Below are 57671 nucleotides of genomic sequence, written 5' to 3' on the forward strand. Positions count from 1 at the left end.
ATAGAGACTTTTCCAAAGAGACCACCCTGCTTTTTTCAATTTCAGAAAACAGAATCAAATCCAGCAGAAGTTTCTTTTGATAGTCTACATGAGAGTTCCAATTACACAACATTAATATAGCCTCCAAAACCAGTGTTATGGCAATTAATACCATACGCTGTGGTTTTCAAATTTTTGGAAGCTAATGTCAAGGTGTACAGTAACCATATATGGTTACTACTGGTAAATGTTGTTGGAAAATTTAAAGTAAAAAACTGGAGAATGTTAGAGGTGCGAGAAGAAAATTGCATCTTAAAACATAGAGCTCGAAAGCTATTGGAGTTTTCGAGAGTATTATTAAATAAATGAGGGGTTGAGGATTATATGAAGAAAATAAAAAACAGTAATAAAAAGCCTGTTACCATAGGCGGCATAGTCCTGCAAATAGTATTGCTCATAATTGCTTTTATACAGATATACCCGTTTATATGGCTGCTCCTGTTTTCCTTTAAAAGCAACGGGGAGATATTCGGCTCCAATGTGGTGGGATTTCCGAATAAGCTGCTATGGGAGAACTATCAGCAGGCTCTGACAAATGGAAAGGTTGGAATATACTTTATAAACAGTGCCCTGGTGACGGTTGTTACTATTATGATATCATCGGTAGTGGCGGCAATGGCTTCCTATGGGATTGTAAGAATGAAGTGGAAGCTCAGCGGAGTTACACTTATATTCTTCCTTATGGGTCTGATGATACCTATTCATGCAGCACTGCTGCCGCTTTTCATGTTTTTTTCAAAACTGAAGCAGCTTAACTCATATTGGAGTTTGATTTTCCCATATGTGGGATTTGCAATTCCAATGGCTATTTATATATTCTCAGGCTTTCTCAGGGACATTCCGAAAGAAATGGAAGAGTCGGCGCTTCTGGATGGCTGCAGTATTTACAACAGCTTTTTCAGAATAATTCTTCCTTTGATAAAGCCTGCAATAGCAACCGTTTCAATATTCACCTTCCTGTCTTCCTGGAATGAGCTGATGTTTGCGGTAACCTTTATAAGCAAGTGGCAATACAGAACACTTACCGTCGGAATTCAGCAGATGGTTGGACAGTATACCACCAGCTGGGGCCCTATAGGAGCAGGTCTGGTAATAGCAACTATTCCGACCCTGCTGATATATTGCCTGCTCAGCAACCAGGTCCAGAAGAGTCTTATATCCGGAGCGGTAAAGGGATAGTCCGGCTGCCGTCAGGCATTTGATTTAACGCGTTGGGCTATTTATTTTATATTTTGCTTTACCTGCGTAATTTTTATATCAACTGGTAACTTCCGTACTAACTTCATAAAATAAAGATGCACCCAAAACAATTGTGAAAATTGTATCGCCTCATTTTAAGCGGTTTTATCGTCGCTCAAACTCGACCTCCTGTCTCGATTTGAAGCTCAAAGCAACGTCCTGTTGCTTTGCCGGCAAAACCGCTTTACCTTCGTCGACAATTTACCGCAATTGTTTTTAACTGTGCATCTTATTTCATGAAGTTGTACTCGCGTACCAGTTGACTCTGATTAAATATATCTGTAAAGCAAAAAGAAAATAAAGATACCGGTAAAATTTCAGGCATTTTTTTTGTGTGCCACAGTCAGGCATTTAATTTGCGGACGGGTATTATAAGGCATACCGCATAAAAAACAGAATGCAATTTTATCCAAGTATAACTAGATAGTGCGCGAGGACAAACTTCAAAAAATGGAAGCTCTATTAAAAGCACATGCTTGAAATTGTAGGCGAAACCATAAACAAAGGCTTTGGACAAAACTACGGAATCTTAAGAAAATTTTGGGTGTTGAGATTGGCGAAAAGTTATGATATTTAAAAATTTTTAAATTACTCTGAAATGCTAAAAATAGCTACGGCATTCCATAATTTATTTATTACTTAACTTCATGACACCGATGCTCCCATTACCAATAAAGCAAGAAAATCATGGTTTTATTATACAAGATCATAGCTTTTTTAATATAGATTTGGATTATGTTTGTCTTTTCTGTGCAAATGCTGGTAAAATATTGATATATATTGATAATACTAAAATATTTAAAATATCAAAAAAATCCTTTGTTATTTAGGAACAATTATGAAATTAATTTACTAATTTACAATATATGGATGTAGTTTATAATTAAAAATGAAAAGGAGGTACTTTACATGCAATTTTTTTATTTGTTCTCACCTATAGTAATTGTAACTATACTTTTTTTGTTACTTGTAACTGTGATAGTTCTAATTACAAAATTTATATTTAAGAAAAAAGATTTTTAAGGAGACGTTGTCTATGAATTTAAAAAAATTATTAGCAATACTAATGATGTGCATTTTTATGACAAGTTTATTAGGTACTGCTAATGCACAAGAAGAGAAAAAGGACCCTCAATGCTTAACAATGGAAAATGAAAAAATAAATTCTCTTTACCCAGACGGAAAAATACCTTTGGTTAAAGATAAACCTTTAACAATTAAATTTGATGATGGTACTTATATTACATATAAGCTAGCAATAGAAAAAGTCAATTCTGAAGAAGCTGATTCTTCATCAGTAGCAGCCGCCAGCATTGTTAGTGTCGAAAAGGATTATTATTATGGATTTGGGAGTGCTATGATAATATTGTATACACAGGCTACTTGGACTGGTAATTCAGTCACTATACAGGGCCAACCATATACCAACAGGACCGGAGCTTTTGTTACTTATAATGGTTGTTCAGAACAGATAATTAGAGCGACTGGAATTAAAAATTCGTATGCAATTGCCGAAGCATCTGGTAATTTTAGCATTTTGAACACACCTGCCGGAAGCCCTATAACTCGAAGCTATAAATTTCAAATACAACTAGATCCGATTCTACCTGATCATGGAATCCTAGTTGATATGATGCCATAAATTTAATCCATGTAACTACCTCTTTTTTACAGCATAGAAAGTGTGTATACACTTTAACAAAAAAATGGTCTGCTTGTTGATTCGTGACGGAACACAACAGACTATTTTTTATATCGCTGCACGGTCTCCACGAACCCCTTCCGTGGGAGAAAAAGAACCTTGCAGGGTACAACATCCGGACAAGAACCTTTATCTTTTTAAACCATACCACCGACAACTTCCAATGCTCGTTCACCAGCGTGGCAGCTCCTATGTAACTTCGCTTGAACCACAAAAAGATACCCTTGATATTACTAAAATGGTCTGGACATATTGCCATATGAATTCGCAAAGAAATAGTGTATTTTTTATTTATGGTTTTCTAAATTGAAAGCATATAACGGTTGTAAGAGGATGGTATAGAGTTACTTTCTTCTGTGCTGCTTCTACTTGAAAGTAGCAAATATACAACATATTCTTCATAAGCAGTTTGTATGTAGCTTTTACTTTTCCTAATAGGGTTAGGGGAAATACTTCTTAAATGATATAATTTAAATAAAAATAAACCAAAAGTATTAATAATACAGAGTCTTAAAAAGAATCATTTCCACTTGAAAACGTGTCGAAAAAACTATATAATCTTAAAATGACTAAACAATATATTCCATTTTTTTATTGGATTATTGTGAAATCCCAGTTATTGCTTTGTACAAATGTTACATTTCGTTCATAGTTTATTAAAAATAATTATGGATAATTAATAAAGGATGGCCAGCCATTCTTTGGAATGGCATGTTCAAGTCTCTGGAAACAGCACGACTATTCTCTTCCCGGGATGGACGAGCCATTCTTTTGGGTGTATCAACAAAGCTAATTCCGGTAATACTCCTGAACATACAGTTATATTTATACAATTGACCGGTATGTTCCTGAATGCACGAAATAAATAGGGGGGAAAAGAATGATTGAGATTCAAAATTTGACCAAAAGCTATGGTCAGATAAAGGCTGTAGACAATATCAGCTTTACAGTTGAAAAAGGTGAAGTGCTTGGTTTCCTTGGGCCTAATGGTGCCGGAAAATCAACAACCATGAATATTATAACCGGTTTCATTCCTTCTACCGAGGGTTCGGTTAAGGTTTGCGGATATGACATCATGGAAAATCCCGCAGAGGTTAAAAAAAGAATAGGCTATCTGCCTGAACTGCCGCCGTTATATATGGACATGACAGTATCAGAGTATCTCAGTTTCGTTGCTGACCTGAAAGATGTGAGCAAGAAGCAGAAAAAGAGTCAGATGGCAGACATCATGGAGCTTGTAAAATTAACCGATGTCAGAGGCAGATTGGTGAAGAATCTTTCGAAAGGCTACAAGCAAAGAGTTGGCTTGGCTCAATCACTTTTGGGCAACCCCGAGGTTCTTATACTTGATGAACCTACAGTTGGCCTTGACCCCAAGCAAATAATTGAAATCCGCAAACTTATCAAGGCACTTGGAAAACAGCATACTATCATATTAAGTTCCCATATCCTGCCTGAGGTAAGTGCTGTCTGTGAGAGAGTAGTCATTATTAACAAAGGTAAAATTGCAGCAATCGACACGCCCGACAATCTGTCAAAGGGCATGAATACTGTCAGCAAGCTGTCGGCTACCATCGCCGGACCCAAGGGCTCGATCAGTAATGCAATTGAGGAGATATACGGAATAAAATATGTAGAACCCCACATTGAAAAAGAAAAGGATGTAACGGAATTTATTATTGAATCAGATAAGGAAATTGATATCAGACGACCTCTATTCTTTGCAATGGCCAAGGCTGGATATCCAATCATAGAATTGAAGTCCCTTGACCTTACACTCGAAGATATATTCTTACAGTTGACCACGCAGGAAAAGGAGGTTATATAAGTCATGTATTCAATTTTAAAAAAAGAGTTCAAATCCTATTTTAATTCACCTACAGCTTATGTAATGATCGGATTGTTCATATTTATTTCATCAATGCTTTTTTATATGAACCTTGCATCGGCAACAGCCGAATACAACTTCAATCTGAATTATATGGCGCTTATACTGGTGCTGATCGTTCCCATATTGACAATGAAGGTACTTGCCGATGAAAGAAAGAGCGGAACAGAGGTATTGCTTATAACCTCGCCTGCATCACTTACAAGTATTGTCGTGGGCAAATACCTGGCCGCTTTTTCAGTATTTCTTGTTATGACAGGCATAACCCTGATTTATCCTATAATACTTGCGGTGCTTGGTGAGCCTGCTGTTTCGGAAATAATTGGCGGATATATAGGCTTTATTCTTTTGGGAGCTTCATTTATAGCCTTCGGAGTTTTTGCTTCCTCGCTGACTGAAAGCCAGATAATTGCCGCGATAGTCAGTGTAGTAGGACTTTTATTGATGTGGCTGCTGCAGGGTATTGCTCCAGGTCTGGGAGGCATATGGGCAAAAATTCTGAACTGGTTTTCATTATACTCCAGAACAGAGGATTTCTTCTCAGGTATCCTTTCCCTTGGCCCGATAGTTTATTATTTAAGCTTTTCGGCAGTATTTGTATTCCTGACAATTAGAGTAATAGAAAAAAGACGCTGGAGTAAGGGGTGATAAATAGTGGGAAAATTTAAATTGGACAAAAGATCTTTAAAATATGGTTCGAATTCAATAATTTTGATAGCTGTTGTAATTGCAATAGCAGTAATTATCAACCTGCTTGTGGGAATGGGTGATGTAAAGTGGGATTTGACCAAGGACAAACTTTATTCCCTCAGTGATGAAAGTAAGACAATTATTAAGGATATAAAGAAGGATGTTACAATATATGGCTTGTTTGACGACGGTGAGATTGGCAGCGGCGATGCCTATAAGGATCTGATCAATCTTCTGGGACAATACGAGAAATTGGGAATAAAGGTTTCTTATATTGACCCTGATAAGGATCCGGGAACAATAGCTTCCTTTGATAAGGACAAGACCAAGGATATAGCAAAAGGCGATTTCATAGTTAAAAGCGGAAACAAGGTTAAAAAGCTCAGTGCCCAGGATCTTTACGGACAGTCCTCCGAATATGGAAGAATGTTCAGTGCGGAGCCCTTAATAACAGGTGCCATCAAATTTGTTACTTCAGATGTAACACCCATTGCCTATTTTGTTCAAGGTCATGACGAAAATTCGGTGGACAGCGATCTCACACAGGTAAGGACGGCGCTTGAAAATAATAACATGGAAGTTAAGCAGCTCTCACTTGTTACAGAGGAGAACATCCCTGAGGATTGCAAGCTGCTTGTGTTTGCTTCCCCCAAGAAAGATCTTACCGATGCCGAAATGATCAAGGTAAATGCTTACCTGAAAAAGAACGGCAGAGTAGTATTTTTATTTGATCCAGTTGAATCGGGAAACAAATTCCCGAACTTTGAAGAAGTACTTCAGGCTTATAATGTAGGCATCAATTACGACAAGGTCAAAGAACTTGATCAGAATATGCATTTGCCCGGAGATGAGTACTCACTGGTAGCGAAGCTTGAAAGCAATGATATAAATTCTTCTTACAGCAGCAAGGATCAGTATTTGTTCCTGCCGGATTCAAGAAGCCTTTCCATACTGAAGAATGACAAGGAATGGCTTAAGACTTATTCACTTGCAAAAACAACCGACAAGGCTCAGGCAGCAAGTATTTTGAACCAGGGTGAAACACAGTCGGGTCCTTTTGATCTTGCAATTGCTTCCGAAATTCAGGGAGGCAGCAAGGTACTGGTATTCGGTAATGGAGTATTCCTCACCGACAGGGCATTATCAAGCCAGTATTCGACTTATTTTGCAACCGGAGCAAACTACTTCGTATATACGATAGTGAACTGGATGCAGGATAAGGCCGACCAGACCACGATTTCTTCCAAACTGGTATCAACCAAAACTCTGACTACAAACGAGAGTCAGGTTAAGGTAATATCTGTCGTTCTGATGGGAGTTCTACCGGTTCTGATAATGGGATGCGGCTTTGTTGTGTGGTCCAGAAGGAGGCATTTGTAAAATATGAAGTTATTCAGAAATGCTATTATTCTCGTTATTGTTCTTGGACTTCTGGGAGGAGCATACTTTTATCTGAGTCATAGAAACTCGGATAAAAACGACGGTTCAGCCTCAGAGTCCACGCAGGCCGAAGAAATTTCCGTTACATCCGGCAAGCAGGAAGATGTAACTTCGATTGAGTTTAATAATGAGAAAGGTTCCTATAAACTGGTCAAAAAGGATAATGCCTGGTCAATGGAACCCGGAATGGAATTTGAAATAAACAGCAGTTATGTTGATTCGGCAGCCTCAGATTTAGCGGATGTAAATGCAAACAGGATTATTGAGGAAAAAGCGGCTGATCTCGGCAAATACGGCCTGGATAAGCCCACTGCCTCAGTCAAGGTGGGAATGAAGGACGGTTCGGTCCAGGAAATTGAAGTCGGAGCTGCCACACCCACAAATGACGGACTTTATATTAAGAAAAAAGGTGAGGACAAGGTATATGTGGTTGGACTTTATTATAAGGACAAATTCACATACAGCAGGGGATATTTCGCTGTAAAGGATATTTTGCCCGTTGATCCTAAAACCTTGAAAAAGCTCTCCTACGAGAAAAACGGAGAGATGCAGTTTGATCTGGATATAAAATCCGAGAGCGATGTGGATATAGTAGCACCTGTCAGGGAAAAGGCCGAAGCTTCCGATGTATCGGCTATGACCAACGCGGTAGTCCAATTGGCAATTGCCGATATTGTGGATGAAAATCCCGATCTGGCCCAATACGGTCTGGATAAGCCTGCTTTTGCCCTGGAATATGGTGACGGCAAGACCACAAAGAAGATATTGTTCGGCAAACAGCTTGAAAAAGGTAAAACAACCTATGCCAAATATCCTGACGGGAAGAGCGTATTTACATTGGATATTTCACCATTGACCTTCCTGGATGTGAAATTCAGCAATATTGTAAATACCTTCGTATTCCTGCCCAATATCAATGATGTGAACAAGGTTGAACTTACAATTGACGGAAAGACTATCGTATCAGATATAACGACAGTTAAGGATGATTCCGACAAGGATACCTTCAAGGTTGACGGAAAAGATGCAAACATGGAGGACAGCAATTCCAAGTCACTGTTCAGAAACTTCTATTCGGCAATGATTGGTATTACCATGAGCAGGTATGAGACAGGGGCCACACCCACAGGCACTCCGGAAGTGACTATCAAGTACTTTATGAAGCCTGATTCAAAGCCTGTGACCATTGAGTATATACCAAAGGACCAAAACTACTTCTACGCTGTAAAGGACGGAGTCTACACAAACAGGGTAGTGTTGAAGTCGGTACTTGATGAACCCGATGGCATAAGAGCCACCTATAAAGCTCTAAAAGAAGCCATTGATAAAGCTGAAAAGAAGTAGCAGAACCACCAACAAGGCAAATTAATAAAATGTAATGTGAAGGGCAGCTCCCTCATAGAATTATACAGAGGTTATAACCTCGGGAACGGAAGGTTCCAAATTTTCTATGTTGGGAGTTGCTTTTTTTGATTAAAGGAGAAATCGGTAATATTTTCAAGGTGGCATTTTTATATATGGCAACAATAATCGGAGCAGGATTTGCATCGGGGCAGGAAATCATACAATTTTTTTCAATGTATTATGCAGGAGGCTTTTTTGGGATCATACTGGCAGGTCTGCTGTTCTCAATTGTAGGGTATGTAGTCCTCAATAAGGTCTACACCGAAAGAATAAGCAGCTATGACGAATTTTTGTTCCCCATGACGGGTTATTTCCTTGGCAGGCTGATGGAATTCATAGTGATGCTGTTTATGGCCTGTATAATGTGCGTGATGGTTGCCGGACTGGGAAATGTGCTTGCCGAGCTCACGGGAATGGAGTACAGATATTGTGTTGCAATAGGTGCGGCAGCCACCCTTCTTGCAATAATGACAAATATAAAGGGAATTGTGACCATAAGCTCTTTCTTATCACCGGTACTTATTGTGGGGATAATATTTGTTGGTCTTTACATCCTGGCATCGAAGGACACCTCTGTCTTCAATATATCCGAAAAGGCCAGGGTGGTCACCAACAACTGGGTATTTTCCGCAATACTCTATGTGAGCTATAACACAATACTCTCAACGGTATTGATGACCAGGATGCTCCCGTACCTTAAGACCGGCAGGGTTGGAAAATGGGGAGGGATAATAGGCGGCGGAATGCTTTGCATAACGGCACTTGTTTTAAATTCGGCACTATACTCCTTTTATCCTCATTCAATAATTTCCGAAATACCGGTGCTTGGTATAATCCAGAACAACAGCAGGCTTCTGTCCAATATCTACAGTATAATTCTGATACTTGCCATGTACACCTCGGCGGTAACCGCCGGTTATTGCCTGACTGAAAGAGTCAGTACCAAAATGAAAATCAGCTACAAACTTGTTGCAGCTGTGATCTGTGCGGTAGCAATACCAATGTCGTCGCTGGGCTTTTCCAAGCTGATAGCCACCCTGTATCCGGTATTTGGTTACCTTGGGCTGTTTCTGCTGTTCATAATACTTTTCCAATTCGTAAGGGGTCAGGTTTCACCGGGAACGGGTCAAAGAAGGGGAAGCAGCCCCGGAAAGTCATGACGACGTCCGGGAACAAGCTGCAAAGCACTTGAGTGAACGCAGGGCCGATCTGCGAAGCAAATTTCTTGTGGGAATAGTGGACTATATTATGCCCCGTATGCTAAACTTTTACTATACGGAGGACGATAAATAAAAAGGGTGTGGAAAATCAATATTGATTGTTACTAAAGAAAAAGCTTTGAGGTGAAAGAATATTGTCTATTCAGCAAAATCAGGGGGATACCCCGGTTAAAATAAAAAAGCCCAACTCAGTCTCAAGTGTTATAATTTTTTTTCTGCTGATTATAGCTATTATAATTATGGCATTTGCGGTCTACCTTAAGTCAATAGGCTATGATTTCGAAAAATTTAATATAAACAGTGCCATTGCCTTTGCAAAAAATCACACTCAGGATTCAATGGGCGGAACTGCTGCCGACATTTCCTTTTCCCAGGACGGGAGTGTTGATTGCAAGGTTTACAGAGATTATATCATTGTGCTTTCCCAGGATGGGGTAAAGTGGTATGATAAATCAGGTAAACTTTTACAGGAAAAGGCACTTACCATGACCAGACCGGTATTGAGAAGTTCGCGCAAATATATGGCCGTAGTTGATATTTCCGGGCGGGATATATATTTCTTTAAGGACAAGACCCAGCTCTGGACAAGGAAACTCGACAGTCAGATAATAAATGCCGAAGTCAGTGAAGAAGGGGATTGTACGGTTGTAACCCAATCAAAGGAATACAAGTCTGCCGTCCTTGTCATTGATGTAAACGGAGTTGACAAATATACAAAGTTTTGCGCGGAGGAAATTGTTCTGGGTGCAAAAACTTTAACCGGCGGCGAGGATGTACTGATCAACCAGGTGGTTACCAAAAGCATTAAAGCAGGGACAAAGTTTGAATTCAACAGTATTTATGAGGAAAAGCCGATTGCGGTTTTTGATATAGCGGATAATGTGTTTCCTGTCGTTCAGACCATAGGAAATAATATTGCAGCTGTAGGCCAGAATACGGTGGTTTTGATGGACAGGCAGGGGAAACAGCTGTGGAGGAAAAGTGCCGAATCCATATATTGTGTGGCTCCCGGTACCGACAAATATGTTATCCTGGCAGGAAAGTTCACCGATCCTTCCGGTTCGGCAAGTCAGAAGGTTTTAGTGCTGAACTCAAAGGGGGAAGAGGTGTACAGCTTTGATCAGCCCGAAAATATAAGCGGCATCAGTGTATATGGGGATCAGCTGGCCTTGAGGACTCAGAGAAGTATATACCTGTATACTGTCAAAGGAAAAAAAATCGGGCATTACATTGCTCGCAATGAGATCAAGGATGCCTATTTGACCGGCCCAAACGAAGCCATCGTAATAACGGGCGGAAACATTTCACTGGCTGAAATAAAATAATACTGAAAGGGTTGCACATGAACTGGACGGACATTGGTGTATTGGTCATTATTGTTATATTTACGGCAATTGGTATGAGGAACGGTTTCTTATACTCTGTCTTCAGGCTGCTCTCATATATATTATCGGTAATTTTCGCCATAAAATTTTATCCTGTCTTATCGGCAATGCTTCAAAAGACAGTCATCTATGCCAATATAAAAGCCTCGGTAATCAGCGGCATAGTCAGGCAGCAGTCAGCTGACGGCCTTTCGCTCCAGGAGAGGACGGCACAGTCGATTGTTGACAGCTTAAAGCTTCCGGGGTTTATAAAAGAGGCCATAATTGAAAATGTCGGTAAAAAGGATGTTCTGGGCTTTCAAAAAATTACCGAAGCTGTAGGCTCCGAGATAGCCATGCTTGTGATAAATATTATGAGTATGATCCTAATATATCTGATAATACGCTTCGGACTCATTTTTGCGCGGGTTATAATCAAAACAATAGCAAAACTCCCGGTTTTCAAGCAGTTGGATAGGGCCGGAGGATTTGTTCTGGGAGCAATAGAGGGCATATTCATGGTATACATACTTTGTGCTCTGCTTGTACTGTTCAGTGCGTTTCCGAAGTTTTCACCGGTAATAGATTCTGTCAGGACTTCACAGTTTGCCAGTTACTTCTATCAGAATAATTTCATTGTCGGCTTTTTATCTCCCGGGCACCAGCAGGAGCAGGTAAAATCATAATTGACTTTAAGGCAATTAATGTTTTCTCCCCTGGTTTACGGTTTGTTTTAATGTTTTTTATCCACTTGCCCCGTCGGTCTGGACACTTCCCCAACATAAGAGTAAAATAAGTTTAAATCAAGCTGGGACAGAGTTATCCCGGCTATTATTTTAGCGTATAGGAATTTATTATCGTTGCAATTGATGATATATCTGAAACAGGAGTAGTACACTAAAAAATACAAAACAAATAGATAAACATGTAATTAGATAAATATATAATTAAATAAACATATTTAGATAAACATATAGGATTAAATAAATTAACTTGCTATTGAGACTAAGTGCCGCCAAAATTTCGGGCGCGCACCGAATGGAGGTTCATATGAGAAGTGATATTGTAAAAAAAGGTATTGAAAGAGCACCTCACAGAGCACTTTTTAAGGCAATGGGGTATACCGATGAGGAACTTGAGAGGCCTTTGATCGGGGTTGTAAACTCACAAAATGAAATAATTCCGGGACATATACATCTGGATAAAATAACCGAGGCCGTCAAGGCAGGAATAAGAATGGCCGGAGGAACGCCGATCGAATTCGGTGCCATAGGTGTCTGTGACGGTATTGCCATGGGCCATACCGGTATGAAATATTCACTTGCGACCAGAGAACTTATTGCTGATTCCTGTGAAGCCATGGGGAAAGCACACAGCTTTGACGGAATGGTCTTTATACCCAACTGTGACAAAATCGTACCGGGCATGCTGATGGCCGCAGCCAGGATCGATGTACCCTCCATTGTCATAAGCGGGGGGCCCATGCTCTCTCTGAACAAGGACGGAAAGCAGCTGGACCTGAATACCATGTTTGAAGCGGTAGGTGCTTTCAAGGCCGGAAAAATAACCAGGGAAGAGGTCGATGACTTTGAAAACAGTGCATGTCCGGGCTGCGGTTCCTGCTCCGGCATGTTTACGGCAAACTCCATGAACTGTCTCACAGAGGTGCTGGGCCTCGGACTTACCGGAAACGGAACGATACCTGCCGTATACGCCGAAAGGATCAGGCTTGCAAAACATGCCGGTATGAAGGTTATGGAACTGGTGGAAAAGGATATCAAACCCTCCGACATACTGACCCAAAAGGCCTTTGAAAATGCCCTGACGGTGGATATGGCACTGGGCTGTTCGACAAATTCCGTCCTCCATCTCCCAGCCATAGCAAATGAGGCAGGCATGCAGATCGATCTGGATATAATCAACGAGATCAGTTCAAGGACGCCCAACCTCTGCAAGCTGGCGCCGGCAGGCAGTTATCATATTCAGGACCTCTATGCGGCAGGCGGAGTACAGGCGGTCATGAAGGAATTATCCAAAAAAGGACTGCTCCATCTTGACCTGATAACAGCTACAGGCAAAACAGTAGGAGAAAATATAGAGAATGCGGTCGTAAAGGATTACAACGTCATTAAGAATATAGATGCACCGCACAGTGCCACCGGGGGAATAGCAGTGCTCAGGGGAAATATCGCGCCTGACGGGGCGGTGGTAAAGAAGTCGGCCGTAGCCGATTCAATGCTTGTTCATAAAGGGCCTGCAAGAGTGTTTGACAGTGAAGACGACGCAATCAAATCAATATATGAAGGCAAAATTGTAAAGGGAGATGTGGTGATCATCCGGTATGAGGGCCCCAAAGGAGGGCCGGGCATGCGGGAGATGCTGGGACCGACCTCTGCCATAGCAGGCATGGGATTGGACAGCTGTGTGGCACTTATCACCGACGGAAGATTTTCCGGCGCTTCGAGAGGAGCCTCCATAGGCCACGTATCTCCCGAAGCAATGGAGGGCGGCCCTATAGCTCTCATTCAGGAGGGAGATATTGTTGACATCAACATACCCGAAGGGCGCCTCAACATAGAATGCAGCCGGGAGGAACTGGACAGAAGGAAAGCTCTTTGGAGCGCTCCTGTACCCAAGATAACCTCGGGATATCTGGGCAGGTATGCCAGACTTGTCACTTCTGCCAGTACGGGAGCAGTTTTGAAGTAGTAAGGTGATAAGCAGGAAGATATGCAGGGAATGAAGGAGTGAGTGAATGAAAATATTAGGTGCCGATGTTATTATAGAATGTTTAAAAGAGCAGGGTGTTGATACGGTTTTCGGCTATCCCGGAGGCCAGGCCATAGTTATCTATGATGCACTGTACAGGGCGAGAAACGAGATAAGGCATATACTTACCTCGCATGAACAGGGGGCTTCCCATGCCGCCGACGGCTATGCCCGTGCCACCGGCAAGGTGGGCGTGTGCATAGCGACCTCGGGTCCGGGTGCCACAAATCTGGTTACCGGTATTGCCACAGCCTATATGGATTCTGTGCCCATGGTCGCCATAACAGGTCAGGTGCCCACCGGCCTGCTGGGCAAGGACTCCTTTCAGGAGGTGGATATTACAGGCATCACCATGCCTATAACAAAGCATAATTTTATAGTCAAGGATGTAACAAAGCTGGCAGATACTATCAGAAAGGCATTTGCAATAGCAAGGGAGGGCAGGCCGGGCCCTGTTCTGGTGGACATCTGCAAGGATGTCACCGCCACCGAAATGGAATATACTCCGAGAACTCCCGGCAAAGATGATTACATCTCAAATAAATACCATGAAATAAGCGGTGAAGAATTTGAAACGGCAATCAGGGCCATAAACAACGCTTCCAGACCGGTTATACTGTCGGGTGCAGGTGTGGGTATTGCCGGTGCCGAAGAAGAGGTCAGAAGCCTTGCTGAGAGTGCCTGCATCCCTGTCAGCACTTCCCTGATGGGAATGGGTACTTTTCCGGGGACTCATGAGCTCTTTATGGGAATGGTCGGGATGCACGGAACCAAGACCTCCAACTATGCGGTACATAACTGCGATCTGTTCATTGCCATAGGGAACCGCTTCAGCGACAGGATTGTCAGCAAGGTCAGCAGCTTTGCACCGGGCGCTGAAGTAATGCATATCGATGTGGATTCGGCCGAGGTCGGTAAAAATATATCGGTGGACTATCCTCTTGTGGGCAATATCAAGCAGATACTCCAAACCTTGATAAAAGGTGTGGAACCCAAAAAGGATACCGAGTGGATAGCAAAGGTAAACGCATGGAAAGAGAAATACCCGCTGAAATATAATAAATCCTCCGAGGTTCTCCGGCCCCAGTACATTGTGGAGCGGCTGCATGAACTTACAAGCGGTGATGCTGTCATAACCACCGAAGTGGGACAGCATCAGATGTGGGCCGCCCAGTACTATAAGTACACCAGGTTCAGGCAATTTGTTTCCTCCGGCGGTCTGGGCACCATGGGCTATGGCCTTGGAGCCTGTATCGGGGCACAGCTTGGCAGGCCCGATAAAAAGGTCATCAACATCGCCGGTGACGGCAGTTTCAGGATGAACCTGAACGAGCTGGCCACTGCCGTGGAGTATAAGCTGCCCATAATCATCGCTCTTTTCAATAACAGGGCACTTGGGATGGTCAGGCAGTGGCAGGAGCTGTTTTATGACAGCAGATTCAGCCAGACCACAATAGACAGGGGAACAAATTTCAAGGCACTGGCTGAAGCCTTTGGGGCAAAGGGCATAAATGTGACGCACCCGGATCAGGTAGACGGGGCGATCAGAGCGGCGCTGTCCGAAACGGATACTCCGGTATTGATAAACTTTGAGATTGACAAGGATGACAAGGTATTCCCCATTGTGCCTCCGGGTGCAGGAATAAATGAAGTTGTAGATTGTTAGGATTTGATGATACAAATTAAAAATAAATGGCCGGCTTGATATCAGCCGGCCATTTATTTTATACAAATCATATACATTTAGAGGATTTTATCCGATTACGCTTTTATGTTGACTACCACTTTACAATATCACTGAGCTTGTATTTTGAATCCTCATCAGGTTCGACGGTGTAGCACCAGTTATATTTGTTATTTACAAAGTCCCCGCCTGAATACTTGACCGCAACCTCCTCTATGACATAAACCCTGTATGTATTGGAAGCATCACCTTTTTCAACAGCATATATTTCATATTTGTTGAGCTTTTCTTTTGTATTTTTACTGGATAGATCGGATACCAGTTTTTTCTGTGAGTTATATAGATTACTCCCTTTCAAAAGGCAGGGCTCCACAGCCCAAAAGGTATTGCTGTTAATAGCATTTATTATGTTTTGCTCGTAGGAGCCCATAAGACTTTCAATTTGACTGACGATTGAACTATCGATATTCCGGAATAACTTGGGCTTATTGTCTATTATGGTCTTGTCAAAAGAATTCCAGAAAGCTCCGCCGGTGTCAATAATGCTGCCTATTTGGCCGTAAGGGATTTCAAACTCTGGAAAACCGGCTACATATGAGGAAATTGCATAAGGGAAATAATATATTTTCAAGGAGTCACTTCCCAGTACGAAATCATGATTTTCCGTGACTTCCGGTTTTTCTTCAAAATAAGTCATACCATTGTCGGGAAACATTGAACTTATTTTGGTATTTAAGGCCATCTGATTGTCCACGAGCGAGGTAAGCTCGTCGGCATACCTGCTGCCGGTTTTAAACAAGTCCTTAAGCTGATAGAAAGTCCCGGTTTTGATATCAATATGGAAGTACTCCATGGAAGGCAGACCATGCGCAGCACCGATAGGATACCAATAGCCGGTTTTTTCTATTATAAGTAAATTTTTGTTAAGAGAGACCGAAAAATCATAGGAGATGTCCTCAGGATACTCAGAACTACTGGATGCAGGAGTGTTTTCGTATTCGCCGATAAACTCCGCCTTCAGCTTTTTATTAATGCTTTCCTGTACTGCAGGATCTTCCAGACCGGTAATTTCGGGATATTCGATATACGTAAGGTAATCTCTTCTGAAAGATGCTACATTGGCTTTAATCCGGCCATTCAGAGGGATAATCCTGTCCTTTTGCCAGAGGATTGCACCGTTTTCTTTCAGATATGTCAGACCGCCGTCCAGCTTTGCCTGGAGAATGCCGCCCATATATTTGATATCACCGATTCCCGGGAGGTTGGGAAGAGTGTCAACCATATTTCCTTTTTTATCTATAAAGAACGTACTGGTATTGTCACAGGCAACAGCGTGATCCCCCTCAAATTGATTTATTCTATAAAATTTGAAATCACTGAGCCGTTCACCTTTGATGTTGAACAGTGCTTTGGGATAATAATAGTCGGAATATGGGGCGGAGAGGTTCCTGCTTGCGGCAAACATGTCCGACCCCAGGTAAGTGATTCCCGAGTATTCGGGTTTGAGTATGTATTTTCCTTTTGTGTCTATCAAACCATATGTGTCGCATATCTCCTGGGATTCCACCGAAACAACGGCATATCCCCTGGTAAATCTGCCTGCTGAGTAAAATGCCGGTTCTATTACCACATCGCCGCTGTAGTTCTTATATCCGTACAACTTGCTTTTTTCATCGCAGAAAGGGGTAAATCCTTCCGAGCTTTCATAATCATTATAACATTTCAGTACTTCCAATACCTTGCCCGACTTATCAATAACCGAAAATTTGCCATCACCTGTTTCAACCACTGCCCTGCCGTCATTGAAATCTTCGGCATTTAAAAACTTGGCGGGAATGGCAACTTTACCCGTCAGATCCATGAAACCGTATTTCATATTTTCGTCCGAGAAGCTTAGCAGTCCATCCTGATAATCATGAATTTTATATTCTGAGGTGAAAAGAACCCTGCCGGAGGAGTCCACTACTGTGGAACCGGAATCCATGGTGTTCAAGACGGCAATGCCGTTTTCGAAATCGGGAAGAAAGGAGGAAAACGGACCGGATACGATCTTGCCTGACTTATTGATAAAACAAACCTTGCAAATGTCGAATTCATTATCCCCGTTGCCAACGATGGCGATGCCCCTGTCATTGAACTCCCTGGCAAAGTTATAGCCGGGCTGTATGGCAAAGGCTCCGGTTTGATCGATGTAACCCCACTTTTCTCCTGAAACGGTTTCAGTTGAGGCGGGATACAGATCAACTCCCCTGTCATCGGCAAAAACTCCGAGATATGTAAAGCACAGGATTGCTATCAGTGCAAAAGTGATAATCCTACTTTTCATTTAATAACTCCTTTCAAAAATTGCGTCAGATTGATATATTATTACTCATAAGAAGGTATAATAAGATTATACAGCAGCATGTTTAAAAAATAGTGACAGTTTTGTAATATCTTGATATGTCCCGGTATTGAGGTTGCCAATATTTGTTTGACAGATTCCGGAGCGCATGTTCTGAAAAACATATGCTTGACTTTTTTTCGCTTATATGTTAAATTAGTTATTGCTCGTTGTGTAAGTCTTTTTTTTTATGTCTAAAATAAATCTGATAAATTGACTTATATGGTGAAACACACAAATACACATTAAGCGGCTGGAGGTGTTACTGATGAGAGTTAAGATTACACTCGCATGTACTGATTGCAAACAAAGAAATTATTCCAACATGAAGAATAAGAAGAATGACCCGGATAGACTTGAATTGAAAAAATTCTGTAAATTCTGTCACAAGCACACAGTTCACAAGGAAACTAAATAAGTTTAGAGGAATATAGATTGCTGGACTTATCGTTTCCTTTGGAGACAAAATAAATAATATTAGATACTGTTCAATATTGTTATTTGTCTCTTCGGAAACTAAATGAGTATGGCGTAATATCGGTGGCTGGACTTATTGTTTCCTTTGGAGACTAAATCATTCTGAAATCGCTGGCAATGTTTAATGGACCTTTTGTTTGGTTATACTTCTGCATAAGATCCATGATTATAGGAATTGTGTCAACAATTACTGTATAACTGCCAATTGATATTAAAAAAATATTTTATTGGGATGTGATTATGATGGCTGAAAACGAGGTTAAAAAAGTGTCTCGCATTAAGCGAACCGGCCAGGGTATGGCAAGGCTATTCAGAGAAATAAGGGCCGAACTGAAAAAGGTTATATGGCCAAATAGGACTCAGCTGATAAACAATACCATTACGGTACTTATTTTCTGCCTGGTTGTTGGCGTAATAATATGGGCTGCAGATTTCGGTTTGACAGCATTGGCTGATGTTGTATTTACAAAATAGCAGTTTAACGTCTTGTTAATATTAAAGTTCCGTCCGGGCTGGTGTGAACCGGCTTAATCGGGATGTTTTTTCCAAGGCTAATAGAATTAGAGGGAGGACATGGGGCTCTGAATTGGTGGGCCTGTTTTTGATATGTCTGAGGATACTAAGTGGTATGTAGTTCATACTTATTCCGGGTATGAAAACAAAGTAAAGGCTAATCTTGAAAAGATAGTAGAAAACAGAGGCATGCAGGATTATATTGTCGATATCGTTGTTCCCATGGAAGAACAGATTGAGATTAAGGACGGCAAAAAGAAGGCAACACTTAAAAAGGTTTTTCCCGGATATGTGCTTGTTAAAATGATTATGTCGGACGAGTCCTGGTATATAGTCAGAAACACCAGAGGAGTTACGGGTTTTGTCGGACCTGGATCCAAACCGGTACCATTGTCCGATGATGAAGTAAAAGCAATGGGTGTTGAAGAATTTGCACCTGAGATAGACTATGATGTCAATGATAATGTTAGAGTTACGTCAGGCCCTCTGGAAAACTTTATCGGAATTGTTGAAGAGATCAATCTTGAAAAGAAAAAGGTTCGTGTTTCGGTATCCATGTTCGGAAGGGAAACTCCTGTAGAACTTGAACTGACACAGATTATGAAAATATAGGCCATAAGGCAGATAGAAAAGCATATGATGTTTTTCTGTCCTTTTAATAAATAACTTATAAGCAATACCGGCGAATACACATGTGTTCGCAGAAAATTGGGAGGTGGAATTAATGGCAAAGAAAATTGCAGGTTACGTAAAACTTCAGATTCCTGCGGGGAAAGCAACTCCGGCTCCACCGGTTGGACCAGCTTTAGGACAGCACGGCGTTAACATTATGGGTTTTTGTAAGGAATTCAATGAAAGAACAGCAAAAGACGCGGGACTTATAATCCCTGTTGTTATAACAGTTTATGCTGACAGATCTTTCTCCTTCATCACAAAGACTCCTCCGGCAGCTGTTCTTCTGAAAAAAGCATGCAAAATTGAAAGCGGCTCTGGTAAGCCAAACAAGGAGAAAGTTGCAAAGATCACCAAGGCGGAAGTTCGTAAAATTGCAGAAATGAAGATGCCCGACCTGAACGCGGCAAGCGTTGATGCGGCAGCAAGTATGATAGCTGGTACAGCTCGCAGTATGGGTATCGTAGTAATAGACTAGTTTTTAAATTACTAGTTACAGTTTGTGGGAGGAAACAAGAGTTTCCGACAATAATCAACCACTTAAGGAGTGTGACGTATGTTTAGAGGAAAGAAGTATCAAGAAAGTTCAAAACTTGTTGATAGACAAAAGCTTCACGATCCGGCAGAGGCTCTCGACCTTACTCAGAAAACCGCAAAAGCAAAGTTTGATGAGACTGTCGAAGTTCATATAAAGCTCGGTGTTGACTCCAGACATGCAGACCAACAGGTAAGAGGTGCGGTAGTACTTCCTCACGGAACCGGTAAAAAGGTCAGAGTGTTGGTATTTGCAAAAGGAGACAAGGCAAAGGAAGCAGAACAGGCCGGTGCTGAGTTCGTTGGTGCTGAAGAATTGGTAACAAAGATTCAGAATGAAAACTGGTTTGAATATGACGTAGTAGTTGCAACACCGGATATGATGGGTGTTGTTGGTAGATTGGGTAAGGTGCTCGGTCCCAAGGGACTTATGCCAAATCCGAAAGCGGGTACTGTATCAATGGATGTAGCTAAAGCTATTGCCGATATCAAAGCCGGTAAAATTGAGTACAGACTTGACAAGACAAATATTATTCACTGTCCGATAGGAAAGGTTTCTTTTGGTACAGAGAAGTTAATGGATAACTTCCATACGCTTCTTGGAGCAGTTATAAAGGCTAAGCCTTCCGCTGCCAAGGGACAATACCTGAGGAGTGTTGTAGTTTCTTCAACTATGGGACCCGGTGTTAAAATCAACCCCATAAAGGTTACTGAATAATAAACCTGGATGACTTCTAAAAATAAGTACTTTACAAAATGCTTGTTTAGTATTAATATATAAAAGGTCGGGCGATACATTTTTGTTTCGCTTTGAAATAGTGAGCCATAGACAGTGGGAGCCGGAGTAGCAATACCGAGGCCTAACAGATGCCTGCATCATCCCGCCGAGGTTGTGATCGTGAATTGTTAAGTCAGTTTGCGTCAGTTAATAAAATTACCATTGGTAACTTTTGAAACAGTTAATCACCCTTTGAATGTCTATGTGCATGCAAAGGGTTTTTTATTTTTGTTATATGATCAGGAAAAAATATTCTTTAATATATTTTTCTTACAAAAACCGCAAAAGGAGGTGGATGTTTTGCCTAGTAACAAAATTCTTGAACAAAAAAAGCAGGTAGTTGCCGATTTGACTGAAAAAGTTAAAGCAGCACAATCAATAGTATTGGCTGATTACAGAGGTTTGACCGTTGAGCAGGATACTGCATTGAGAAATGCTTTGAGAGCAGCTGGTGTGGAGTATAAAGTAGTTAAGAATACATTGACCAGTTTAGCTATGAAAGAAAGCGGACTGGAAGCTCTGGATCCTTTCTTGAATGGCCCTACTGCAATGGCACTCAGTTCAACTGATGCTGTGGCACCTGCAAAGGTTCTTTCAGATTTTGCCAAGAAGTTTGAAAAGCTCGAACTCAAGGTTGGTGTTGTTGAAGGTAAGGTTATTGATATCAATGGTATCAAGGCTCTTGCAGACTTGCCGTCACGTGAAGTCCTTATCGCGAAAGTATTGGGAGGCTTCAATGCTCCTATTTCCGGCTTCGTAAATGTATTGAACGGAAATATGAGAGGTTTGGTTGTAGCATTGAATGCTATTGCTGAACAAAAAGCAAACGCTTAAATTAAATCAATAAATTAATAAATAAATTTTATTAATTATAAAGTTATTTAATTTGTTAAATTAAAAAAATTAAAAATTAAAAAATTATTTGGAGGTAATTATACAATGGCTAGCGAAAAAGTAACAAAATTAATTGAAGATGTAAAGGCTTTAACAGTATTGGAATTATCAGAACTCGTAAAGGCTCTTGAAGAAGAGTTTGGAGTATCAGCAGCGGCTCCTGTAGCAGTTGCAGCAGCTCCTGCAGCAGGTGGAGCAGCAGCTCCCGCAGAAGAAAAGACTGAATTCGATGTAATATTGAAGGAAGTTGGAGCAGACAAGATCAAGGTTATCAAAGTTGTTAGAGAAGCAACCGGTCTTGGTTTGAAAGAAGCTAAGGATCTCGTTGACGGAGCTCCTAAGACTATCAAGGAAAACGTTTCAAAGGATGAAGCTGCAGCAATCGAAGCTAAGTTCAAAGAAGTTGGAGCAACTGTTGAAATTAAATAATATTATTGATTTCAAACCGGATTTCGCTGTTTAAAACGGCAATCCGGCAGTAAAAAGAGGCTACTCTTATTTAAGAGCGGCCTCTTTTTTCAAAGTATGAAATTAGGATATGCTCAGGTTCTTTCTGGCTGGAATAAGGTGTATTCCCTTGAAGCAGAAGCTTGGGTAAATGTGTATTTAAAAACAAATAAAAAAACGCATTTATTAATACGTTTTAGCAATTGACAAGCAGTATTAACTATGGTATCATTATACACTGCATTAAAATTATGTTATTAGACCCAAATGGGAAATTTCTTGTTTTTACTTATATAATATTATAGCATGAGCTGTAATAAAAATGCAACAATACGAATAAACAAGACAATAATTGTTAATAATATTTTAATGTCTGCGAATCTGTTAAAAACTGAATATTAGTTATTATAGCTACAAGGTTCAGTATGCGTATTTTTGAAAATTATATACAACCTAAATTACTGGTATATTATTGTTTTTAATACGGGATTTGGGTGCGGTACAAATAATAAAACCTTTCCTTATAGGGCTGTTATTGGTACTCACAGCTTTAAGTGTTTTGATTTATGATTTCCCATAATATAATTCTAATTATGTGAAATTTTAATAATATTCCCAAAGAGTCTGACGACTAAATAATTCATGAATACGTTATGGAAACGGCAATTGAATAATATATTCATAAAATTTTTCAGTCAGATTCTTGTAAAGTCATAAGTTTATGAGGTGATATAAATATGGTACAACCCGTAAAATTGGGTAGAAACACCAGGATGAGTTACTCTAAAATTCAAGAAGTCGTTGAAATGCCAAACCTGATTGAGGTCCAGAAGAATTCATATCAGTGGTTTTTGGACGAAGGTCTCAGAGAAGTTTTCAGAGATATATCTCCAATTATGGATTACACCGGAAACCTTATCTTGGATTTTGTTGATTACTCGCTTGATGACACACCAAAGTACAGTGTCGAAGAATGCAAGGAGAGAGACACTACATACTCTGCTCCCCTCAAGGCGAAGGTCAGATTAATTAACAAGGAATCCGGAGAAGTTAAGGAACAGGAAATCTTTATGGGTGATTTCCCGTTAATGACAGACAACGGTACCTTTATAATTAACGGTGCAGAGCGTGTAATTGTAAGTCAGCTCGTCAGATCGCCTGGTATTTACTATTCAATGAAGTTTGACCGTGTAGGTAAGAAGTTGTACTCTAATACAGTAATCCCGAACAGGGGTGCATGGCTTGAATATGAGACAGATTCCAATGATATCCTGTCGGTAAGAATCGACAGAACAAGGAAACTGCCTCTTACAGTGCTGTTAAGGGCTTTGGGCTATGGTACTGATTACGAGATTACGCAATTACTTGGGGAAGATGAAAGAATCCTTGCGACCATTCAAAAGGATAATGCAAAGACCAGCGAGGAAGGTCTGCTTGAAATATACAAGAGATTGAGACCTGGAGAGCCTCCTACGGTTGACAGCGCAAAGACTCTTTTAAACAGCTTGTTTTTTGATGCAAAAAGATACGATCTTGCCAAATTCGGCAGGTTTAAATTTAATAAGAAGCTTTCCATATCCAATATGATCAGCGGGCAGATAGCTGCTGAGAATATTGCTTCGGCAGAAACCGGTGAGGTGCTGGTGGAGGCCGGTGAGGTTATAAGCAGAGAAAAGGCTGAAACAGTTCAAAATTCAGGAGTAAACGTTGTATTTGTCACCGTAGAGGGAAAATCCGTCAAGGTTATCGGTAACAATACTGTTGACATACGCTCTTTTGTTGATTTTGATGTTACTGATTTAGGGATAACCGAAAAAGTCCAATACAAGGTTCTGAAGGAAATACTTGACAGCAACAGCGGAAAAGATCAGATCAAAAAGGCTCTTGCCGAAAGGATCAACGATCTTATTCCAAAACATATAACAATAGATGATATCATCTCCTCAATAAGCTATATAATAAATCTTGACTATGGTATCGGTACGATTGATGATATCGACCATCTGGGTAACAGAAGACTGCGTTCGGTGGGTGAATTGCTCCAGAACCAGTTCAGGATAGGTTTGTCCAGAATGGAAAGGGTTGTGAGAGAAAGAATGACTATACAGGATATAGACATTGTGACTCCTCAGGCTCTCATAAATATCAGACCTGTTGCCGCATCAATAAAAGAGTTTTTTGGAAGCAGCCAGTTGTCACAGTTCATGGACCAGACAAATCCGCTTGCAGAATTAACTCACAAGAGGAGATTGAGCGCTCTGGGACCCGGTGGTTTGAGCAGAGAGAGAGCGGGCTTTGAAGTCCGTGACGTTCACCACTCCCACTATGGCCGTATGTGTCCCATAGAAACTCCAGAAGGACCGAACATAGGTCTGATAGGTTCTTTGAGTACCTATGCGAGAGTTAACGAATACGGTTTTATTGAATCACCATACAGAATAGTTGACAAGGAAAACAGAAGGGTTACGGATAAGATTGTATACCTTACCGCCGACGTGGAAGATCCTTTTATAGTAGCCCAGGCTACAGAACCTCTGGATGAAGAGGGCAGATTTAAATCAAACAAGGTTATTACCAGATACAAGCATGAAATACTGGAAGTCGAAAGCAACAAAGTGGATTACATGGACGTATCACCCAAGCAGATGGTTTCTGTTGCGACTGCAATGATTCCGTTCCTTGAAAACGATGATGCCAACCGTGCCCTCATGGGTTCCAACATGCAGCGTCAGGCCGTGCCTCTTATAAAGGCCGATTCTCCAATAGTCGGTACAGGTATAGAGTACACAGCAGCCAGAGACTCAGGTGTTTGCGTCATTGCTAAAAATCCGGGTGTCGTTGACAAGGTATCGGCAAGTGAAATAACCATCAAGACCAAGAGCGGGCAAAAGGATGTATACAAGCTTCTCAAATACATGCGTTCAAACCAGGGCACCTGTCTGAACCAGAGACCTATCGTAAGAAAAGGTGAGGTTGTTGAGAAGGGCGATATTATAGCTGACGGTCCTTCAACCGACAATGGTGAAATTGCACTGGGAAGAAATATCCTCATAGGCTTTATGACCTGGGAAGGATATAACTACGAGGATGCCATCCTCATAAATGAAAAGCTTGTTAAGGAAGACGTATATACTTCAATCCACATTGAGGAATACGAGGCCGAATCCAGAGATACCAAGCTGGGACCTGAAGAAATCACCAGGGATATTCCGAATGTGGGAGAAGAAGCCTTAAAGGACCTGGATGACAGAGGAATAATCAGAATAGGCGCCGAGGTTCGTGCAGGAGATATTCTGGTAGGTAAGGTCACTCCGAAGGGAGAAACCGAACTTACTGCCGAAGAACGCCTATTGAGAGCCATATTCGGTGAAAAGGCGAGAGAAGTCCGTGATACCTCCCTGAGAGTACCTCACGGTGAATCGGGTATTATTGTGGACGTTAAGGTATTTACCCGTGAGAATGGCGATGAACTGCCGCCCGGAGTAAATCAGCTGGTCAGATGTTATATCGCCCAGAAGAGAAAGATTTCCGTTGGTGACAAGATGGCGGGAAGACATGGTAACAAGGGTGTTATTTCAAGAATACTCCCTGAGGAAGACATGCCGTTCCTTCCTGATGGAACTCCTTTGGAAATAGTTTTAAATCCTCTCGGCGTTCCTTCACGTATGAATATCGGTCAGGTGCTTGAAGTGCATCTGGGTTTTGCAGCCAAGGCTCTGGGCTGGAAAATTGCCACACCTGTATTCGACGGTGCAACCGAAGAGGACATTAAAGACACGCTGATCCATGCGGGTAAAGATCCCGACGGCAAGACCGTGCTTTATGACGGAAGAACCGGTGAACCCTTCGACAACAGGGTAACCGTTGGATATATGTACTACCTTAAACTGGCTCACTTGGTTGACGATAAGATACATGCCCGTTCAACAGGTCCATATTCGCTTGTAACTCAGCAGCCTCTCGGAGGTAAAGCCCAGTTCGGCGGACAGAGATTTGGAGAAATGGAAGTTTGGGCACTGGAAGCATATGGTGCTTCATATACCCTCCAGGAAATCCTTACCGTTAAATCGGATGACGTTGTAGGTAGAGTTAAGACTTATGAATCAATCGTTAAGGGTGAAAACATTCCTGAACCTGGAATACCTGAGTCCTTTAAAGTTCTTATCAAGGAACTCCAGAGCCTTGCGCTGGATGTCAAGGTGTACTCTGAAGAACAGGGAGAAATTGCCATTAAGGAATCGGTTGATGACGATCTTGAAGAGTTGAATGTAAACATCGAGGGCAGAGAAGACGAAGTTGTTATCACAAACGATTTTGATGATGATTTGAGGGACGATGTCCTTGAGGATGATCTGGATATTGATGATCTTGATATCGGAAGCATCAGCACAGGAGATAATCTTGAAGAGGAATTGACGGATGAATTATTTGCCGATGACGAAGCGCTTGGTGAAGACTTTGACGATGAGGATTTTTAAGGAAGGGAGATAAGCTATTATGTTTGAACTGAACAATTTTGATTCTATTAAAATAGGATTAGCTTCTCCGGAAAAGGTCAGAGAATGGTCAAAAGGTGAAGTAAAAAAACCTGAAACAATTAACTATAGAACTTTAAAGCCGGAAAGAGACGGATTATTCTGCGAAAGGATTTTCGGACCTCAAAAGGACTGGGAATGCCACTGCGGAAAATATAAGAGAATCAGATACAAGGGAATTGTTTGCGACAGATGCGGAGTTGAAGTTACCCGTTCAAAGGTAAGAAGAGAAAGAATGGGTCACATCGAGCTTGCTGCACCGGTTTCACATATCTGGTATTTCAAGGGCATACCCAGCAGAATGGGTTTGATTCTTGATATGTCCCCAAGATCACTTGAAAAGATCTTGTACTTCGCTTCTTACGTGGTAATCGATCCTGGACAGACACCATTGTCCAAGAAACAGGTGCTTACCGAGAAGGAATACAGGGACAGTGTTGAAAAATTCGGGCTCAGCTTTAAGGCTGCAATGGGCGCAGAAGCGGTCAAGGAACTGCTGATGGAGATTGACCTGGAAAGCCTTTCAAAAGAGCTGAGAAACGACCTGGTGGATTCTACAGGGCAAAAGAGGATCAGAGCAGTAAAAAGATTGGAAGTTGTTGAAGCTTTCAGACTGTCGGGAAACCGTCCTGAATGGATGATTCTTGATGTTGTGCCTGTTATACCTCCGGAATTAAGACCGATGGTACAGCTGGACGGCGGAAGATTTGCAACCTCGGACTTAAATGACCTTTACAGAAGAGTTATAAACAGAAATAACAGATTAAAGAGACTTCTTGATTTAGGAGCCCCTGATATAATTGTCAGAAACGAAAAGCGTATGCTCCAGGAAGCTGTGGATGCGCTCATAGATAACGGAAGAAGAGGGCGTCCTGTTACCGGTCCCGGAAACAGACCGCTCAAGTCCCTGTCGGATATGCTTAAAGGAAAGCAGGGGCGTTTCCGTCAGAACTTGCTGGGTAAGCGTGTTGACTACTCGGGACGTTCGGTTATCGTCGTGGGACCGGACCTTAAGATATTCCAGTGCGGCTTGCCAAAGGAAATGGCTCTTGAACTGTTCAAGCCTTTCGTTATGAAAAAGCTGGTTAACGATGGTCTGGCGCACAACATAAAGAGTGCCAAGAGAATGGTCGAAAGAGTCAGAAATGAAGTTTGGGACGTACTGGAAGAAGTAATCAAGGAGCATCCGGTATTGCTCAACCGTGCGCCGACACTTCACAGACTCGGTATACAGGCCTTTGAACCTGTGCTTGTTGAAGGCAGGGCATTAAAGCTCCATCCTCTGGTATGCTCGGCTTACAATGCCGACTTTGACGGTGACCAGATGGCCGTTCATGTGCCTTTGTCAGCCGAAGCGCAGTCGGAGGCAAGATTCCTCATGCTGTCGGCAAACAACCTGCTGGCACCGAAGGATGGCAAGCCTATAACCGTTCCTACCCAGGATATGGTTTTGGGAAGCTACTACCTGACAATTGAAAAACCAAACGAACCCGGAGACGGCAAGGTATTCGGAAGCATGGACGAAGTGCTGATGGCCTACCAGGAAGGAGTCCTCGGACTTCATGCACAGATCAGGGTCCGTATTGAAAAGCTGATTGACGGAGTAATGAAGAAAAGCCTTATCGCGTGTACTGCGGGCAGGCTGATATTTAATGAAGCAATTCCTCAGGATTTGGGTTTTGTTGACAGAACTGACCCGGATAAGAAGTTTGACCTGGAAATTAACTTCCTGGTTGGAAAGAAGGAGCTTGGCAAGATCATTGACAAATGCATCAGAGTTCACGGTACTACCAAGACTGCAGTTATTCTTGACAAGATAAAGGCTCTGGGCTTCAAGTACTCAACAAAAGGAGCCATAACCATCAGCGTATCCGATATGGTTATACCTGAAATTAAGAAACAGTATTTGCAGGAAACTGAAAATACAATTGATAATATAGTTAAGCAGTACAAGAGAGGTCTTATCTCCAACGAAGAAAGATACAACTCGGTTATCAGCGCCTGGACCGAGACCGGTGAAAATATTACCAAAGCTCTTATTGACAACCTTGACAGGTTCAACCCTGTTTACATGATGTCCCAATCAGGAGCGAGAGGTAATATCAACCAGATCAAACAGCTGGCCGGTATGAGAGGTTTGATGGCCGATACCTCTGGTAAGACCATCGAGATACCTATAAAATCAAACTTCCGTGAAGGACTTAACGTTCTGGAATTCTTTATTTCAACTCACGGAGCCAGAAAGGGTCTGGCCGATACGGCCCTCAGAACTGCCGACTCAGGTTACCTCACAAGACGTCTTGTTGACGTATCACAGGATGTTATAGTAAGAGAACTTGACTGCGGAACCGATAAGGGTATCGAAATAGGCGATGTAAAGGACGGCACTGAGGTAATAGAACCATTGTCCGAGAGACTTGTAGGCAGATACACCATTGAAGATGTATTTGATCCTGCCACCGGAGAATTGATTCATGCCAAGGATGATGTTATAAACGAAAAGATTGCTGACAGGATAGTTAATGCAGGTATAAAGAAAATAAAAATCAGATCAGTCCTCACCTGTCACTCGGAAGTTGGAATCTGTGCAAAATGTTACGGCGCCAACCTTGCTACAGGCGATGCAGTCAATGTGGGTGAAGCTGTGGGTATTATCGCGGCCCAGTCCATAGGTGAGCCTGGTACACAGCTTACAATGAGAACCTTCCACACCGGCGGTGTTGCGGGTGACGATATCACACAGGGTCTCCCCCGTGTTGAGGAATTGTTTGAAGCAAGAAGACCAAAAGGTCTTGCAATAATTTCTGAAATAGCCGGTGCTGTTAAGTTATCCGACTCGAAGAAAAAGAGAGAGGTTATCATAACGGCAGAAGACGGTGAAACCAAATCCTACCAGATACCTTACGGATCCAGAATAAAGGTATATGACGGGGATGTTGTGGAAGCCGGTGATGAACTGACCGAAGGTTCGGTAAATCCGCATGATATCCTTAAGATCAAGGGCATCAAGGGCGTTCAGGCTTATCTGCTGCAGGAAGTACAAAGAGTTTACAGAATGCAGGGTGTTGATATCAATGATAAGCACATTGAAGTTATAGTAAGACAGATGATGAGAAAAGTTAAGATTGATGATGCCGGAGATACAAATCTGTTACCGGGCGGACTGGTTGACATATTTGAATTCGAGAGGGAAAATGCCAAGGCTGTGGAGGCCGGTTTGACACCTGCAACAGGCGAACGTACTCTGCTGGGTATAACAAAGGCGTCCCTTGCAACCGAATCCTTCCTGTCGGCCGCATCCTTCCAGGAAACAACAAGAGTCCTGACTGAAGCAGCTATAAAGGGTAAGGTAGATCCTCTTCTGGGTCTTAAGGAAAATGTCATCATTGGTAAGCTTATCCCGGCAGGTACCGGTATGAGCCGCTACAAGGACATCAGCATCAGCAATGTAATTGAGTAGGAGACCGAAGCCGGGTTCAATCGGTGAAGGCTGTACCTTAATTATATAAACCAAATTTAACAATTAAAAAAGCGGAGACAGTCAAACCACTGTTCTCCGCTTTGCTGCGTTTTACAAAACAGTATAAAATACGTATCGGTATATTTTATTTTGACAAATTTAAAATCTGGCTTTCTCAATAATTACACAGATGGTAATATATAGTTATAATTAGCCTTTGTTAAAGGGGGAATAAAATTGGCAAGGATTTTTAAATTTGAAATAGCAGATATGCCAAAAGTATATTTAGTGGGCAGAGAGTCAAAATATAACATACAGACATATATGCAGGGTGATAACCGGATTCCGGCTTTTTGGGACAAATGCCTTGCCGACGGGACTTTCAAGGAGCTTGAAAAGCAGTGGGAATTTTTATATGAACCGGGGTATGTGGGTGCTACCATCAATTGGGATATGGGTTACGGAAGATTTTCATATGTTTGCGGAATGCTTTACAAGGAGGGGGTTACTGTTCCGGAAGGCTATGTTATGTATGAAATCGGAGATGTAAAAATAGGAAAGTGCTGGATTAAGGGCAGGGATTCGGAAGATGTGACCTCAAATGCACATGCACTGACAATGCAGGCCATAAGAGACCAAAAGCTATGCCCCAATCAATTGAAATGGTCAATGGAAATATTTAATGGCCAACGATTTTTGACACCTGATGAAAACGGCGAGATCATTCTGGATTACCATATCCCGTTGGCCAAATCATTCGAAAGTCTGGGGAAGAGAGTAATATATCCGTATCTGGCTGCCTATCCTGATTTTACAGCGGTTTGCAGCAACAGTGCCTGTGAAAATTCACAAAGACAGATGTATGATTTTCTTTATGAAAGTATCAATGCAATATACGCGGATTTATCACTTATTGGCATCCCGTATGAGGAAGACGATTGCTATGAGTACTGGCAGCCTGGCAGCAGCAAGCCTGAGCTCAGCGCTAAAATGCAGAATATCAGAAAGACCTTCCTGGCGTTTTTTGAATATTTGATAAGGATGGGACTGGCAGGTGAAGCAGTGCAGGAAGGATTGCTTATAAAAAAAGATAAAATGGTCATTCAAAATAGAATGAAGAATAAGCTTTCACTCTTTGGTCTTACATCTGTCGAAAACAAGGACGAGTATTTTTTTACACATAATAAATATAAAGAGATCTTTCCTGCCTGGAAATTTTATTGCGGCAATGCAGAGGGCTTAAAAATCAATCCCAAAGATGTACATGCTTTCCTTCACGGGTATGTTGAGGGAAAACAAATAACTGCAGAGGGAATGTTTGGAAGGATCAGAAATGCAGACCTTATTTCCCAACTGGAAGGGCTTTTTATCCAAAAGGGTTACAATTGCAAGTATGACAATTTGAGAGTTGTTTATGAAAAGGAATATCCGGATAAGCAAAAGGCACATATGAATATATATTATGATTATAAAAAATTAGAGCAGATGATTTTTGAATTTAAATCTCCGCAATTAAGTAAAGTATTAAAATATTATGACCAAATGGACGATGAGTTGAAAACTCTGGTTTTCAGCCGCACAAAAATATGCGATGGCTGTGGTTATTGCACCCAGACCGATAGGTCGGGAAAGCGAAAACGCCTTGCAGTGACCCTTGAGCTGGATGGAGAAAGAAAGTCCAAATGTCCGCTGTTTCCGTCATTTGTATGGGATAATGCAAACGAAGAAATGATAAAAACAGTTAAAAAGCTGTTTGATTTTTCAGAAGGAATATTATACGGTAATTAGCTGTCTAAGAGGCGGTATCTGCTGATAAACTTATGCAGGCTTGACAAAAGGCGTATGTGAGTGATAGAATAATTCAGTGCATTATTTTGTGCCTTTTTTTGTGTGTTTAAAAAACAAGTTGCTGCGTTTCAGATACCATGGAAGCACGGGTAAAGCATGAGTAATAAGTAGCAATTGGCGGTACTGCCGTCAAGCGGAGGAGTTAAATTGTTAGAGGATTTTAAACACTGTAAAAAGACAGTCGGTGTAAAACAGTCGACAAAAGCTGTGGAAAATGGTGCGGCAGCGAGGGTAATAATAGCTAAAGACTGCGAACAGAGGGTTGTAAGAGGTATTATAGAACTCTGTGAAAAGACATCCGTTCCAATAACATATGCAGACTCTATGAAGCAGCTTGGGAAAGCCTGCGGCATTGAAGTTGAAGCCGCTGTTGCATGTATATTGAAATAAGAAAATTTTTCTATAGCCAAAAAAATTTCTTTTGAACTGATGTGTTATAATATTGCTTATCTATTTATCGCCTTTAATTATTTTGAGGACGATATATATATAATATATAATCATTTACCTTTGAACAACGTATGTTGTTCAATCACCCTGCGAGAGCAGGGTGCGCAGACGTAGTCTGCGGAGCCGAAGCCGAATTCACTTCGGCGCAGGCGATATATTTAAATCGAGAGGAGGTGTACTAATGCCAACATTTAATCAGCTGGTTAGAAAGGGCAGAGAAGTAATGGAAAAGAAATCCACTGCTCCAGCTCTCCAGAAGGGATTTAACTCAAAGAAGAAAAAACCTACAGATATCAGCAGCCCTCAGAAAAGAGGTGTTTGTACTGTTGTTAAGACTTCAACACCAAAGAAGCCGAACTCGGCTCTTCGTAAGGTTGCCAGAGTCCGTCTTACAAATGGTATAGAAGTATCTGCGTATATTCCTGGTATAGGTCATAACCTGCAGGAACATAGCGTTGTTCTTATCAGAGGTGGAAGAGTTAAGGACCTGCCTGGTGTAAGGTACCACATAGTAAGAGGTACTCTTGACACTGCCGGAGTTGCCAAAAGAATGCAGGCCCGTTCAAAATACGGTGCTAAGCGTCCTAAGGCTGGTGCCGCTAAAAAGTAATACCACAGCGTGCTGACAATTTAAAATGTTAGGTGCTTAGTACGTGATTATATATATGCGCAGGTATGCTCCGGCATACTTGATTTAAGAGAAAATAGGTTCAATGGACTGTCCGGTTGTCCCTGACAGCTCATCATAAATAAACTGATCTATAATCTGTTAAACTATTAAGGTATATTTTATGAAACAGTACTTGCGCTGACGACGGTTTAAACCACGAGTACCTGTGATACGTTCCTATGGGTTTGGCCCATACTAAATGTTATCATAAAAGGAGGGAAGTAAGGTGCCAAGAAAAGGTCATATTTCTAAAAGAGACGTTTTACCTGATCCAATATACGGAAGTAAAATCGTTACTAAATTAATCAACAATGTAATGTATGATGGTAAGAAGGGTGTAGCACAGCAAATCTGCTATGATGCCTTCGATATCCTGAAAGAAAAAACCGGCAGAGATCCTCTCGAAGTTTTTGAAGAAGCCATGGCAAACATCATGCCTGTGCTGGAAGTAAAAGCAAGAAGAGTTGGTGGTGCTACCTACCAGGTTCCTATGGAAGTCAGACCTGATAGAAGACAAGCTTTGGGTTTAAGATGGCTTGTTGATTACTCGCGCAAAAGAGGCGAGCGTACTATGAGGGAAAGACTTGCCGGTGAATTATTGGATGCCGTCAACAACATGGGCGGAGCATACAAGAAGAAAGAAGATACTCATAAGATGGCTGAAGCCAACAGAGCGTTTGCACACTACAGATGGTAATACCATCATTGGCAAGCTCTGGCAGCAGCCTCATTATGCATGTTAAGAATTTGTAAAATTTATATTTTTCTTATACTGCATATTGATAAATGGGGTATTATAAGAAAGAAATGACACAACAAATTAAGACAACAATTGAAGAATTGATAGCAATCTATCGTGGTTGAAAATTATCAATTTGGACTATCGCGAAAGGAGGGTAATCATGCCCAGGCAATTTGACTTGCAACATACAAGAAATATCGGTATAATGGCTCATATAGATGCTGGTAAAACTACAACAACTGAGCGTATACTGTTTTATACAGGCAAAGTTCACAAAATCGGCGAAGTTCATGAAGGTGCTGCTACTATGGACTGGATGGAGCAGGAGCAGGAGAGAGGTATAACCATTACTTCTGCCGCTACTACAGCACAGTGGAAGGGTAACAGAATTAATATTATTGACACGCCGGGGCACGTTGACTTCACTGTTGAAGTTGAAAGATCTCTTCGTGTACTCGATGGTTCAGTAACAGTTTTCTGTGCAAAAGGCGGTGTTGAACCCCAATCTGAAACAGTTTGGAGACAGGCTGACAAGTATGGTGTTCCACGTATGGCATATGTTAACAAAATGGATATTATGGGAGCCGATTTTTACAATGTAATCGGAATGATGAAAGACAGGTTACATTGTAATGCGGTGCCAATACAATTACCAATAGGCAGTGAAGATACTTTCAAAGGTATTGTTGATTTGATTAATATGAAGGCTCTGATCTTTAAAGATGATTTGGGCCAGTTAGTCGAAGAGGCTCCTATCCCTGACGACATGGCTGATGTTGTAAAAAAATATCGTGATCTATTATTAGAATCAGTTGCTGAACAAGATGAAGAGACAATGATGAAATACCTTGAAGGTGAGGAGCTCACTATAGAGGAAATCAAGAAGGGTATCAGAATGGCTACAATTGGCTTGAAAATGATACCTGTTGTATGCGGTTCATCTTACAAAAACAAGGGCGTACAGCAGATGCTGGATGCAGTTGTTGATTTTATGCCTTCTCCGCTTGACATCCCCGCTATAAAGGGTATGTCTGTTGACGGTGAAAATGAAATCGAAAGGCCTGCAGACGACAATGGTCCGTTCTCGGCTCTTGCATTCAAAATCATGACTGACCCTTATGTTGGTAAGCTCTGCTTTTTCAGAGTATACTCAGGTACATTGAACTCAGGTTCATATGTCCTTAACTCAACAAAAGGCAAGAGAGAGAGAATCGGCAGAATTCTTCAAATGCATGCCAACCACAGAGAAGAAATACAGACGGTTTATTCCGGTGATATCGCTGCCGCTGTTGGTCTTAAAGATACAACGACAGGTGATACCCTTTGTGAAGAAGGTAATGCAGTTATTCTTGAATCAATGGAATTCCCGGAACCGGTTATAGAAGTGGCCATTGAGCCTAAGACTAAAGCCGGTCAGGAAAAAATGGGTATTGCGTTGCAGAAGCTTGCGGAAGAAGATCCGACCTTCAGAGTTCATACAGATAGCGAGACCGGCCAAACCATCATTGGTGGTATGGGTGAGCTCCATCTGGACATCATCGTTGACAGAATGATGAGAGAATTCAAGGTTGAAGCAAACGTCGGTAACCCGCAGGTTTCCTATAAGGAAACTATCCGTAAGGCTGTCAAGTCAGAAATGAAGTATGCAAGACAGTCAGGCGGTAAAGGTCAGTACGGTCACTGCGTAATCGAGATTGAACCGAGAGAACCGGGTGAAGGTTACGAATTTGTAAACAAAATCACCGGTGGTGCTATTCCCAAGGAATACATCGCACCAATCGATGCCGGTATACAGGAAGCAATGCAGGCCGGTGTACTTGGCGGATACAACGTAGTTGACGTAAGAGTTACTCTTATTGACGGTTCATACCATGAAGTTGACTCCTCGGAAATGGCGTTTAAGATAGCAGGTTCCATGGCATTTAAAGATGGCTGTAGAAGAGCAAATCCTGTCCTTCTTGAGCCTATCATGAAAGTTGACGTAAACGTTCCTGAGGAATATATGGGAGACGTTATGGGCGGACTCAACTCAAGAAGAGGACGTATTGAAGGTATGGAAGCACGCAGCGGCGCACAGAACATCAGAGCAGTGGTGCCATTGTCTGAAATGTTCGGATACGCTACCGCACTTCGTTCTTCAACACAGGGAAGAGGAACCTTCTCAATGGAAACCAGCCACTTCGAAGAAGTGCCTAAGAGTATCCAGGAAAAGGTTATTGCAGGCAGAAGCGGTAAATCTAATGATTAATTTCATGTTAATTGCAAGAGCTTATGCTTTTGTTAAATAAACCAAAATCTACAAAGTGGCGCAATGCGCCTTTATGAAAGGATGGAGATTTTAAAATGGCTAAGGCTAAATTTGAAAGAACTAAACCCCACGTTAATATCGGAACAATCGGTCACGTTGACCATGGTAAGACTTCCTTGACAGCTGCAATCACCAAGGTATTGGGATTACTTGGAAGAGCTGAATTTAAAGATTATGGTACTATCGACTCCGCTCCTGAAGAGAGAGAAAGAGGTATCACAATCAATACTGCTCACGTTGAGTATGAAACAGAAACAAGACACTATGCTCACGTTGACTGCCCTGGCCACGCCGACTATGTTAAGAACATGATCACCGGTGCTGCTCAGATGGACGGTGCTATCCTCGTTGTTTCAGCTGCTGACGGCCCAATGCCACAGACCAGAGAACATATCCTTCTCGCAGGTCAGGTTGGTGTTCCTTATATAGTAGTATTCCTGAACAAGTGTGATATGGTTGATGACGAAGAACTTATCGAATTGGTTGAGATGGAAGTTAGAGAATTATTGAGCTCCTACGAATTCCCTGGCGATGATACTCCTATCGTTAGAGGATCAGCTCTTGTAGCTCTTGAGTGTACTTCAAAGGAAGTTAGTGCTCCTGAGTATGCACCAATCTTGAAACTCATGGATGAAGTTGACAGATATATCCCGACTCCTGAAAGAGCAACTGACAAGGCATTCATTATGCCTGTCGAGGACGTTTTCTCAATCACAGGCCGTGGAACTGTTGCTACAGGTAGAGTTGAAAGAGGTATCGTAAAGGTTGGAGACGAAGTTGAAATCGTTGGTTTGATGGATGCTCCAAGAAAGACAACCGTTACAGGTGTTGAAATGTTCAGAAAGCTTCTTGATCAGGCTGTTGCCGGTGATAACATCGGTGCTCTCTTAAGAGGTATTCAGAGAACTGATATCGAAAGAGGACAGGTTTTGGCTAAGCCAGGATCAATCAAGCCTCACACTTACTATGAAGGTCAGGTATACGTTCTGACTGCAGCAGAAGGTGGAAGACACAAACCATTCTTCAATGGTTACAGACCACAGTTCTACTTCAGAACAACTGACGTTACAGGTGTTATCGAAATTCCTGAAGGAACTGAAATGGTTATGCCTGGTGACCACATCACTATGAAGATCAAATTGATCACTCCTATCGCTATGGAAGAAGGACTTAAGTTCGCTATCCGTGAAGGTGGAAGAACAGTTGGTGCTGGTAACGTTTCAAAGATAATTGAATAATTTTTGAAATAGCGGCTATAAATTTTAATTAACAATTAAAAGGCAATCTGAAATTTGTATTAACGGTTTCAGATTGTCTTTTATATTTATTTTGATATGGCCACGGGTTTTTTTGACCTTGAATTAATTTTTATTTAAAGGTATAAAATAGACAGGTAAATACAGGCTTTTGTTTAAAGAGGAACAAAAAAGGGTATATAGTTAGACATTGGGCAGTTTGGAAAGCTTATAAGTATTTAATATAATATTTGATTAGATTGAAAGGATGGGTAATATGCTGGAGATAAAAAAGAATATTTATTGGTGCGGCATCAGAGACTGGGGACTGGATGTATTTCATGGACATGAACTGTCTACACATAGAGGTTCTTCTTACAATTCATACCTGATAAAGGATAAGAAGACTGTATTGGTGGATACAGTCTGGGACCCATATAAGGAAAAGTTCGTTGAGGAGCTTGAAAAAGAGGTTGGTCTGTCGAATATAGACGCAATAGTTATAAACCACTCCGAGCCGGATCACGGAGGAAGTCTGGGCCTTATCATGGAAAAAATACCGAACACTCCGATTTACTGCACAAAAAACGGTGCTGAAATTATAAAGAAATATTTCGGCAAGGATTGGAATTTCCAGATAGTCAAGACCGGCGATACTCTTGACCTGGGTGAATATAAGCTGAAGTTCGTAGAGATGCAGATGATCCACTGGCCCGATAGTATGCTGGCGTATGTGGAAGGTGCCAAACTGGTATTGTCAAACGATGCTTTCGGTCAGCATTATGCCGCAATATCAATGTTTAATGATGAGGTTGATGAGTGCGAGCTCTATGAAGAGGCAATTAAATATTACACTAATATACTGTGGCCTTTTAAGCCGTTGATAAAAAAGAAAATAGAGCAGATTTTAGCTTTGAATCTTGATATAGATATGATTGCTCCAAGTCATGGAGTTATCTGGAGAACCAACCCTCTGCAGATAATTAAAAAATATCAGGAATGGTCGGAAACCGATTACAACGAAGGCTATGTAACAATCATATACGATACCATGTATCACTCCACAAAGGCAATGGCAGAAGCCTTCGGAAAAGGTCTTGAAGAGGAAGGCGTCAATTACAGGATATTTAACATAGCAACCAAGGACAAGAGTGACCTGAATGTTGAAATATTTAAAGCCGCTGCTGTGCTCATGGGAAGCTGTACAGTCAACAATACCGTACTTAGACCTACTGCTGCCCTGCTGGAAGAATTAAAGGGCTTAAAAGCCAAAGGAAAGCTTGCTATGGGCTTTGGTTCATACGGCTGGAGCGGAGAGGCCCATAAACTGATAAGTGACAGGCTTGCCGAAGCGGGTATGACAATCTGCGCAGAACCGCTGGGATTTAAATACATGCCCGGTGAGGAAGAACTGCAAAAGTGTGTGGAAGTAGGAAGAGATATAGCAAGGCAGTTGAAAGCAAAAAAATAAAACTCAAAAAAGAGGGGATAAAGGCGTAATGCTTTTATCCTTTTTTATGTAATAAATTAACACGTTGTGCTAATTAATCCAATTCATCTTTACCTGTGTGATTTTTTTATGCCAACTGGTAACTTCCGTACTACCTTCATGAAATAAGGATGCCCCCAAAACAATTACGAAAATTGTATCGTCTCATTTAAAGCGGTTTTGCCGTCGCTCAAACTCGACATCCTGTCTCGATTTGAAGCTCAAAGCAACGTCCTGTTGCTTTGCCGGCAAAACCACTTTACCTTCGTCGACAATTTACCGTAATTGTTTTTAACTGTGCATCTTATTTCATGAAGTTGTACTCACGTACCAGTTGATTCTGATTAAATCTATCTGTAAAGCGAAACAAAATCTCAATTAGCACAACAGGTTAAATTAACCAACAAGCAGTCAATTCCCGCGGAGTATCACAAGCTTCCTGTTAAACAGACGCTTGAAAGTATTTTTGCAATCCAGGGCGGCTGCCATTTCCTGGTCGGCCTTACTTGTGGTTTTGAGCGTCAGCACAACAGAAGCTTCAGTTATGGTGCAGTTTATATTTTCTACATTGCCATTTAACTTCAAATCCAATTTTTCAGAGATTTTAAGCAAAATGCCCAACTGCTGGATGAAATGCACATCTGTTTGGTCAATAAGAGATTTATAAGCCTGAAGGTCTATCTTAAATTCGTCTTTTCTGTGCAGGGCGGCTGCGTAGGCTGCCATAAGCAGTTCTTTATGTGACAAACCGCTTAATCTGGAATTCATAATAATATTAAAAGTGTGTTTATGGTGATCGTAAAAATTTATCTTTATCCCGGAATCATGGAGCAAAGCAGAGGTCTTTATCACTTTGCCGGCATCTGCAGCCTGACAGAACAAGGGTTTCAGCTGGGTGTACAAACTGCTGCAAAGCTTGTGTAGATGACAGGCATGTTTTTGTTCCACATCAAGGTTGACCATGGCATTTTCAAGGGAATAATCCAACACATTCTCAACAGGGGTTTTCTTCCTGAGTATGTTTTCAAACAGCAGGCCCTCTCTGACACCGCTTCCGCTCAAAAAAATATCTTTGGTGCTGCAGAGATTTATAATATACTGTATTGCGGCAATGGGCCCGATAAATATGTCGGCTCTGTCATTTGACAGGCCCTTTATTTTTTTCAGCTTTCCTGACAATAAATCAATGGTAATAAAGTGTATCTCCTGTATATCGGTATCACTAAGCCGGTAATTGTGTACGTTGTCAATGGGATAGTCCTTACGTTTTCTGTCGATTTTACCGATGTTTCTGAAGGTTCCCCCTATACCTATGACTGGAAGCCCTTTAGCCTGATAAATCCAGGGGATATCGGCCGTTATTCTGCCGAAGGCATGGGTAAATCCTGCAGGATTGTTTAAATACATTTCGGTTAAGGATATTGAGCCGTAGGGTATGCTTATTGAATATTCTATTTCTCTGGCTTTAACCAGTATCAGCTCCATACTGCTCCCGCCGATGTCCATCATCAGGCAGTCCGCAATTTCCATGCTGTTTATAACTCCCGCATAGTCGTAATAGGCCTCTTCTTCTCCCGAAAGTACCCTTACCTCCACACCGGCACGGGAGCGGACAAGCTCCAGAAAAGCGTTTTGGTTGGAGGCTCGTCTGACAGCTTCAGTTGCAACAGCAATTATATTTTGTACACAGTAGGAGTCACAGATTGCTTTAAAACTGATGACAGTATCTACGGCTTTATTCATTCTGAGGGGATCAAGACTGCTGCCGGCCCCCATATCCTTGCCGAGACGCACGGATTCCTTAAGCTCATATAATATTCTAAAATATTTATCACATTTTATTTCAACAATAATCAACCTTACAGAGTTGGAACCTATATCTATAATGCCTGTTCTGGTCATAAGTGCTCCTTTATTATCAGCTGGATGTTCTACACAATTTTAACACAAATCCTGAATTTCATGTTAAAAATTCAGTGTTAACTTTAAGTTAATACTGTTGTTGGTAATTGTCATATATTGTAGAATTTGAATATGGAACATATGCGGGAGGGGTTATATTTGTCTGAAAAATACAGTACCATAGCGGCAATTGATATAGGATCCAATAAAATCAGCATGACCATGGCTGAAATCTCTCCGGGCGGTAAAGTAAAGTTTATTGAGGATGTAAAAATATCATCCTCAATTGGCAAGGATACCTTTAACGACGGCAGGATATCGGCAGGGACCATTTATGAAACCTGTGAGATACTGAAAAAATTTACTCTTCTGATGAAGGACTACGGAATAGAAAAGCATGTGGCTATTGCAACTAGCGGGTTAAGGGAAGCGGAAAACAGTGAGTATATAATAGATCAAATCGGTATAAAGACAGGAATCAGGGTTGAGATAATCAATAATGCACAGGAGAGGTATTATAGCTATCTGGCTTTAAAAAATAAACTGAATGAGAAAAAATATCTTCATAACAAACCGGTTCTGGTTGTCAACATCTCCTCAGGGGGAGTGGAAGTGTCGGTGCAGAGAAACGGCAGGCTGATTTTTACCGAATATCTGAAGCTGGGCTCCCTCAGATTGAGAGAAATGCTGGCAGGCCTGGAGTCAATGTCTATTGACTATCCCAGGATAATGGAAGAATTTATTGAGAGCAAGCTTTACTTGATAAAGAGCAGCATAAGGAGCATGAAAATAAGGAATTTCATTGGTCTTGGCGGAGAGATGCAAACCATACTCGGCATCATTCAAAAGGATATATCACTTGCCGGGGAAGAGGTTCCCCAGATAAAGACCGGTGTAGTGACCGATTTGTATAATAAGCTGAAAGGCATGAGTATAAATCAGATTACCGATTTTTATGATATAAGCAGAGGAGAAGCTGAAATATTACTGCCCACTGTGATTCTTTTCAATTCCTTCATAAAGATGACCAAAGCGGAAGAAATACTGGCACCGGCTGCTTCCCACAGGTACGGGCTCTTATACGATATTGCCGACAGAAGTACTTCCGGCGGAGGCAGTTCCAATTCCAATATAATAAATGCAGTGTGGAAAATTGCAAAAAAATACGGTGTGGATAAAAAACATGCGTCATATGTTGTTAAAACAGCACTTTCCATTTTTGATCAAAGCCTTGAAACCAGCAAACTTGATATAAAAGACCGGCTGTATCTGCAAATAGCAGCCATCCTTCATGATGCCGGGAATTATGCCGGATTTACCAGGCATGAGAAGCAGACCTACAACATTATAAAAATGCAGAGTATTCTTGGAATTTCAGACGAAGAGCAGAGAATTATAGCAAATGTCGCTTATTACCACACATCAAAAATTCCGTCCAGGCTCCATAAGAACTATGTAGATCTCAATGATAAAGATAAGATCAGAGTGGCAAAGCTATCGGCCATACTAAAATTTGCCGAATCGATGGACAGCTCCCACACACAAAAAATCAAAAGCCTGAAAATAAGTAAAGATAATGATCTGCTCACGTTTTATGTATATTCTGCCAGGGACATTCAGCTGGAAAAATGGTCGGTTGAAGAAAATGTTGATTATTTCGAAGAGGTTATGGGCATAAAGCCATATATACAAATAGTTAACAGTGACAATTAATTAAGCGTATAAATGGAGGCAATATGACAAGTCAATGTGTTCAAAGTAAATATATAAACAGGGAATTAAGCTGGCTGGAGTTTAACAGGAAGGTGTTTGATGAGGCGCAGGATCTTACAAATCCTTTGTTGGAGAGACTGAAGTTTCTGGTGATAGCATGTGCGAATCTTGATGAATTCTTTATGGTCAGAGTTGCGCCTCTTTATGAGCAGGTAATTGCAGGCCTGGACAAGACCGATCCTTCGGGACTGACACCCGGCGGGCAGCTGGACAGGGTATTGGCCAGAACACAGGACATGTTTTCGGATATTTACCGCTGTTACAATAGTTTACTTTTGCCTGAAATGAAAAGTCAGGGAATAATACTGGCCAAACCGGCGGATTTAACCGACAGTCAGAAGGCTTTCATAGATGTCTATTACCAAAAAAACGTGTATCCGGTTTTAACTCCAATGGTGGTTGATCAGGGCAGACCCTTTCCCCTGATTTTAAATAAGACACTGAACATTGCCATCCTTGTGCAGGATAAGGAGGACTCGGAAGGAGAACCGCTGTTTGCCACCGTCCAGGTTCCGTCGGTCCTCAACAGGCTGATAGAATTACCCGCAGCAGATGAGAACAAGTATTTCATTTTGCTTGAGGACATGATCAGGATGAAGCTGGATTCCCTGTTTACAGGACATAATGTAATATCCTCCAGCTGTTACAGGATAACCAGGAATGCCGATCTTACACTGGATGAGGAGGAGTCGGAGGACTTGCTGAGCACAATAGAGGATTCCCTGAAGCAAAGAAAATGGGGCGCGGCGGCAAGGCTGGAAGTGGAACAGGACATAGAGGAAAACCTTTTGAAAATACTGGAGGAGGAAATAGAGGTAAGCCGGGATAAACTGTTCGCTGTGGACGGGCCTGTGGATCTTACGTTATTAATGAAGGTTTATGAGATAAAAAACTTTGACAACTTAAGATATGTACCCAGGCCTCCGGTGCATAATGAGGATTTTGAAAATTGCGAGGATATCTTTGAGCTGATAGCCAAAAAGGATGTCCTGGTCCATCATCCCTATGAAGCGTTTGATCCCATAATAGAATTGATAAGACAGGCCGCAACTGATCCGGATGTTCTGGCCATAAAACAGACTTTGTACAGGGTAAGCGGAAAATCCCCAATTATTGATGAATTGATAAGGGCGGCCGAACAGGGTAAACAGGTCACGGTACTTGTAGAACTGAAGGCCAGGTTTGATGAGCACAATAACATAATATGGGCAAAGCGCCTGGAAAAGGCGGGCTGTCACGTCATATACGGGCTTGTGGGGCTGAAAACCCATTGTAAGGTCTTATTGATAGTGAGGCGGGAGGAAAACGAATTAAAAAGATATGTTCACATGGGCACTGGCAACTATAATGATGTGACTGCAAAAATTTATACCGATTTGGGTCTTTTTACCTCCAACCCATATATGGGGGCCGATGCTTCGGCTCTATTCAATATGCTTTCAGGTTATTCAAAGCCCACGAACCTTTTTAAAACGGCAATATCCCCTCTGAATATGCGTGATAAATTTATGAGATTGATTAAAAAAGAAGAGGAGAATGCCGCAAGAGGCCAAAAGGCCAGAATTATTGCAAAAATGAATTCTCTTGTTGATGAAGGAATAATAAATGCACTTTACAGTGCCTCCTGTGCAGGTGTACAAATAGATCTCATTGTGAGGGGAATATGTTGTCTGAGACCGGGGCTTCCGGGAGTATCGGAAAATATCAGGGTGATGAGCATTGTCGGCAGGTATCTGGAACACAGCCGGATATACTACTTTTACAGTGGAGGCGCCCAACTTGTCTTTCTTTCCAGTGCCGACTGGATGACCAGAAATCTTGACAGGAGGGTTGAGCTTCTGTTTCCGGTGGAAAGTGAAGAGGCCAGGGAAAAGGTATTGAAGATTGTTCAGCTGTGCTTGAAGGATAATGTGAAGGTCAGGGTTTTAAATCCGGACGGTGGCTATACAAAGGTCAATGCAATCAATGGAGAGGACAGGTGTGACAGCCAGCAGATTTTCTGCAGCATGGCTGAAACAAAGCCGGAATACCGGGCTTGAGCTGTAATTGACTTAGAAATAAAACAATATAGTAGATTTTTTAACGAAAAACTACTTACAAATAAAATAATTATGGTATAATAAATGCTGGTATTTAACAGCAAATAACACCATTAAAAATGGCTAAAAATGGCTAATGAATTAAAATTTTAAAATAGTTATGTGAAGGGGGAACTCAAATGAATTACTCACATGAAGTAGAAAATATGTGTGTTGTTAAAAAGGGTCCAGATCATGGTCCTGCGCCAATACCTGAAGAGGGTAGGTGGGTAAAAGCAAAAGAAATCAAAGACATTTCAGGATTGTCACACGGTATAGGCTGGTGTGCACCTCAACAGGGAACCTGTAAGTTAACTTTGAATGTCAAGGATGGTATCATCGAAGAATCATTGGTTGAAACAATCGGTTGTTCAGGTATGACCCATTCGGCAGCTATGGCAGCTGAAATTTTGCAAGGTAAAACTATTCTTGAAGCTTTGAATACCGACCTTGTTTGCGATGCTATAAATGTTGCAATGAGAGAAATATTCAAGCAGTTGGCATATGGCAGAACTCAGTCGGCTTTCTCGGAAGGCGGTCTTCCAGTAGGCGCAGGTCTTGAAGATCTGGGCAAGGGCTTGCGTTCACAGGTGGGAACAATGTTTGCAACAAAGGCCAAGGGTGTCAGATACCTTGAAATGGCCGAAGGTTACATATTGAACATCGGACTGGACAGCGACAATGAAATAATCGGGTACAAGTTTGTACACCTTGGAAAAATGATGGATATGATCAAAAAGGGTGTAGATCCCAAGGAAGCTTATGAGAAGAACATAAGCACATACGGAAGATTTGCCGAAGCGGTTAAAGTAATTGATCCAAGACACGAATAATTAAAGAGAGAGGTGAATACTGTGGTTAGATTTGAAGGTTATGAAAGAAGAATAGCTCAAATAGAAAAATGTTTAGCCGAGTACGGATTTAAGAGCCTTGAAGAGGTTAAGGATGTCTGTACTGCCAGAGGTATAGATGTGGATGCAATTGTCAGAGGAATACAGCCGATAGCATTTGAAAATGCAGTATGGGCTTATACTCTTGGTTGCGGTATAGCAATTAAAAAAGGCGTAAAGACAGCTGCCGAAGCTGCAGAAGCAATAGGACTCGGATTGCAGGCTTTCTGTATTCCCGGCTCGGTTGCCGACTCAAGAAAAGTTGGTATAGGCCACGGAAATCTTGCAGCAATGCTTCTTAAAGAAGAAACCAAATGCTTCTGCTTCCTTGCAGGACATGAATCCTTTGCGGCCGCAGAAGGTGCTATCGGCATAGCAAAGACAGCCAACAAGGTAAGAAAGGAACCGCTCCAGGTTATATTGAACGGACTTGGTAAGGATGCCGCTTACATAATTTCAAGGGTAAACGGTTTTACATATGTTGAAACAGACTACGATTTCTCAAACAACACCTTGAACGTTGTCAGGACAAAGGCTTATTCTAACGGAGACAAGGCAAAGGTTAGAGTATACGGTGCAAATGACGTGCTTGAAGGCGTAGCTATAATGATAAAGGAAAACGTTGATGTTTCCATCACCGGTAACTCAACCAACCCGACCAGATTCCAGCACCTGGTTGCAGGAACTTACAAGAAGTGGTCCCATGAAAACGGAAAGAACTACTTCTCAGTTGCATCAGGCGGAGGAACAGGAAGAACCCTGCATCCTGACAACATGGCTGCAGGTCCTGCTTCATACGGTCTGACCGACTCAATGGGCAGAATGCACGGTGATGCCCAGTTTGCCGGTTCATCTTCGGTTCCTGCCCACGTTGAAATGATGGGCCTTATCGGTGCCGGAAACAACCCGATGGTTGGTATGACGGTTGCCGTTGCAGTTGCTGTGGAAGAAACCGCTAAATAAGAGGTTTTATAAAGATTCATACGAGATTATAAAAAAACAATGTACGTCATTTTGGAGATATTATGACGTGCATTGTTTTTTTATGGACTTTTTAATTGTATAAAGGCAATATACTCTATTTACAAAAGCCAGTATTTGTATTAAAATGTATAATGATTTGAAAAATTTACATAAATTAGCAATGGGTTTATTGAATAAGGAGTATAAATGTTTGACACTTTACTACAACACAGCATATTTCAGAAAGTCATAATGAATACATTATTGGTCTCTATTCCGGAAGAATTTTACTTTGTAATGTTTGTATTAATACTGGTAGGGGAATTTGAATACTGGAAGGAACCGGGCTGTAAAAGGCTTATAAATAAGTTTGACTATTTCAGAGTATTCCTTCCCACCGGTGTTGTTGCTCTATTATCCAATATTCTCAGATATAACGGTTTAGAAGGTGGAATATATCAATTCATACCTCCTGTAGTGCTTTACATACTGATAGTATTAACCAATGACATTTTTGGGGATGCAAGTTGTATGAAATGGATGGGAAAAGCCTTTATATTCCTATTGATCGGTTTTATTTCAATCGGGTTGTCGGAATTTATTTATATGCCGTTTGTACTGTACAGCACCGGACTCACTATGGAGGAGATATGCAATGACTTCAGACTTTACTTCGGGTTGTCCCTGCCGGCAAGAGTGCTGCAGTATTCAATACTTTTATACTTTGTATGCAGGAAAAGAACTTTGCTGAAAGGACAGATGTTCAAGCATATCTTTTCAAATACTAAACTATCAATCATATTCTCTTTGTTTGGGGTATTTAATATAGCGTTCATGTTCGTAATGTATAAGGCCGTTGTGTATGATAAAGCTCTTGTGGCTATTCCACTGGCTACACAATTTGTTGTCGTTATCGGTATAGTCCTGTTTCCCATTGCGAATATAATAAGTTTGCTGTTGAGCTCCTATTATATCAGAAATTTGGAGGTTAATGACAAAAAGGGCGCCACTGATAAGCTGGAAAGCTTATATAAAGAAATTCAATTGTATACAAATAATGGAGAATATGATAATATTATGTGGAAATTGAATGAATTTGGCATAGGCATTAAGGAAGTATCAAATAGTCTGTATAAAGGTAATACAACAGACTACCGTAGGTAAGTTTAAGAGTATAAGGAGGGATGACAATGAAGATATTCTTTTATAGCATCTTATCAAGTCTTTTGTATATTATAGTATTGTTGTTTGGAGTAAAGCCAGCTTGCATGTGGGGGTTCCACCAGCCAAGAGTACCAAAGATCCAATAGGTATTAACCGTACCCTTGATGCCTATACCAATTTAATACAGGCTTTATATTTTGCCATGTTTTTTGTTCGGGATATAAAGGGAGAACCTTATGCAGTTAATTGCGGGGTTCTCTTTTTATATGGAGAATATAGGGCGGCCCAAAACGAAAAAATCGTATCTTGTGGGCTGACGTGCGGAAAAATAATGCATGGTCAAAAAGCTTGAAGGTTTAAACCTGTTAATATGCAAAAGTTAAGATGAATTGCGGTTTCAAGACGCTATAATACGTGTATTTTGAGTTATATATCCCAAAGTATTTTTAAAAATGATATTTTTATATTGAAAGCCTGCAAAAATAATGATAAAATTATCTTAATTTAAGCAAGGACGCTTAACATTCTTATGTTAAGCGTTTTTAATTATGTTTTAGCACGCTACAGTGTTAGAAGAGAAACATGCTAGATAAAATAATGAAAAGAGGGATTTATCATGAAAGGAAACAAAAGAGTATTAGCTCTGGCTTTATCGGCTGTTTTGACCCTGACCGGTCTGGCTGGCTGCGGACAGAGCGATAAATCTGCCGGTTCAACGGCGGGTGCATCAGGCGGGGGCGCCAAGAGTAGAGCGCAGGACACAATCATTTATGCACAGGGTGCAGATCCGAGAGGACTTGATCCTGCACTTGTGGATGACGGTGAATCAGGAAAGGTCATAGTAAACATTTATGAAGGACTTTTAAAGTATAGCAAGGATTCGACACAAATCGAACCTTCTCTCGCAGAAAAATGGGATATAAGCGATGACGGACTTACATATACCTTCTATCTCAGGAAGGGTGTCAAATTCCAGGATGGAACTGATTTTAATGCCGAAGCGGTGAAAATAAATATTGACCGCCAGCTGCCGCCAAAGGTTACCGAAGATATGGTTTATGCAGGTTTCGTATTTGGTTCGGTAAAAGATGTTGAGGTTGTTGATGACTTGACTGTTAAAATCAACCTGACAGCTCCAAGCACACCATTCCTTAACAATCTTGCCATGTGTATGGGTGCGCCTATGATAAGTCCGAAGGCGCTGGAGGAGAACGGCAACAATGTAAACGAACATCCGGTCGGAACAGGCCCATACACCTTTGTAAGCTGGACAAAGGGTCAGAACATAGTTCTGAAGCGCAATGACAATTACTGGGGTGAAAAGGCTGTAACTACCAATGTCATATTCAAGTTTATCCCTGATAATTCGGCAAGAGTTGTTGCACTTAACAACGGAGAAGCCGATATCATCGACGGAATCGATGCAACAGTAGTACAGCAGATCGAGGGTTCGGGAAACAAGATATATAAGGCACAGGGCATGAACATAAACTATTTGGCCTACAATACAACCAAAGCTCCTTTTAATGATGTAAAGGTACGTACTGCAATTTCACAGGCCATTAATGTTCCCGAGCTGGTGCAGAGCTTATACCAGGGTTATGCAGAGCCTGCGACGTCAGTACTTCCAACCTTTATACCGGGATATGATGCAAGCATAGCACAGGTTGCCTTTGACCAGGCTGCCGCCAAAGCAGCGCTTGCCGGTGCGGGTGTCAGCAAGCTGCATATAATCACATACACAAACCCAAGGCCTTACAATACGGCTAATGGCCAGGCTCTTGCCGAAGCAATCCAGGGTTACCTCAAGAATGTTGGTGTAACTGCAACAATTGATGCGTTTGACTGGACAACCTACAAGGAAAAGGTTAAAGCGGGAGATTATGATATCTGTTTCTATGGCTGGATAGGCGATAACGGTGATCCGGACAACTTCATGAACCTGATGGCCGACAAAGATCCAAGAATGAATGTTGCACGTTATGACAACGCGGCATACAAGGAGTTGATAGCAAAGGGACTCACCATACCAAACGGTGACGAACGTAACAAGGTTTACACCGACCTTGAAAAAATGGCTGCAAAAGAAGCTGTTTGGCTTCCAATATCTCATGCTACGACGCTTGTTGGTTACAGGAGCAATGTAAAGGACTTCAACTACCATACTACCGGAGTTATATTCCTTTCCGAAGCTTCCAAAGACTAATTGGGTTATATTTGTAACTGACACAATTTTGTGCGTATATGCTGCCAGAAGTGTGACCTTGCACTTCTGGCAGATATTATTTTGCAAAGATATTAGGGAAAGGTTGTTAAAGATGTTAAAATATATAGTCAAACGTATACTTATGCTGATTCCGGTACTTCTTGGAGTCTCTGTCATAGTATTCCTTATAATGCGTGTATTTTCTCCAGACCCGGCTCCCATTGTCCTGGGACAGCATGCGACAGCCGAAACGGTAGAAAAATGGCGTGAAGCAAACGGCTTGAATTCTCCCATATATATTCAATATTTTGATTTTATCAAAGGTGCTGTTACCGGAGATTTCGGAACCTCCTATTACACCAAGACTCCGGTAATGAAAGAAATAATGTCGCGTTTCCCGGCTACAATAGAACTTGCAATAGCAGCAATTATACTGGCATCAATAATAGGTATCCTGATTGGTGCCATTTCAGCTGTAAAGAAAAATTCTATTTTTGACAATTCCGGAATGATTCTTGCATTGATCGGTGTGTCCATGCCCATATTCTGGCTCGGTATACTGCTCATAATCCTGTTCTCGGGCATACTGCACATATTGCCCTCGGGAAGTAGAATTGATCCGCTGCTGCAGCCATATGGCGGTACAGGCTTCTACATGATTGACACCTTGGTTTCAGGTGACATGGAAGCCTTTGTTGATGCCGTAAAGCATCTGGTGCTGCCTGCTCTGGCTCTTGGTATGTATTCCATGGCCATCATAACAAGAATGACCCGCTCCAGCATGCTGGACACCTTGAACCAGGATTATATCCGCACTGCCAGGGCTAAGGGCATAAAAGACGGCAGAGTGATCACCCACCATGCGCTCCGGAATGCAATGATACCGGTTACCACTGTTATCGGTCTGCAGCTGGGCTCACTTCTGGGCGGAGCAGTGCTCACCGAGACTGTTTTCTCATGGCCGGGCATTGGGCATTACACTGTTGAATGCATACTGAAATCGGATTTTCCCGTAGTTCAGGGAATTGTATTGCTGATTGCATGTATTTTTGTGTTGATCAATCTTGTAGTAGATATTTTCTATGCATTTCTTGATCCAAGAATTAAATTTTCCAAGAAGGAGGCTTAACTTTATGAAACTTAAAGATTTAAAAGCAGACGTTGAAGAAAATTCATTACAGCAAGCCCTTCCTCTTGAAAAACCGGAATCCCGGCTCAAGGAAATGTGGGAGGCCCTGCGTGAAAATAATGCTGCCGTAGTTGGCTTGTGTATTATACTTTTTCTTATTCTGGTTGCCATATTGGCGCCGTTGATAATGCCTTACGATCCAAACCTGTCCGACATGAGCAAGAGCTTTTTAAAGCCGGGTCCGGACCATTGGTTCGGCACCGACCAGCTGGGCCGTGATATTTTAAGCAGGATAATATCAGGTGCCAGAATATCTCTTACCGTTGGCTTGAGTGCTGTGGTCATATCACTTACCATAGGTGTTGTACTTGGCTCCATAGCAGGTTACTTTGGAGGCAAGGCAGATATAATCATCATGCGTTTTATGGATATGATGCTGGCCATTCCTTCCATTCTCCTTGCAATAGCCTTTATGGCCGCCCTTGGAAAGGGAATTGACAAAGCGGTTATTGCAATAGGGCTTGTTTCAATTCCCGAATACGCACGTATAGTGCGGGGAAGTATCCTTTCGGTAAAAGAGAATGACTATGTACAGGCGGCACGGGTTATCGGCAACAAGAACAGCAGAATAATTTTTAAACATATTCTGCCGAATGTACTTTCTTCCATTGTTGTAAGAGCAACACTTGGAATCTCCACTGCAGTACTGGACACTGCCGCCCTCGGATTTTTGGGCCTTGGAGTACAGCCGCCTGTTGCGGAGTGGGGCGATATGCTGGGACGTGCAAGGGGCTTCATTTTTACAGCACCGTATACCCTCATTTTTCCGGGCCTGGCAATTACAATCACAGTATTGGCATTCAATCTTTTGGGCGACGGTTTGAGAGATGCTCTTGATCCGAAATCCAGAAAGAATTAAGGTGGTGCAGACATGTTACTTGAAGTTAAAAATTTAAAAACAGAATTCAAATTAAAAAAAGGTGTAGTCAATGCTGTTGACGACATCAGTTTTTCTTTAGATAAAGGTAAAATACTTGCAATAGTAGGTGAATCGGGTTCGGGTAAAAGTGTCACCTCCCTTTCCATAATGGGCCTGCTTCAGGACCCCGGCCGCGTAGCGGAGGGTGAAATCCTGTTCAAGGGCAAGGATTTGCTTAAGATGAGCAAGGCTGAAAAGCGTTCGGTACGCGGAAATCAGATTTCAATGATCTTTCAGGAGCCCATGACTTCCTTAAATCCGGTTTACAGGATCAAGGACCAGATCATGGAAAGTATTATGACACATATGAAGGTTTCCAAAAAGGAAGCTCTCAAGCGTACCATCGAAATGCTGGAGATAGTCGGAATACCCTCGGCTGAAAAGCGCGCCTATGATTACCCTCATCAAATGAGCGGAGGTATGAGGCAAAGGGTTATGATAGCTATGGCATTGATAGGAAATCCTGAACTATTGATTGCCGATGAACCGACAACTGCGCTGGATGTTACCATACAGGCCCAGATACTGGATCTGCTGTACCATATGCGTGAAAAATTCAATATGGCTGTAATGCTTATCACACATGACCTGGGCGTGGTATCCGAAGCTGCCGACCATGTTATAGTAATGTATTGCGGCAAAATAGTCGAAGAAGCAGATGTGCGTTCACTGTTTGAAAATCCTCTCCATCCCTATACGCTGGGTTTGCTTCGCTCCATTCCAAGACTCGAGGATGAGAACGATGAACCTCTCTATATGATAAAGGGTATGGTGCCAAATCCGTTGAACATGCCGGCAGGCTGCCCGTTCTCCGACCGCTGCGACAGCTGTATGGACCGCTGCCGGAAGGAAATGCCCCAACTGGTGGAAAAGGATGGGCACAAGGTGCGTTGCTTCCTTTATGAAGATGAAAGACAAGGAGGTAAACGAACATGAGTGAAGTCCTGGTTGAAGTAAAAAACCTTAAGAAGTATTTCACGCTGGATCATGACTTTTTCGGCCGTCCCACCTCGGTATTAAAGGCCACCGATGACGTATCTTTCAGTATCAATAAAGGTGAAACCCTTGGTCTGGTCGGTGAGTCGGGCTGTGGAAAAACCACCATCGGAAAGATGCTGGTAAACCTTTATGAACCCACAGAAGGGCAGATTATATTTGAAGGCACAGATCTGACAAAATTGTCTGAAGCCAAGCGCCGTGCATACAGCAAGGACATTCAGCTTATTTTTCAGGACCCCTATGCCTCATTGAATCCGAGAATGACAGTGGGTGACATCATTGCCGAGCCAATCAGGATCAATAACCTGCTGCCAAAGGAAAAGATTGAAAGCAGAGTAACTTATTTATTAAATTGCGTAGGTCTGGCAAATCATCAGAGAAACCGCTATCCCCACGAATTTTCGGGAGGACAGCGCCAGCGTGTGGGCATTGCCCGTGCACTTGCCGTGCAGCCCAAGCTGATTGTCTGTGATGAGCCTGTATCAGCACTGGATGTGTCAATACAGGCACAGGTTCTCAACCTGCTGGATGAACTGAAGGAGGAATTCGGACTCACCTACCTCTTCATTGCCCATGGACTGAATGTGGTGAAGCATATCAGTGACCGGGTAGGCGTCATGTACCTTGGAAAGCTGGTGGAAATGGCACCGAAGAAGGAACTGTATTCCAATCCGATGCATCCTTATACGCAGGCGCTGCTGTCGGCCATACCCTCGGTTGATCCAAATACCAAAAAGCAGAGGATAATCCTCTCAGGTGATGTGCCAAGCCCGATCAACCTTCCGGAGGGCTGCCGCTTCTGTTCACGCTGCTTTAAGAAAATCGAAGGCTGCGACAGGGATGAACCTGGCTTGAAAGAAGTTTCACCGGGGCATTTTGTAGCATGTAAGCTGTATTAAAAATATCACTTGAATACAAGTTAACTTAAACCGGCGCAGCTGGTCAGGTTAACTGGACCAGAAACCTCCTGAACACAGGCTTTTTGAATGTTCAGGAGGTTTATTTGCGTCAAAAAACAGACTTATCTCAGAATGGTACGTAAAGTATTATGTTGCAGCAATAATATACCACTCAACAGGAGAAAAATGATGAACAAAACTGACTTATTAAAGGCTAACGGAAAAACAGGATTTTTATATAGACTGTTATTCATACTGATGATACCTGCGGCACAGGGGCTGTACTTTCTAATCAACCTGACCACCACAAGGGCATATGACATCACCATATTTCTGGATAAATACATACCTTTTAATGAGTGGTTTATCCTGCCCTATGTATTCTGGTATTTTTATACCTTCGGCGCATTGGTTGTTCTGGCGTATAAAGACTGCAAAACCTATTACAAGCTTTTGTTCAGCATAGTTACAGGGATGATGGTATGCTTCGTCGTATATTTCATATTCCCCACCACAGTGCCCAGGCCGCATGTGCCGGGTACAAACCTCCTTCAGAAAATGGTTCTGATGATTTACGGCAATGATAAGCCCTACAACTGTTTTCCAAGCATTCATATGCTGGACACCCTGTTGATCACCATGTTTATATTCAAGCATAACAAGAATCTTATACTTAAGGTAACCTCAGCCGTCATATGTGTATCCATATATATGTCCACCTGGTTTGTAAAGCAGCACAGTATTCTGGATGCGGTTGCCTCCACCATTTTAGGGATTATACTGTTCCTGGTGTTTGAAAATGAGTATGTTATCAGGAAACTTGAAAATCTGCGTGAGATATTGACCCTGCAGAAACGGGTGAAGGGACTGTCGGAATAAAGAGAGTTTTATTATAATTCATGCTTTCTTTACCAATAAGCAAAAATATTATATAATTCTTTTATTGTATAAATATTAATTATTTGTATAATTAGAGAATATATAATATTTTTTTATTTTCAAGTATATCCGGTCAGCCCGGCATGGAGGTCGCAATGGGGTTTAAAAGAGAAGAACTGAAAGAGGCACACCGTATTGTTATTAAAGTGGGAACATCCACATTGACATATGAAACAGGAAAAATAAATTTCACAAGGATAGACAAGCTTGCAAGGATCTTATCCGATCTCTCAAACCAGGGGAAAGAAGTGGTCCTGGTTAGCTCAGGGGCCATAGGAGTGGGAGTGGACAAGCTCAAGCTGCCCGAAAGGCCCAAGACCATACGTGAAAAGCAGGCCGTTGCTGCTGTGGGGCAGTGTGAACTCATGCACATGTACAGCAAATTCTTTTCCGAGTACGGCCATATAGTGGCGCAGATCCTTTTGACAAGAGATGTAGTGGGTGACGAAACCTGCAGCAGAAATGTTGTCAATACCTTTGAAACACTGCTGGCAAAGGGCATAGTACCCATAGTCAATGAAAATGACTCTGTGTCGATAGTGGAGCTCAAAGCTGGACAGAAAGATACCTTCAGCGAAAATGACACACTGTCGGCCATAGTCGCAAAGCTTATAAGAGCCGACCTTTTAATAATACTTTCTGATATAGACGGCTTCTATGATTGCGATCCGAGAAAGAATCCCGACTCAAAGATGTTATCGGTAATAGAGGAGATAACTCCAGAGATAGAGTGCTATGCGGATGGAGCCGGAACCAAGCGCGGGACAGGCGGAATGGTTACCAAGCTCAAAGCGGCAAAAATAGCTACCAAAGCTGGGGTTAATGTGGTGCTGACCAATGGCAGCCATCCTGAATCAGTTATGGATATTATAAACGGTGACGAGATAGGAACCGTATTTGTGGGAAGGGATTAAATATTGTGTTAGCTAAAAATTTAAAATAAAAAGTATGGATAAAAACAAATTAAGTAAAAATGTAAAATATAGTGAGACGTTTACAATTTTTATTAAACTATTGCATTGATGCTTACATTCCTGAGACGGGATATTTTGGAACAGAAACCCAAAGTGCAGTTAGAAAACTACAGAGTTATGCTAATACAAGAACATTTGGTAATATAAGTTTCAAATTTACGGCGATAAGTGCAGATGGCGTTGCAGGCCCTTACACATGGGGTAAGTTAAATTATATGATGACTATTTTATCAAAAATATATAAAATAAAGCCACTAAATTGATTCTAAAAAATCAATTTAGTGGCTTTTATTATTACACTACGGTATTACATCCATCCCATCATCAGGGAGTTCCTCAGTGGGTAAGGTTTCCCCTCCTATGGGAGGTACTGTAAATCCATTTCCGGTCTGGTTTTCATTTCCGGTATTTGATGATGAGGCAGGGTGTGATGTCGAGGCATTATGGATTGTACAGTACTCACCCTGCGGAAGCTCGTACATCCAGTCCTTGATTGCTGTGGCCAGGGACTTGTTGCTTGGATCCTTTGGAAGATATGGTACCGGCCTCCGGATGAATACTTTTTCCTGAACAAGATTAGGAGGGCAATATTCGGTGGCCAATAAAGGTCTGCCATAAATATCCTTGCTTGATATATCAACCTTTGCCAGAATGTGAACGTCACATTCATCTTTAGGTTCGGTCCCCTTTGCAAAATATTCGGTACTGATCCGGCTGCCTCTTGGATCACTGGCACAGTAAGGGCCGGGAAGCTTACCGGAATCGATGCAAATGGATTTTTTCACTATGCCTTCGGGAGCGGGATCAAAATCCTTCACTTCCAGATTTGAGTGTATCCTGTTCATTACCTTATTCCACAGTAAAAGTGCCTGGTTCCATTCGGTCCTCTTTAATGATTTAGGTGTGTTGTAGCCGTACCAGGAAGCTCCTACATAGTAGGGCGAGTAGCCCACAAACCATTTGTCCCTGTAGTCCTCGGTGGTACCGGTTTTTCCGGCGGTAGGTATGGTCTTTCCCTCCTTGTTCTTCACCTGACCGTACCTTAAGTTGGTATCTGGTATATAGCCGGCAGCCGTACCGCTTGTGACAACATCCTTCATCATGCTGGTCATCAGAAAGGCCGTGGTTTCCTTGTAGGCTACATTGGATTTCTGATCCTGTTTTCTGTCAAGGAGGACATTTCCCTTGTCATCGGTAACTTTTGTATAGGATATAGGCTCAATATACATGCCCTGGTTGACAAAAGGTACAAAGGCTGCTGCCATATCCAGCGGGTTAACGCCGTCTCTTAATCCACCCAGAGCCATAGATATATAGCCTTCGTCGGGTCTGTCTATATTTACCTTTTTAAGGTATTTTATTGAGTTTTCGGGTTTCAGATAATCTCTGAAAACCTGGGCGGCAACAACGTTCTGGGATTTCGTTATAGCTTTCCTGATGTTGATAAGTCCCTGATAAGTCCCTGACTCGGCATTTGTAGGATATGGGGTATTCGGTTTGGTAGTGTCCATATAAACAGGTACATCGTCAATTACGGTGCCGGGAGTTATCAAGCCCAAATCTATTGCCGGAGCATAAACCGCGATTGGTTTGAAGCTGGAGCCCGCCTGCCTTTTCATATCGGTAGCCCTGTTGAGCGCAAAGCTCACTTCCTTGGTTCCGTACTGGCCATACATTCCGCGTATCTGGCCGGTGGCGGGATCCACAACGATCATGGCACCCTGGGCCTGCATATCCGGATTGCTGATTTTTTCGTTTGCAGGAAAGTTCTTAATATTTGTAAATTCCTCGGTCATTATTTTCTGGATGTTGGAATCCTGAGTTGTGTATATATTCAGACCGCTGTTGTAAATTTTTATACTTGCGGCATCGCTTGAAAGATTGTATTTCTTCATTAAATCC

44 protein-coding genes and 1 other annotated feature (1 of these 45 running past the window's edge) are annotated in these 57671 nt (G+C 41.8%); of the genes, 41 read left to right on the forward strand and 3 right to left on the reverse strand.

Features of this window, described 5'->3' with window-relative positions:
• Window positions 1-363: 363 nt before the first annotated feature.
• From T344_RS0122880 to ilvB, 11 genes are all read left to right on the forward strand, one after another.
• Window positions 364-1218, forward strand: a complete 855-nt coding sequence (locus T344_RS0122880) for a carbohydrate ABC transporter permease (protein WP_027630633.1) — start codon at window positions 364-366, stop codon at window positions 1216-1218.
• A gap of 1096 nt (window positions 1219-2314) precedes the next feature.
• Window positions 2315-2920, forward strand: coding sequence for a hypothetical protein (locus T344_RS0122890; RefSeq protein WP_027630634.1), 606 nt, complete (start codon window positions 2315-2317; stop codon window positions 2918-2920).
• 940 nt (window positions 2921-3860) lie between these two features.
• The gene (locus T344_RS0122895; protein WP_027630635.1) at window positions 3861-4808 is read left to right on the forward strand and encodes an ABC transporter ATP-binding protein; all 948 of its coding nucleotides are present in this window, start codon (window positions 3861-3863) and stop codon (window positions 4806-4808) included.
• A gap of 3 nt (window positions 4809-4811) precedes the next feature.
• A complete protein-coding gene (locus T344_RS0122900) occupies window positions 4812-5516 on the forward strand; it encodes an ABC transporter permease (RefSeq protein ID WP_027630636.1) in 705 nt (234 codons plus the stop codon).
• A gap of 6 nt (window positions 5517-5522) precedes the next feature.
• Window positions 5523-6938, forward strand: coding sequence for a GldG family protein (locus tag T344_RS0122905; RefSeq protein ID WP_242842129.1), 1416 nt, complete (start codon window positions 5523-5525; stop codon window positions 6936-6938).
• Window positions 6939-6941: 3 nt separating this feature from the next.
• On the forward strand, window positions 6942-8342 hold the full coding sequence (locus T344_RS0122910) for a DUF4340 domain-containing protein (protein ID WP_027630638.1): 1401 nt from the start codon (window positions 6942-6944) through the stop codon (window positions 8340-8342).
• 125 nt (window positions 8343-8467) lie between these two features.
• The gene (locus tag T344_RS0122915) at window positions 8468-9562 is read left to right on the forward strand and encodes a YkvI family membrane protein (protein ID WP_027630639.1); all 1095 of its coding nucleotides are present in this window, start codon (window positions 8468-8470) and stop codon (window positions 9560-9562) included.
• 194 nt (window positions 9563-9756) lie between these two features.
• Window positions 9757-10947 (forward strand): DUF5711 family protein, encoded by a 1191-nt coding sequence (locus T344_RS0122920; RefSeq protein WP_027630640.1) that lies wholly within the window; start codon window positions 9757-9759, stop codon window positions 10945-10947.
• Window positions 10948-10964: 17 nt separating this feature from the next.
• Window positions 10965-11672, forward strand: coding sequence for a CvpA family protein (locus T344_RS0122925; RefSeq protein WP_027630641.1), 708 nt, complete (start codon window positions 10965-10967; stop codon window positions 11670-11672).
• Between the two features lie 364 nt (window positions 11673-12036).
• The gene (gene ilvD / locus T344_RS0122930; protein ID WP_027630642.1) at window positions 12037-13695 is read left to right on the forward strand and encodes a dihydroxy-acid dehydratase; all 1659 of its coding nucleotides are present in this window, start codon (window positions 12037-12039) and stop codon (window positions 13693-13695) included.
• Window positions 13696-13741: 46 nt separating this feature from the next.
• Entirely contained in the window at window positions 13742-15421 is a 1680-nt protein-coding gene (gene ilvB, locus T344_RS0122935; protein ID WP_027630643.1) for a biosynthetic-type acetolactate synthase large subunit, read from the forward strand.
• 112 nt (window positions 15422-15533) lie between these two features.
• On the opposite strand, the gene T344_RS0122940 is transcribed toward ilvB, so the two are convergent.
• Window positions 15534-17765 (reverse strand): WG repeat-containing protein, encoded by a 2232-nt coding sequence (locus T344_RS0122940; RefSeq protein ID WP_027630644.1) that lies wholly within the window; start codon window positions 17763-17765, stop codon window positions 15534-15536.
• Window positions 17766-18090: 325 nt separating this feature from the next.
• Here T344_RS0122940 and rpmG point away from each other — a divergent pair, with 325 nt between their 5' ends.
• The 16 genes from rpmG to T344_RS0123020 all read left to right on the forward strand — a co-directional run bounded on the left by rpmG (window position 18091) and on the right by T344_RS0123020 (window position 38856).
• On the forward strand, window positions 18091-18240 hold the full coding sequence (rpmG, locus tag T344_RS0122945; protein WP_004623026.1) for a 50S ribosomal protein L33: 150 nt from the start codon (window positions 18091-18093) through the stop codon (window positions 18238-18240).
• A 299-nt stretch (window positions 18241-18539) separates the two neighbouring features.
• Window positions 18540-18773: a preprotein translocase subunit SecE gene (gene secE / locus T344_RS0122950; protein WP_004622984.1), complete on the forward strand. Its 234-nt coding sequence runs from the start codon at window positions 18540-18542 to the stop codon at window positions 18771-18773.
• Between the two features lie 132 nt (window positions 18774-18905).
• The gene (nusG, locus tag T344_RS0122955) at window positions 18906-19424 is read left to right on the forward strand and encodes a transcription termination/antitermination protein NusG (protein WP_004623022.1); all 519 of its coding nucleotides are present in this window, start codon (window positions 18906-18908) and stop codon (window positions 19422-19424) included.
• A 112-nt stretch (window positions 19425-19536) separates the two neighbouring features.
• Window positions 19537-19962, forward strand: coding sequence for a 50S ribosomal protein L11 (gene rplK, locus T344_RS0122960; RefSeq protein ID WP_004623030.1), 426 nt, complete (start codon window positions 19537-19539; stop codon window positions 19960-19962).
• 78 nt (window positions 19963-20040) lie between these two features.
• A complete protein-coding gene (gene rplA / locus T344_RS0122965; RefSeq protein WP_004623032.1) occupies window positions 20041-20736 on the forward strand; it encodes a 50S ribosomal protein L1 in 696 nt (231 codons plus the stop codon).
• Between the two features lie 87 nt (window positions 20737-20823).
• Window positions 20824-21030 (forward strand) — a sequence feature (ribosomal protein L10 leader region).
• Window positions 21031-21096: 66 nt separating this feature from the next.
• Window positions 21097-21630 (forward strand): 50S ribosomal protein L10, encoded by a 534-nt coding sequence (rplJ, locus tag T344_RS0122970; RefSeq protein WP_027630646.1) that lies wholly within the window; start codon window positions 21097-21099, stop codon window positions 21628-21630.
• 105 nt (window positions 21631-21735) lie between these two features.
• Window positions 21736-22119 carry a 50S ribosomal protein L7/L12 gene (rplL, locus tag T344_RS0122975; RefSeq protein WP_027630647.1) on the forward strand — a complete coding sequence of 128 codons (384 nt, stop codon included), beginning with the start codon at window positions 21736-21738 and terminating at the stop codon, window positions 22117-22119.
• Between the two features lie 755 nt (window positions 22120-22874).
• Window positions 22875-26615 (forward strand): DNA-directed RNA polymerase subunit beta, encoded by a 3741-nt coding sequence (rpoB, locus tag T344_RS0122980; RefSeq protein WP_027630648.1) that lies wholly within the window; start codon window positions 22875-22877, stop codon window positions 26613-26615.
• Window positions 26616-26634: 19 nt separating this feature from the next.
• Window positions 26635-30132 carry a DNA-directed RNA polymerase subunit beta' gene (gene rpoC / locus T344_RS0122985; protein ID WP_027630649.1) on the forward strand — a complete coding sequence of 1166 codons (3498 nt, stop codon included), beginning with the start codon at window positions 26635-26637 and terminating at the stop codon, window positions 30130-30132.
• A 237-nt stretch (window positions 30133-30369) separates the two neighbouring features.
• Window positions 30370-31920 carry a GyrI-like domain-containing protein gene (locus tag T344_RS30855; protein WP_117407539.1) on the forward strand — a complete coding sequence of 517 codons (1551 nt, stop codon included), beginning with the start codon at window positions 30370-30372 and terminating at the stop codon, window positions 31918-31920.
• A 207-nt stretch (window positions 31921-32127) separates the two neighbouring features.
• Window positions 32128-32370 carry a ribosomal L7Ae/L30e/S12e/Gadd45 family protein gene (locus T344_RS0122995; RefSeq protein ID WP_004623017.1) on the forward strand — a complete coding sequence of 81 codons (243 nt, stop codon included), beginning with the start codon at window positions 32128-32130 and terminating at the stop codon, window positions 32368-32370.
• A 241-nt stretch (window positions 32371-32611) separates the two neighbouring features.
• Entirely contained in the window at window positions 32612-33040 is a 429-nt protein-coding gene (gene rpsL, locus T344_RS0123000) for a 30S ribosomal protein S12 (RefSeq protein ID WP_004622993.1), read from the forward strand.
• A gap of 286 nt (window positions 33041-33326) precedes the next feature.
• On the forward strand, window positions 33327-33797 hold the full coding sequence (gene rpsG, locus T344_RS0123005) for a 30S ribosomal protein S7 (protein WP_027630650.1): 471 nt from the start codon (window positions 33327-33329) through the stop codon (window positions 33795-33797).
• Between the two features lie 205 nt (window positions 33798-34002).
• Window positions 34003-36090 carry an elongation factor G gene (fusA, locus tag T344_RS0123010; RefSeq protein ID WP_027630651.1) on the forward strand — a complete coding sequence of 696 codons (2088 nt, stop codon included), beginning with the start codon at window positions 34003-34005 and terminating at the stop codon, window positions 36088-36090.
• A gap of 95 nt (window positions 36091-36185) precedes the next feature.
• A complete protein-coding gene (gene tuf, locus T344_RS0123015) occupies window positions 36186-37388 on the forward strand; it encodes an elongation factor Tu (RefSeq protein ID WP_027630652.1) in 1203 nt (400 codons plus the stop codon).
• Between the two features lie 274 nt (window positions 37389-37662).
• Window positions 37663-38856: an oxygen-binding di-iron domain-containing protein gene (locus T344_RS0123020; protein ID WP_027630653.1), complete on the forward strand. Its 1194-nt coding sequence runs from the start codon at window positions 37663-37665 to the stop codon at window positions 38854-38856.
• Between the two features lie 429 nt (window positions 38857-39285).
• On the opposite strand, the gene T344_RS0123025 is transcribed toward T344_RS0123020, so the two are convergent.
• Window positions 39286-40776: a Ppx/GppA phosphatase family protein gene (locus T344_RS0123025; RefSeq protein WP_027630654.1), complete on the reverse strand. Its 1491-nt coding sequence runs from the start codon at window positions 40774-40776 to the stop codon at window positions 39286-39288.
• Window positions 40777-40935: 159 nt separating this feature from the next.
• Between T344_RS0123025 and T344_RS0123030 the strand changes: the two genes are divergently transcribed.
• The 14 genes from T344_RS0123030 to T344_RS31980 all read left to right on the forward strand — a co-directional run bounded on the left by T344_RS0123030 (window position 40936) and on the right by T344_RS31980 (window position 56032).
• Window positions 40936-42489 carry a Ppx/GppA phosphatase family protein gene (locus T344_RS0123030; RefSeq protein WP_027630655.1) on the forward strand — a complete coding sequence of 518 codons (1554 nt, stop codon included), beginning with the start codon at window positions 40936-40938 and terminating at the stop codon, window positions 42487-42489.
• 23 nt (window positions 42490-42512) lie between these two features.
• Entirely contained in the window at window positions 42513-44588 is a 2076-nt protein-coding gene (locus T344_RS0123035) for an RNA degradosome polyphosphate kinase (protein ID WP_027630656.1), read from the forward strand.
• A 179-nt stretch (window positions 44589-44767) separates the two neighbouring features.
• On the forward strand, window positions 44768-45460 hold the full coding sequence (locus T344_RS0123040; protein WP_027630657.1) for an iron-sulfur cluster assembly scaffold protein: 693 nt from the start codon (window positions 44768-44770) through the stop codon (window positions 45458-45460).
• Window positions 45461-45481: 21 nt separating this feature from the next.
• The gene (locus tag T344_RS0123045) at window positions 45482-46480 is read left to right on the forward strand and encodes a GGGtGRT protein (RefSeq protein WP_027630658.1); all 999 of its coding nucleotides are present in this window, start codon (window positions 45482-45484) and stop codon (window positions 46478-46480) included.
• A gap of 252 nt (window positions 46481-46732) precedes the next feature.
• Window positions 46733-47644 (forward strand): hypothetical protein, encoded by a 912-nt coding sequence (locus tag T344_RS0123050; RefSeq protein ID WP_154669469.1) that lies wholly within the window; start codon window positions 46733-46735, stop codon window positions 47642-47644.
• A 26-nt stretch (window positions 47645-47670) separates the two neighbouring features.
• Window positions 47671-47790 carry a cyclic lactone autoinducer peptide gene (locus tag T344_RS31975; protein WP_162178052.1) on the forward strand — a complete coding sequence of 40 codons (120 nt, stop codon included), beginning with the start codon at window positions 47671-47673 and terminating at the stop codon, window positions 47788-47790.
• A gap of 470 nt (window positions 47791-48260) precedes the next feature.
• Window positions 48261-49850 (forward strand): ABC transporter substrate-binding protein, encoded by a 1590-nt coding sequence (locus T344_RS0123060; RefSeq protein ID WP_027630661.1) that lies wholly within the window; start codon window positions 48261-48263, stop codon window positions 49848-49850.
• A gap of 112 nt (window positions 49851-49962) precedes the next feature.
• Window positions 49963-50979: an ABC transporter permease gene (locus tag T344_RS0123065; protein ID WP_027630662.1), complete on the forward strand. Its 1017-nt coding sequence runs from the start codon at window positions 49963-49965 to the stop codon at window positions 50977-50979.
• 4 nt (window positions 50980-50983) lie between these two features.
• The gene (gene nikC, locus T344_RS0123070) at window positions 50984-51898 is read left to right on the forward strand and encodes a nickel transporter permease (RefSeq protein WP_027630663.1); all 915 of its coding nucleotides are present in this window, start codon (window positions 50984-50986) and stop codon (window positions 51896-51898) included.
• 12 nt (window positions 51899-51910) lie between these two features.
• The gene (locus T344_RS0123075) at window positions 51911-52894 is read left to right on the forward strand and encodes an ABC transporter ATP-binding protein (protein WP_004625079.1); all 984 of its coding nucleotides are present in this window, start codon (window positions 51911-51913) and stop codon (window positions 52892-52894) included.
• A complete protein-coding gene (locus tag T344_RS0123080) occupies window positions 52891-53856 on the forward strand; it encodes an ABC transporter ATP-binding protein (protein WP_027630664.1) in 966 nt (321 codons plus the stop codon). The genes T344_RS0123075 and T344_RS0123080 overlap by 4 nt, the downstream gene beginning before the upstream one ends.
• Window positions 53857-54042: 186 nt before the next feature.
• Entirely contained in the window at window positions 54043-54735 is a 693-nt protein-coding gene (locus tag T344_RS29120) for a phosphatase PAP2 family protein (protein ID WP_242842130.1), read from the forward strand.
• 155 nt (window positions 54736-54890) lie between these two features.
• Entirely contained in the window at window positions 54891-55709 is an 819-nt protein-coding gene (gene proB / locus T344_RS0123090) for a glutamate 5-kinase (protein ID WP_004625082.1), read from the forward strand.
• 71 nt (window positions 55710-55780) lie between these two features.
• Entirely contained in the window at window positions 55781-56032 is a 252-nt protein-coding gene (locus tag T344_RS31980; RefSeq protein ID WP_376785679.1) for a peptidoglycan-binding domain-containing protein, read from the forward strand.
• Window positions 56033-56068: 36 nt separating this feature from the next.
• Here the strand turns inward: T344_RS31980 and T344_RS0123095 are convergent, their stop codons facing one another.
• Window positions 56069-57671 carry the 3' portion of a transglycosylase domain-containing protein gene (locus tag T344_RS0123095; RefSeq protein ID WP_027630665.1) on the reverse strand. It continues 938 nt past the right edge of the window, so the window shows 1603 of its 2541 coding nt (coding positions 939-2541); its start codon lies beyond the right edge, outside the window; its stop codon occupies window positions 56069-56071.

It is taken from the genome of Ruminiclostridium cellobioparum DSM 1351 = ATCC 15832 (assembly GCF_000621505.1).
GTDB lineage: Bacteria > Bacillota > Clostridia > Acetivibrionales > DSM-1351 > Ruminiclostridium > Ruminiclostridium cellobioparum.

Excerpts from the sequence above, each read along its gene's own strand:
- proB (WP_004625082.1), top strand. The coding sequence starts at position 54,891 with ATGGGGTTTAAAAGAGAAGAACTGAAAGAGGCACACCGTATTGTTATT.
- T344_RS0122890 (WP_027630634.1), top strand. The coding sequence starts at position 2,315 with ATGAATTTAAAAAAATTATTAGCAATACTAATGATGTGCATTTTTATG.
- T344_RS0123040 (WP_027630657.1), top strand. The coding sequence starts at position 44,768 with ATGAATTACTCACATGAAGTAGAAAATATGTGTGTTGTTAAAAAGGGT.
- T344_RS0122895 (WP_027630635.1), top strand. The coding sequence starts at position 3,861 with ATGATTGAGATTCAAAATTTGACCAAAAGCTATGGTCAGATAAAGGCT.
- T344_RS0123020 (WP_027630653.1), top strand. The coding sequence starts at position 37,663 with ATGCTGGAGATAAAAAAGAATATTTATTGGTGCGGCATCAGAGACTGG.
- ilvB (WP_027630643.1), top strand. The coding sequence starts at position 13,742 with ATGAAAATATTAGGTGCCGATGTTATTATAGAATGTTTAAAAGAGCAG.
- T344_RS0122910 (WP_027630638.1), top strand. The coding sequence starts at position 6,942 with ATGAAGTTATTCAGAAATGCTATTATTCTCGTTATTGTTCTTGGACTT.
- rpsL (WP_004622993.1), top strand. The coding sequence starts at position 32,612 with ATGCCAACATTTAATCAGCTGGTTAGAAAGGGCAGAGAAGTAATGGAA.
- T344_RS0123035 (WP_027630656.1), top strand. The coding sequence starts at position 42,513 with ATGACAAGTCAATGTGTTCAAAGTAAATATATAAACAGGGAATTAAGC.
- T344_RS0122900 (WP_027630636.1), top strand. The coding sequence starts at position 4,812 with ATGTATTCAATTTTAAAAAAAGAGTTCAAATCCTATTTTAATTCACCT.
- T344_RS0123060 (WP_027630661.1), top strand. The coding sequence starts at position 48,261 with ATGAAAGGAAACAAAAGAGTATTAGCTCTGGCTTTATCGGCTGTTTTG.
- rplA (WP_004623032.1), top strand. The coding sequence starts at position 20,041 with ATGTTTAGAGGAAAGAAGTATCAAGAAAGTTCAAAACTTGTTGATAGA.
- rpoB (WP_027630648.1), top strand. The coding sequence starts at position 22,875 with ATGGTACAACCCGTAAAATTGGGTAGAAACACCAGGATGAGTTACTCT.
- T344_RS0123050 (WP_154669469.1), top strand. The coding sequence starts at position 46,733 with ATGAATACATTATTGGTCTCTATTCCGGAAGAATTTTACTTTGTAATG.
- nikC (WP_027630663.1), top strand. The coding sequence starts at position 50,984 with ATGAAACTTAAAGATTTAAAAGCAGACGTTGAAGAAAATTCATTACAG.
- ilvD (WP_027630642.1), top strand. The coding sequence starts at position 12,037 with ATGAGAAGTGATATTGTAAAAAAAGGTATTGAAAGAGCACCTCACAGA.
- rplL (WP_027630647.1), top strand. The coding sequence starts at position 21,736 with ATGGCTAGCGAAAAAGTAACAAAATTAATTGAAGATGTAAAGGCTTTA.
- T344_RS29120 (WP_242842130.1), top strand. The coding sequence starts at position 54,043 with ATGATGAACAAAACTGACTTATTAAAGGCTAACGGAAAAACAGGATTT.
- T344_RS0123080 (WP_027630664.1), top strand. The coding sequence starts at position 52,891 with ATGAGTGAAGTCCTGGTTGAAGTAAAAAACCTTAAGAAGTATTTCACG.
- secE (WP_004622984.1), top strand. The coding sequence starts at position 18,540 with ATGATGGCTGAAAACGAGGTTAAAAAAGTGTCTCGCATTAAGCGAACC.
- T344_RS0122925 (WP_027630641.1), top strand. The coding sequence starts at position 10,965 with ATGAACTGGACGGACATTGGTGTATTGGTCATTATTGTTATATTTACG.
- T344_RS31975 (WP_162178052.1), top strand. The coding sequence starts at position 47,671 with ATGAAGATATTCTTTTATAGCATCTTATCAAGTCTTTTGTATATTATA.
- T344_RS0122880 (WP_027630633.1), top strand. The coding sequence starts at position 364 with ATGAAGAAAATAAAAAACAGTAATAAAAAGCCTGTTACCATAGGCGGC.
- nusG (WP_004623022.1), top strand. The coding sequence starts at position 18,906 with ATGTCTGAGGATACTAAGTGGTATGTAGTTCATACTTATTCCGGGTAT.
- rpoC (WP_027630649.1), top strand. The coding sequence starts at position 26,635 with ATGTTTGAACTGAACAATTTTGATTCTATTAAAATAGGATTAGCTTCT.
- fusA (WP_027630651.1), top strand. The coding sequence starts at position 34,003 with ATGCCCAGGCAATTTGACTTGCAACATACAAGAAATATCGGTATAATG.
- rplK (WP_004623030.1), top strand. The coding sequence starts at position 19,537 with ATGGCAAAGAAAATTGCAGGTTACGTAAAACTTCAGATTCCTGCGGGG.
- T344_RS0122940 (WP_027630644.1), bottom strand. The coding sequence starts at position 17,765 with ATGAAAAGTAGGATTATCACTTTTGCACTGATAGCAATCCTGTGCTTT.
- tuf (WP_027630652.1), top strand. The coding sequence starts at position 36,186 with ATGGCTAAGGCTAAATTTGAAAGAACTAAACCCCACGTTAATATCGGA.
- rpmG (WP_004623026.1), top strand. The coding sequence starts at position 18,091 with ATGAGAGTTAAGATTACACTCGCATGTACTGATTGCAAACAAAGAAAT.
- T344_RS0123075 (WP_004625079.1), top strand. The coding sequence starts at position 51,911 with ATGTTACTTGAAGTTAAAAATTTAAAAACAGAATTCAAATTAAAAAAA.
- T344_RS0123025 (WP_027630654.1), bottom strand. The coding sequence starts at position 40,776 with ATGACCAGAACAGGCATTATAGATATAGGTTCCAACTCTGTAAGGTTG.
- T344_RS0123065 (WP_027630662.1), top strand. The coding sequence starts at position 49,963 with ATGTTAAAATATATAGTCAAACGTATACTTATGCTGATTCCGGTACTT.